This window comes from Rhodococcus sp. 14-2470-1b, from assembly GCF_002259415.1.
Classification (GTDB): Bacteria; Actinomycetota; Actinomycetes; order Mycobacteriales; family Mycobacteriaceae; genus Rhodococcoides.
Genome location: NZ_NPFY01000011.1, coordinates 511,392 through 569,062, shown reverse-complemented (window position 1 = coordinate 569,062; position 57,671 = coordinate 511,392). Strand labels below are relative to the sequence as shown.

Here is a 57,671-nt window from a genome sequence, read left to right as displayed (position 1 = left end):
GTGGCGAACGTCGTCGGATCGAACGGGTCGGAGATGTCCCACATCCACATCGACTGACCGTCGACGCCTGCAACGAGTCTGGTGCCACTCGGATCGAACGCCACCGAATACACCGCCTCCCGCGGACCGACGATCTGGGCGACGTGGCGCGGGGTCGTCGGATCGGCGACGTCCCACAGCCGGAGCGTGTGGTCCGCACTGCCCGCGGCGAGCATTCGCCCGTCGGGTGAGAACGCTGTTGCTTGCGCGTCGCCGGAGAAGCCCGCGACGGTCGACACCTTGACCGGGGCCGCCGGGTCGCTGACGTTCCACAGTTCGACTTCGTCGTTCAGCGTCGGAACAGCCAGAGTTCGTCCGTCCGGACTGAAGGCCATGACCTGCGGATTTTTGCCGACGTCGAAGCCGGACAGCCGTGTGGGCCGTGACGGATCGCGAACGTCCCAGAGTTCGACGTCAGGTGTGTTCTGCGGGGACACGGCCAGCAGATCACCGGTACGGGTGAAGACCAACACGCCTACGAGCGAGTCGACGGCGGCGTGCGGGGTGCCGAGCGGAATCGGATTCTGCGGCGCCCGGACGTCCCACAGTTGGAACGCTCCCGACGATGTGCCGCCTGCGGCCAACGATCCGTCCCACGACAGTGCCGCCGCACCCGTCAGCGGGTCGCCGGTGGTCGGGGACAGCGGGCGCTCGGACACGATCGGTCGGTCCGGATCTGTGACATCCCACAGCCTGAGGCCGTCGCCGCGCGAACCGACGCCGGCGAGGACTCGTGTTCCGCTGCCGTCCGTCGGGTTGATGAAGACCGTGTCGGTCTGTCCTGGCATCACCGGTCCCGGCAGCGGCCACACGCGGGTGACCCCGTCCTGCCCCGCCGTGATCAGAGCGGAATCGTCCGGTGCGTAGTCGACCGACATGACCACCGTCGATCCCGGCAATGTTTCACGTAGAACACCCGTCGCGGCGTCCCACGTCTTGATCGAGTTGTCGGAACTGACGGCGGCGAGTTCCGATCCGGTGCCGTCGAATGCCACGTCGTTGACGTAACTGGTGAAGCCGGTCAGCGGTGTCTGTCCGGCGAGGCGACCACCGGGTTCGACGGTCCAACGCGCCACGTCTCGACCTGTCGTTCCTGCAGCGATCGTGCGACCGTCCGGGGAGTACGTCACCGACAGGTAGTCGTAGGTGCCGCCGTCCGACGGAATCTCGAAGGACGTCGTGGTCAGCGCCGGCATCTCCCACACCTGCAACCCACGAGCCTTGCCCGCCGTGACCAGCGCCGTTCCGTCGGGCGAGAACGCCACGGCATTCACCGGGACCGACGTCGCCGGAACGACGGCGAGAGTGGGCGCCGCCGGGTCGGCCACGTTCCACACCGAGACGGCACCGTCGCCGGACACCAGGGCCAACGACGATCCGTCGGGAGCGAATGCCATCGATTTCGCCGTCGTCGCCTCGTCGCCGACGGCTGACAGGAGCACCGGCGAATCGACGTCGGCGATGTCCCACAGGCTTGTTCCCGACGCACCCGATACCGCGAGAGTCCGGCTCGTCGGCGCGAACTCGACGGTGAGCGCGCTGCCCGGTTCCCCGACATCGATGGTCCCGCGAGCCCGAGCCGGTGCACCGAGCGACCACAACCGGACCGTACCGTCGGCGCCCGCAGCGGCGAGAATCTGACCGGTGGAATCGACTCGGGCAACGGTCTCGCCCGATACGCCGGGAAGCCGGACGGGAGCATGCACCGCGGACGCGTCGAGCAGCGCCGATCTCGCCGCCGTCGCCGGATCGATCTCGTACGCGGCAAGTGCCAGATGCACCGACAGGCCCGGGTCGAGCGTGCGGAACCGCTCGGCCGAGCCCGCCAACTGACCCGCCAACGCTGCTTCGGCCTCGACACGCCTGTCGTCGGCATCGCTGCTCGCCGAGAACGCGACCACCGCCGACACCACCGCCACGACCGTCAGCACTGCCAGCGCCGCCGTCAACACCTCGAGCACTCTCCGACGCCGGCGCCGCTGAGACTCGGTGTGATCGACTCGCCTCTCGCTCGCGGCGAGATAGTCCCGTTCGACGACGTTGAGGTCGCCCTCCCGATCGCCCTCGGCGAGCGAATCGTGCAGGGCATCGAGGCGACTCGCGGGCAGAAGCACCGTCGAATCGCGCCCACTGTGATCCCACAGCACCGCAGCGTCGGTGAGGCGCCGATGCACCAGATGCCACTGCCGGTCACCGTCGATCCACCGGCGAAGCCGATCCCATGCCGTCAGCAGTACCTCGTGTGTCACCGATACCGAGTCCTCCTCGACGGTGAGCAGACGCGCCGCTGCGAAACGCTCCACCACCACGTCGACGTCGGCGTCGGTGCCTTCCCCGCGGAGAAGTTCACCGCTGTCCACGCGTCGACGCGTCAGGACGTCGTCCTCGATGTTGACCAATCGCACGAAGACCAGGGCGGCGGCGTTCTGCTGAGCCGGGTCGAGGGACGAGTAGACGGCCTCGGCGGACTGGCCGACAGCCCCCGGTATCCCGCCGGTGGAGAAGTAGTCGTCGACGGTCATCGTCGGACCCGTCGCGGTCGACCACGTCGCGAGCAGTGCGTGCGACAGCATCGGGAGTGCACCCTGATCGTGGGCGAACACCGTGCCCGACGGCTCCATCTCGGACAACAAGGTCCGAAGCAGTGCGTCGTCGACGCCGATTCCGGCCTTGCGCGCGGGCTCGACGATGGCGTCACGCAGCTGGTCCGGACGAAGGCGACCGAGCACGATCGGATTGTCGACGAGGCCGAGCCTCAGGACGTCCTCGGCCACCGCGTTCTGATAGAAGTCGGCGCGCAGACCCATCACGACGACGGCACCCGCCACAACCTTCAGCTGCACCGCAGCCAGAACGGCGTGCCGCCGATCCGAGCCGGCGAGCGTCCACAACTCCTCGACCTGGTCAAGGACCACGACACTGCCGTCCGTTCGGTCCGTCGGATCGAAACTCGTGGTTGCCGTCGCCACCCAGGCTTCGATGCCGGACAGTCCCGTGTGCACCCGAGCACCGTTCACCCCGGCGCCGCCGAGCGATGCCGCCAAGCCCGCCCGCAGTACCGACGACTTACCCGATCCCGACGCCCCGAGGACGAAGACGACCCCGCCCCCGTCGTCGGCGACGCGACGTACCTTCTCGCTGAGCTCGGCGACGACGTCGGACCGCCCGAAGAACCATTCCGCGTCCGACGCCTCGAACGATTCGAGGCCCTTGTACGGCGCCCGGCTGCGGTCGGGGCGCTTGCCCGACGCGGGTCGCACCCGGACGACGGCGTCCCACCACAGAGCGCGTTCGTCCGCGTCGCCGACGCCGCACTCGCGGAGGACCCTGTCGAACATGTCGGCGCTGGCGTCCATCGGAAGGTGTTGGCCGGAGAACCATCCGCTGATGGTGCCGTGGAGGGCACCGGACAGCTTCACCAGTTCTCGATACGTCTTGCCCGAGTTCTCCCGCACCGAGCGCAGGCCTGCGGTCAGTTCGGCCTTGGTGGTGATGGTGCGGGGATCGGGCTGCACCGCTGTCATGGCGGAACTATAAGCGAACGGTCGGTTTTACGGTGGTCGAAGCGGGTTCCGGTGTATTGACCTGTACGGACCCCCTGGTTGGACTGGCCAGACCGCCGTTCCGGCTACAGGATCGGACCACGGCGGTCGGGCGTCATCGATGGTTTTTCAAGTCCGGGATTCTTCTCGTCTGGGGGTAATTTTCCGTGTTCGTTGCACCGATGCGTACGCAACCACCGACGTCCGTTTCACCGATCGGAGAACGTAGTAAGCACGTGTATCGCAGACCACCGCTCAGCGCGCGGGAAGTGGAAGTGATGATCGCCTGGTTCGCGTCGGACTCGAAAACCGTCGCGGCCGCATCCGTCCACATCTCCGTGGGAACCATCAACACTCACCTGACCCGGATTCGTCAGAAGTACTCCGCCGTGGGCAGGCCTGCACCGACGAAGGCCGCCCTGTTCGCGCGTGCGCTACAGGACGGCCATACGAAGCTCGACGATTGGTGAGGACTACACGTGCAGGTGTGTGTCGGTGCCTGCGGCTTCGAGCTTTCGGTTCCTCATCACTGAACTGATGAATGCTGCACCGATGAAGAACACACCGACCAACCCGGTGACGATCTCGTTGATGTGCACGCCGATGGAGACCATCAGGATGATCGCCAGTGCACCGATTGCCCAGTGTGCACCGTGCTCCAGGTATACGTAGTCGCTGAGCGTTCCCTTGCGCACCAGGAACACCGTGATCGACCGAACGAACATCGCGCCGATGAAGCCGAGGCCCAGAGCGATGATGATCGGGTCCGCGGTGATGGCGAACGCGCCGATGACGCCGTCGAACGAGAACGACGCGTCGAGGACCTCGAGGTAGAGGAACAGGAAGAAGCCGGCCTTGCCGGTTGCCTTGGCAAGCTCACTCGGTCCGCCCGAGCCCTCCTCGCCCTCTTCCTCGACGTGGAACAACTCGCCGAGGCCGTTGACGGCGATGTAGGTGATCATGCCGAGCACACCGGCAACCATGACCGTGGAGATCTTCTCGTCCTCGGCGAGGAACTCGGCCGTCAGGACGAGAATGATGCTGGCGACGACGACGGACAGCTGATCGAGCCTGCCGATCTTCGCGAGAGGCTTCTCGAGCCAGCTGAGCCAGGTGATCTCGCGGTCCTCGAAGATGAAGCCGAGGAACAGCATCAGCAGGAACATGCCGCCGAACGCCGCGATCTGTGGATGCGCGTCGGTCAGGAGTGTCTCGTAGCTGGGTCGGCCGTCGTCGAAGTACGCGGCGTCGTTCGGCGGCGGGTTGAGGGCGAGATCGATGGCGGCGACGGGGCCGAGACCCGACGCGGCCCAGACGATGACCAGCGGGAACAGCAAGCGCATACCGAAGACAGCGATGATGATGCCGATGGTGAGGAAGATCTTCTGCCAGAACTCGCTCATGCGGCGAAGGACGGTGGCGTTGATGACCGCGTTGTCGAAGGACAGCGACACCTCGAGAACGCCGAGGATCAGCACCAGGAACAGTGCCTGCCAGCCGCCGTAGAGGAAGGCGACGATCACCGAGACGATGGTGACGCCTATGGACCAACCGAAGATGCGTAGAACCACGGGCGTGTGGCCTTTCTGTAGCCGGCGCAGGTATTGGGACGAACCGGGCTGTGTGCAAACACGACAAACCCCGCCTCAATCATGAAGGAAGAGGCGGGGTAGTCCCAATCTTGACCTGGGCTTTACTACACATTTACTCCGAAATCGCGGGCGATTCCGGCGAGGCCGGACGCGTATCCCTGGCCCACTGCGCGGAACTTCCACTCTGCACCGTTGCGGTAGAGCTCACCGAACACCATGGCCGTTTCCGTCGACGCGTCCTCGCTCAGGTCGTAGCGGGCCAGCTCGGACTGGTCGGCCTGGTTGATCACGCGGATGAACGCGTTGCGAACCTGACCGAACGACTGCGAGCGTGCGTCGGCGTCGTAGATCGACACGGGGAAGGTGATCGTGTCGACGTTCGGCGGCACAGCGGCGAGGTCCACCTTGATCTGCTCGTCGTCGCCATCGCCTTCACCGGTGGTGTTGTCACCGGTGTGCTCGATGGAACCGTCGGGGGACTTCAGGTTGTTGAAGAACACGAAATGCTGATCGCTGAGAGCCTTCTTGTCGGCACCGAGCGCGATGGCGCTGGCGTCGAGGTCGAAGTCCGTTCCGGTCGTCGACCGGATGTCCCATCCGAGGCCGACCGTGACTGCGGTCAGGTTGGGAGCTGCCTTCGTGAGTGAGACATTGCCGCCCTTGCTGAGGCTGACGCCCATGACTTTCCTTTCGCCGTGAGTTCCCCTTCCGAGGAACACCGTAGTGTCTCGCGTGCCCGATTGGTCACTTTCGTCTTCGGTTCACAACGCTAACGCGCACCACACACCGCGAAGTTCCCGTCAGTACTATCGGGCTGGTGACAAGTCGCCGACCTGGACTCTTCCGCCGCTCGGGCGAGACGGATCCGCGTGCGCGCGAGACTCGAGCATCCCAGGCGCAGAGCACGGCCGTTGCTGCTTTTCTCGATATGGACAAGCGCCAGTCCATCGCGTCGTCCGGCGTCGACGCCGTCCGTTCGATGCACCCCGATCGGGATCCGACCGCCGCGTGGGCACCGGCCGAGAAGGCCTGCTTCGACGCAGGCGCGGCATACCTCGCGGCGATGGAACAGTACGACGGCATCGTGACCGGGCCGGCCCAAGCGGCATTCCAGAACGCCGCCCACCTGCTGGGCGAGGCAGCCAAAGCCGTCGACCGGTTCTACGCGGCCCATCGCGACGACCTCGAGCAGGCACGATCCGCGCTCGCCGCGACACCGCGACTGGCTCAGGACGCCAAAGCTCTGGCCGAGAAGGCCCAACTGGCCGTCGCATCGGCCGATCCTGCATTCATCGACTACCCCTCGATTCGCTCGGCGTGGCGCGCCGTCGACACCGCGGTCGCTGACCTCGACACCGCAATGAGTTCGAACGACGCCGTGCGCGCCCGTACCGCCGCGGCGGCGGTACGGGAAGCCGCCGAAGAGCTGGAATCCGCAGTTGCCGCGGCACCAGGGCGCACCGCCGAGGCGAGGGCTGCGCTGACGTCGGTGAAAACAAGAGTCGAAGCGGTTCGCACCCGATTCGACCGCCTCGCCCCCGCATTCTCCGCATTGCTCCGCGAGTTCAATGTCGCCAGCTCGGCGGACCTGTCGCACAACGAACAGCACAGCGCCCGGCACATCGAGCAAGCCGAGGAGGACCTGTCCGCAGCCCGGGCCTCGTTCTCCTCGTCCAACCCCGAGCAGGCGCTCGACTACATCGCCCAGGCGCGTAGCCACCTGTCCGACGCCGAGGAACTGGTCGACGCCGTCACCGAACGCCTGGAACTGCTGCGCGAGGTGAAACTCGACCCAACAGGCGAAGAACGCGCGGTGCGCTTCAAGTTACGAGATGCACAACAGCTCGCCGTCAATCGTTCCCTGGTTGCCGAATGGGGGTCGGTGTTGGATGCTCAGCTGGCTCGAATCGACCGTGCAACCGCAACGCTGACAGGAACACACCCCGACTACTGGTCCTACCTCCAGGACCTGAGAAGTATTTCCGGCTTCATCTCCGGGGTGATCGACCGAATGCGCGGCTCGGCTCGCTAGATCACCTGTCACTACCTGCGAAGGATCTCGGTGCAACATTTCAGACATCTCGACGGGGCAGTCCTGGATCGACTGTTCCTGCACGCGCCGGAAAAGATCGACACCGCGGGCGATCTCGGCCTCGTCGCCGTCGGTCTCGGAGCAACCCTCTACATGCCTGCGACCCGCGCGGACCTGACCGAGACGTTGATCAAGCGCAGTGCAGAGGGGGTGTGCTCGCTCGTGATCGATCTCGAGGACGCGGTCGCCGATCACAACCTCGAAGAGGCGATCGACAACGCGGTCGCGACGCTCGACGGCCTCGCCGCCGACGACGTCCACGGCTCGCTCGTGTTCGTCCGTGCACGAACCGCGCAGCAGATCGAACGCATCTGCACCTCGCTCCGCACCGACGCGTCGGCGTTGGCCGGGTTCGTGATTCCCAAGTTCACCGCCGCACGAGGAGGTGCCTTCCTCGACGAGGTCGTTCGCGGTTCCACTCGTCTCGGCCGGCGTCTGTTCTCGATGCCGGTGTTGGAGTCACCGGAGGTGGTGTTCCGCGAAACCCGCGATACCGAGCTCGTCGCGATCCGCGCTCTGCTGCAGGATCATCGAGAACAGATCCTCGCCGTGCGCATCGGAGCCACCGACATGTGCGGAATGTTCGGAATTCGCCGCGACCGAGACCTCACCATCTACGACGTCCGCGTCGTCGCCGACGTCATCAGCGCCATCGTCAACCACCTGGGCCGGAGCAACGAATCCGGGTTCGTCATCACCGGACCGGTGTGGGAGTACTTCGCCGACCACGAACGCATGTTCCGGCCCATGCTCCGCCAGACACCGTTCGCCGAGCAGGAAGCCGTGCGCTTCCGCCACCAACTCGTCAGCCATGACCTCGACGCACTGCTCCGCGAGGTTGCCCTCGACCGCGCCAACGGAATTCAGGGAAAGACCGTCATCCATCCGTCGCACGTAGCGGCGGTGCACGCGCTGTCGGCTGTCACCCACGAGGAATACCACGACGCTCTCGACATCCTGGAATCCGACGCAGGCGGTGTGCGCGCGTCCGGATACGGAAACAAGATGAACGAGCTCGGCCCGCACCGCAACTGGGCGCATCAGACCCTGCTGCGCGCCCGCGCGTTCGGGGTGACCAACGAGGGCATCACCTTCGTCGAACTACTGAAAGAGCTAGCAGAACGATGACCGACCCGACCTCGGGAATACACCTGACCACCACGAGCACCTCGTCGGACTGGACCATCGAGGAGCTCGTTCGACCGGGACTGCGGCGCAATCCCCGCCGAGCACACCTGCTGGTGTCGGAGGTACTCGGCAAACACATTCCGGTCGATCCATCCGTCGTGACCGGTGCTGCCGACGCACTGGGAGACCTGGTTCTCGAAGCAGTGGGCGGATCCGACGTCGACGTCCTCGGTTTCGCGGAAACCGCAACTGGACTCGGCCATTGTGTTGCCGCACGCCTGAACGCGCACTGCTACCTGCACTCGACGCGGCGAGACGTGCCGGGAACCGGGGTGTACGCCGAGTTCCAGGAAGGCCACTCCCACGCCACCGATCACCAACTGTTGCCCACCTCGCCGGGCGTTCTCGACCCACAGCTGCCACTCGTTCTCGTCGACGACGAGATATCGACCGGTAGAACAGCACTCGACGCTGTCCGAGCTCTCCACGCCGTGACACCACGCACCCGGTACGTCATCGCCTCGCTCGTGGACATGCGCACCGACGAGCATCTCGCGGAATCCGCCGCCGTGGCCGACGAACTGGGAGTCACGCTCGACTCGGTCAGCCTCGCCCAGGGCCGTGTCGCGCTGGCGGACAACCTGATCGACTCCGTCGTCGCGTTGCCGGAACCGGCGTACAACCCCGTCGCCGACCACGCAGGCACCATCACGCGAGTCGCCGCACACTGGCCGGAGACCGTTCCGGACGGTGGCCGTCACGGTTTCCGTGCCGGAGACACGGCGTCGTTCCTCACTGCGACCACCGAGGTCGCCGACGCCGTGGCATCGGCACTCGAGCCCGGGCGGCCGGTCGTCGTACTCGGGCACGAGGAACTGATGTACCTGCCACTGAAAGTCGCAGCGGCACTGTCGGACCGCGGCCATCCGGCACTGTTCCAGACCACCACCCGATCGCCGGCCTACGTACTCGACGAGCCGAGCTACCCCCTGCGCCGAGGGTTCAAGTTCCTCGCCCCGGAAGACGGCGAAGCCCAGGACCGGTACGTCTACAACGCGTCGGGGCCGAAGAACGCACAGATCGTGCTGATCGTCGACGCACCCGCGGACACCGACCGTCTGTTCGCATCCGGCGGAGTCGCCGACGTTCTGGCCGCATCCGGTTCCGACATCCTGGTCGTCGTGGTCCGTGGTGCGGACCCACAGCGGCTCATCGTGTCCCGACGGGCAGAACCCCTGACCGGACCGGCCTTCGGGTCCTACGCACCGAACGAGGTGACGTGGCTACTGAAGGACCTCTCCGACATCTCGCTGGAAGCGGACATCGCCGAACGCGAGCGCAAGATCCAGGAAGGTACGGCCCACTACGCCGAATCGTTGCCCGTCGAGTACCAACCCGATGCCGCCTACCGCGAGCTGTTCGAAGAAGTGCTGCACGACAGCGCGTCTCGATTGGCGCTTGCCGTCGGCACCGTCACCGAACTCGTACTGGCCGAGCGGGGACACGACATCGTTCTCGCATCGCTTGCACGCGCAGGCACACCGGTCGGAATCCTGATGCGTCGCTGGGCTCACGAGATGCACGGCATCGAGATCCCGCACTACGCCGTGTCGATCGTGCGCGATCGCGGAATCGACTCCGTTGCACTGAAATACCTCTCCGACCACCACGACCCACGTTCGGTCGTCTTCGTGGACGGCTGGACCGGCAAGGGCGCGATCGCGCGCGAACTCTCGGCCGCACTGGCCGAATTCGACGGAGCCGACTTCGACGACGACCTCGCCGTACTGGCCGACCCCGGCCACTGCGCGAGAACCTACGGCACCAGGGACGACTTCCTCATCGCGTCGGCCTGCCTCAACTCGACCGTGTCCGGCCTCGTCTCACGCACCGTCCTCAACGCAGATCTCATCCGCGACGGCGACTTCCACGGAGCCAAGTACTACGCGGAACTCGCCGCCGACGACGTGTCCAACCACCTACTCGACACCGTCTCCGCACAGTTCGCCGACGTACGCGACGCGGCCAGCGCGGAGGCGTCGACGATCGGGGAGTCGGATCGGACGCCGACGTGGACCGGGTGGGCGTCGGTGGAGAAGGTGCGTGAGGAATTCGGCATCTCGCACGTCAACTTCGTCAAGCCCGGAGTGGGCGAGACGACAAGGGTCCTGCTGCGGCGCGTTCCCTGGCGAGTCCTGGTACGTGATTCGAATGCTCCGGAGCACAAGCACATTCGGATGCTCGCCGAGGCGAGGGGGGTGCCCGTCGTCGAAGTTCCCGATCTCGCGTACTCCTGCATGGGACTGATCAAGGACGTCACGTGAGCACTGCCCTGATCTCGGTGGACCTGGATCGAACGATGATCTATTCGTCGGCAGCACTGGGCTTTCCGATAGACGCCTCGGTCACCTGCGTCGAGATGTACGACGGCGGGCCGTTGTCCTACATGAGCATGCGCTCGACGGAGTTACTCCGGAAACTGGCCTCCGAGGCAGTCGTTGTCCCGACGACGACGAGGACCGTCGAGCAGTTCGACAGGATCGATCTGCCCGGCGCACCGTGGCGGTACGCCATCACCAGCAACGGAGGCAACATCCTGGTCGACGGCGTGCCCGACGCCTCCTGGCGCGCCTCCTTCGACGACGTCGACCTACCGGCCGTTCAGCAGGAACTCGCGGCACGCGCCGACGGCGACTGGGTTCTGAAACGACGCACCGCCGACGACCTGTTCTGCTACCTCGTCGTGGAGCCCGACGCTGTGCCCGCCGGGTTCATGGACGACTGGTCGCAGTGGTGCGCCGCGCGTGGATGGAACGTCTCTCAGCAGGGCCGCAAGATCTACTCGATGCCCGACGTGGTCAGCAAGAGCCGCGCAGTCGCCGAGGTCCGCACCCGCGCCGTCGACGACGGACTTCTGAGGCCGGAATCCATCGCACTCGCCGCCGGTGACGGCGCACTCGATGCGGACATGCTGCTCGCTGCGGACCACGCCATTCGGCCCGCGCACGGCGAACTCGATGCACTGAACTTCCGTCCACCTGGCTTGACCGTCACCACCGCAACCGGCGGACGCGCGGGCGAGGAGATCCTCGACTGGTTTTTCGGGCGAATCGCGGAGCACATGGAACCGTGAGCGTCTCCGGTGCGTCCAACTAGGCAAAGGGTTGCGTAGAAGTTGGTTGGACCACTACAGGGGGCAGTCATGGGGATGCACGCGAGCGGACCTGACCGGAGCGGGCGGTGAATCCGGAGCCGGCCACAACGGAGGCGGTGGCAGCATCGATGATCAGCCTCCCCCGCGGCATGGATCTCGCACTCAATGGTGGCTCCGACCGGGCGCGCGAGGCCGGGGCCGAGATCAGAGACAACGCCATGGCGCAGTTCGGGTACACCGCGGTGTACGACGGCAGGGCCGTCGACGACGACCCGTTCGAGGTCATGTCGCACGAGGACATCTGGAGCAAAGCGCAGGCGCTTCAGGCCGAGCACATCGACGCCACGTCCGGCAACTGGCGAATCCTGGGCAACGACGCTGCAACCGACGCCGCCGCCTTCGCGTTGAAGGTGACCAACCAGGTCGGGACCAACTGGCAGGGCGTCGCGGCCGAGGCCGCCGGGCAGGGTGTCGATCGCTACGCGACCTCGGCAGGCGAATTGATGCTGGCCGCCGACGGTCTTTCGCAGAAAGTTCAAGCGACGTCGGCCGGAGTCAACGCCACCCGCGCGGCCCTGCCTCCGCCCGTTCCCTATGGCACCGGCGAGAAGATTTTCGACGTGGGATCCTGGCTCACCAGAACACTGCTGCCCGGCGACCTGAAGAGTTTCCAACACCTCCACGAAGAAGCGGAGGAGGCTGCTCGTACCGTGATGAAGACGCAGTATGCGCCCGTCATTCGCGAAGCGGCCGTTCAGGTTCCGGTTCTTCCGCCCGCACTGAATCCGTTGAGCGGTTCCGAGGGGCTTACCTTTTCGTACCCTGGCGCGTCTCGGCCGGATTCCGGTGGTTCCGGGTGGAGCGGTATGTCCGGAGGCAGCGCCGGTCCCGGCAGCGCTGGGACGAGTACTGCGACCCCAGGCGGCGCCGGCTCACCCGCGACACAGCAGGCTCCCTCCACGGAGGCATCGAGCTGGGCGCCTGCAGAATCCGCTGCATCGCCTGCGGGCCAAACCAATTCGAGCTCGTACGGTACCGGGCAGGGAAACGGCGGAGCCCAGGGCACCGGCGCACCCTCGTCCACCAGCAGCGCAGCAGCGGGATCACCGGTCGGCGGAGCACTCGCGCCGGGCGGTTCCGGTGGGCGGCCGGGAGGTAACGGCGCAGGCTCGCGATTCGGTTCGGGAGGTTCCGGTGGCTCCGGCGGCGTACGCGGTGGCGGCGGCCTGGGTCCGGGCGGCCTGGGCGCAGGCGGCTTCGGAGGAGGTTCGTCGGTCGGTGGCCCGTCCGGGAGCGGACTGGGAGCGGCCGGAGGCGGCGGTGTCGCCGGGGCAGCCGGAGCGACGGCTGGACGTCCCGGCACCCCGGGAATGGGTATGGGCGGCATGGCCCCTGCTGCAGGCCGCGGAGGGGGCGGTGGCGACGACGATGTCCATCAGACACCCGGCTACCTGATCGACGCGGTGAACGGAGACGAACTGATCGGATCGCTTCCGCTCGTGGCACCCCCGGTGCTCGGAGAGTGACACTTCGGCATTGGACACTCGACGGTCTCGTGTTCAGGATGCTTCTCGAGCAATCCGGGCGAGACCGCCTGCCGTTCCCCCTGCAGCATCGTCCGATGGCCGACTCCGCTGCCGACTATCACCGCAGACGTCACGAGGCCACGACTGCCGCGCTCGAGATCCTGGACGAGGATCTTCGTTTCGCGATCCGGACGATCGTCGAGCCGGTTGTGCGGGTGGAACTCGTCGGACACGTGAGGACCGGAGACACCGCGCACACGAAACTGCGCGCGCACGCAGCCGTGGGACACGACGTAGCCGTCGTTCTGACGCAGGCACCCGGCATCGACGACCGCTCCGGCGGCGACATCACTCTGGAGACGATGGAATCTTTCCGAGGTGTGCGTGCCGTGGTGGACGTGTTGCCGAACGTGGTGCGCGGCACCGGCCCGCGGATCGATGTGAGCCGGCCCGCCACCGAGAGCGGCACGGACAGATCACCTCTGCTGCAGAGTATGTCGCGCACGAGCAACGACGACCGCTACGAGCGTCTGTTCTCCCGTCCACCGTCCAGTGCAGGCGAGATCCTGGTGTGCGCCGGCCCGGCACCGGACAGCAGGCTGACCGAAGGAACGACCGGTGTGCAGTGGGTGGATTTCGCCGACGACGGGCGCTACATGATCCGGCACACGTCGATCATCAGCGTGATTCCGGTGACGGTGTCGGAGCTGGTATCGGAGGTGCGGGGACTCGTCGGGAAAGCCACGGCGGTTCGATGACCCGTTGACACCATAACGATTCTCGATACTATATCGATATTCGTTGTTATCGACTATCGATATGGAGTTGTCATGGGCTCGTCACTGGGATCGCGACGATCGAACCGGATAGTGATGGCAATCTATGCCCTGATCGCCGTCGGCTGGTCGGCGTGGAGGCTGTTCGAGTACGGGCTGTCGTCCTACATTCGGGTCTCGGTCGAGCCCGTCGTCGACACTCCCGTCGTCGGCCTCTACGGCGGTGAGCTCCAGCCCGGAAACGTGGTCGAGTTGGCATTCGCCAAGTCCGACGTGCAACGCCTGATGGGAATGATCGATTTCTTCCGATACTCCGAGATAGTCGTCGGACTGGTTCTGTTGCTGGTGGGGATGACATTCCTGTATCGGTTCTGCGACCGAGTGATCGACGGCCGGGCCTTCGGGAAGGGCGCGACAGTTGACCTGACGGTGGTGGCCGTCGTTCTGATGCTCTACCCGTTCCTCACCGGAATGCTGCGGCAGATGGGCACCAACTCTGTCCTGGGATCGCTCGAGCTGACCGATGTACTGGACACTGCGGCCAGCTTCGACGGGGTCTGGATCGCGATTGCGGTCGCCGCATTCCTCCAATTCGTCTACGCAGCAATCCAACAGGGCACGAAGCTCGTCGAGGACACCGAGGGATTGGTCTGATGGGTGAGCCCGCCGAACACCTGATCACCTGCCATCTCGGGGAGATACTCGATGCCCGCGGAATGACCTTGGCCGAGCTCTCCCGTGTCGCGGGCGTCAGCGTCGTGAACCTGTCGGTGCTGAAGAACGACCGAGCCAAAGCAATTCGGTTCAGCACACTGACGGCGGTGTGCCTCGCGCTCGGGTGCACGCCCGGCGACCTGTTCAGCGTCCGGACGCAGTAGCCCCATCCGGACAAATCCACCCAGTACATTGGTGTGCAGCATCCGCATCCGACCGAAGGACTTCTTTCATGTCTGCTCCCGGCCAACCCTTGGCAAAGGGTCAGAACGGCCCGATCACAGCAGCCGATGTTCTCGTCTCTGTGCAACTGTCCGCGCCCGCCGATCTGTCCGCCCTGTTGGTGACGGCGGACGGAAAGGTGCGAACCGACGCAGACTTCGTCTTCTTCAACCAGCCGACCGGACCTGGCGTTCGGCTGGTCTCCGGCCAAGCCGGGCAACCGGCACAGCTCGCCGTGTCGCTCGCGCAGATTCCGGCGGACATCGAGCAGATTCGCGCGGTCATCACGCTCGAGGATGCATCGTCCAACTTCGGCCGGTCCGCACCCCCGGCAGCGTACGTGAGCGACGGTCAGGGAAATCCCCTCTACCACTACACCATCGACGGCCTGAGCAGCGAGTCCATCGTCATCGCAGTCGAGATCTACCGTCGCGCCGGAGCATGGAAGGTCCGCGCCGTCGGGCAGGGGTATGCCGGCGGATTCGCGGCCCTGGTAACCGACCACGGTGTATCCGTCGACGATGCACCGGCTGCCCCCGCAGCTCCGACACCGCCTCCAGCCGCAACACCAGCTCCCACGCCGACACCAGCTCCGGCAGCGCCGCCCGTGCCGCCGCCACCCGCCGCGCCCGCAGGTCCACCCGAGGTCAACCTCACGAAAGCACGCCCCGTCAGCCTCAGCAAAGGCCAGAAGGTCACGCTGAAGAAGGACGGCGGAGTCGCCCTGACCATCATCCGCATGGGACTCGGCTGGGACCCTGTCCAGGCACCGAAGAAGACCAGCTTCTTCGGCGGGGGCGGCAAAGGCGGCAACATCGACCTCGACGCATCGGCCATCATGTTCGCCGGGAACAACGTCGCCGACGTCGTCTACTACGGTCAACTCCGCGCCAAGGACGGATCCATCCTGCACCAGGGCGACAACCTCACCGGCGAAGGAGAAGGCGACGACGAGGTCGTGAACGTCGACCTCACCCGCGTACCCCCGCAGATCACAGCCATCGTCTTCACGGTGACCTCCTACCGAGGGCAGACCTTCGAGCAGATCCAGAACGCCTTCTGCCGACTCGTCGACGACACCAACAACGCCGAACTCGCGCGCTTCACCCTGCAAGGCGGCATGCCGTTCACCGGCCTGGTCATGGCCAAGGTCTACCGCGACGGGGGCAACTGGAAACTCCAGGCCATCGGCGAAGGCATCAACGCCAAACACGCCGGCGAAGCCGTACCTCAACTCGGGCCCTACATCCGGCCCTGACAACCTCGCCCCGCCGCGCCCCGACCCTCCCGGTCGGGGCGCCCGGACGAGCCCCGCCCGGACGGCAACCGGGTCGGAGCGAAAGCGGACTTCAGTCAGTCTGACTGACCGAACCCCACGTTCGGTCAGAAGATGAGGCCGACTGCCCATTCCGGTCGCAGCCCCGGACGCAGCCCCGCCCGGAGCGAAAGGACGGGCCCCAGGTCGGAGCGAAAGCGGACTTCAGTCAGTCTGACTGACCGAACCCCACGTTCGGTCAGGAAATGGGGCCCAGGCCGGAACCGGAGCCGCCACCCCGGGGTGCAGGGGTACCGGTCGAGACGCGGTGGACGTCGCGGGTGTGGTCGAGGACGCCGCCGATGGGGTCGTCGGTGCCGTTGCGACGGATGAGGTCTTCCTGGGGTCGGTAGATCTGCCGGACAACGAGTGCGCAGAGGCCGATGACGGCGATGTCGCGGAGAACGATTGCGGCGGTGAACCATTGCTCGGGCACGCCTTTGTTGCCGATGCCGAGGTAGTAGTACATACGAGGGAACCAGATGAGGGCGTCGACGGTCATCCAGGCGAGGAGCAGTCGGCGGTGCGGCAGTGCGAGGACCGCGAGCGGTACGAGCCACAGCGAGTATTGGGGGCTCCAGACCTTGTTGGTCAGAAGGAATCCCGCGACGACGAGAAAGCAGAGCTGCGCCAACCTGGGGCGCATGGGGGCGTTGACTGCGATGTAGGCGATTGCGACGCAGACGATTGCGAAGAGTCCGAGGGTGACGGCGTTGAGTACCAACGGTTTGTCGCCGGGGTAGAGGGTGCCGTCGAAGCCGCCCCAGCCGGTGAAGGACGTGATGACGTTGTAGATCGAGTCGGGGTCGGCGCCGCGGGCGGAGTTGAGGCGGAAGAACTCGTACCATCCGCTCGGATAGAGCAGTGCAATGGGAAGATTGACGACGAGCCAGGCTGCGACGGCCGCGCAGGTGGCTTGTCCCCATTCCCTCATCTTTCCGGCGCGCCAGCACAGCACGAGGAGCGGTCCGAGCAGCAGGAGGGGATACAGCTTGGCGGCGCCGCCGAGCCCCAGCAGAACACCTGCGAGGATCGGTTTCTTGCGACCCCAGGCGAGGAGCGCGCCGGCGGCGAAAGCGGTTGCGAGAGCGTCGAAATTGGTGAAGCCATGGACCACGACGAGGGGCGACACGGCGACGAGGGCGGCGTCCCAAATTCTTCGTCCGGCGGATATGGCGGTGGCCCACACTGTCACCAGCCAGGCGATGGCCAAGCCGATGACGACGACGTTGAAGTAGACGGCGACCGGGAGCGCCTGCGGCAACCAGGACACCGCACTCCATGCGTCGGCCACGACCATCGACCCGTACTGGTACAGCCCGGACAGCACCGGGTACTCCATGTAGCGGATCTGGGTCGTGCCGTCGGCAGCTACTTCTTCCCAGGACTTCTTGTACGGGAAGGCGCCCTCGTCGAGACGTTCGGCTCCGAACAACGGCACGGTGTCGGAGTAGCACATCGCCACGTACTGACGGCTGCCGCTCCAGTCGAGCCCGAGTTCTCCGTCGGGACCGTTGGGAGCCTGTTGAATACAGCCCGCCTTCGCGAACCAGCCGAACGCGAGAAACACGACGGCGAGCAGCAACAGAACCCGCAGCGGGGTGAGGAAGCGTTGCCTGCCGATCAGCGCGTGCCGACCGGCGGGGCCTCCGATGGCGGCCGTGAGTTCGGCCGCCATCGGGTCCGACGTGGCGGGTAGATCCCGGGCACTGTTCGAGCGAAGATCCGGCGCGAGCGGTCCCGGACTTGCAACCCTGCGTTCGACGGGGGTGCCGGGGTTGCTGTCGCTCACTCCGGACAGGTTACCGGCCCGGGGCCGGTTCGGGTTCCTGCGCTGGAGCCTCCGGTTCGGCTGGAGTCTCCGGCGTCGGAGCAGGCGCCAGTCCGGGTAGCGGGATGGTCACACCGGGCAGGATTTCCACCTGGCGTGGGGTGATCACCACCGGCGGAGAAATCTCCGTCGGGATCGGCAGTGTGATGGGCGGAGCCTCGGACGTCGGAGCGACGGTCGTCGGCGCGGCCGGCGCCGAATACTGCGGCACGCCTGCCTGTCCCGCGATGGGCTCAGGCGTCGGGAACGTCTCGTTGGTCGTTCCTTCGAGGGTCCCGTCCATCGTGTCTTTCCAGATGTCCGACGGAATTCCGGAGCCGTAGATCGAGCCGCCGTAGCTGTTCTGCAGCGGCAGCCCCTGCTCGGTACCGACCCACACCGCGGTGGACAGCGACGGGGTGTAGCCCACCATCCAGGCATCCTTGTTCTCGCCAGTGTCTCCGAGCTGCGCCGTGCCCGTCTTCGCTGCGGACTGGCGTCCTCCGGCGAGGTTGTGCCCGTTGGAGTAACCGGCAATGGGACGCATTGCGGCGGTGACGTTGTCCGCCACAGCAGCGGGGACGACCTGCTGGCCGGGCTCGGCACCTCGGTCGAGAAGGACGGTGCCGTCTGCCGTCACGACGCGTTGCACGAAGTGCGGTGCGTGGTAGATGCCCGATGCGGCGAGGGTGGCGTAGGCGGAGGCCATGTCGATGACACGTGACTGGTACTGACCGAGGACGATTCCGTTGTTCGGGCCGACGCCGTCGCCTTCGGTCAATGTGGGTCCGACGCCCGGAATTTCCTCGGCGACACCCAGTTTGTGGGCCATGTCCGCGATGGACTGCGGGCCGTTGTCCATGGCGAGCTGCATGCGATAGAAGCTCGTGTTCAACGATCGTTTGAGCGCCTCCGCGATGGTGCACGTTCCGCAGGACTCACCTTCGACGTTGCCGATGGAGATGCCGTTGACCGTCAGCGGAGAGCTGTCGTACATCTGCGACAACGGGATGCCCTGGTCGAGTGCCGCGGCGAGACCGAACACCTTGAAAGACGAGCCCGTCTGCAGACCGGACTGCGCGAAGTCGAATCCACGGCCGTCGGCGCCGCCGTAGTACGACTTGACCGCCCCGGTTCTGGGGTCGATGGACACCGACGCTGTGCGCAGGTCGCCCGGCTCTCCTTCGAGGTTGCTGTTCACCGCGTCGATGGCGGCGGCTTGCGCGGCCGGGTCGATCGTCGTGGTGATCTGCAGGCCTTCGGTGTTCAGGTCCTGCTCACTGACTCCCGCGGCGGACAGTTCGCGGAGAACCTGCGCCTTGATGAGTCCGTTGGGGCCGCTGTCGGTGTCGTCGTTCGATGCAGCCGAGCTGGGGATCCACGGCGGATAGACCATGGCTGCGCGCTGAGCCTGATCGATGTTGCCCTGGCTGACCATCCCGTCGAGCACGTAGTCCCATCGCGACTGGGCACCCTCGGGATTGAACTCGGGGTCCAGGCCGGAGGGCTGCTGAATCGTCGCGGCGAGGACCGCGCCTTCCTCGATCGTCAGCTGGTCGACCGGCTTGCCGAAGTATGCCGTCGACGCTGCCGCGATGCCGTACGCACCGCGGCCGAAGTAGATCGTGTTCAAGTACGCGGCCAGGATGTCGTCCTTGGACCATTGGCGAGCCATCTTCGAGGAGATGACGAGCTCACGCATCTTTCGGGTCAGAGTGCGCTCGGATCCGACGAGGGCGTTCTTCACGTACTGCTGAGTGATGGTCGAGCCGCCACCGGCGCTGTCACGGCCCAGCACGTTGTCGCGCAACGCGCGGCCGAAGCCGGTGATCGAGAAGCCGGGGTTGGAGTAGAAGTCACGATCCTCCGCCGACAGCACGGCGTTGCGCACGTGCAGCGGGATCTGGTCGATCGTGACGTCGGTCCGGTTGCCTTCGGGTGGGACGACCCGGCCCAGCTCGGTGGTGCCGTCGGAGGCGAGAATCGTCGCCACCTGATTGGTCTTGATGTCACCGGGACGCGGGACGTCCTCGACGGTGTACGCCACCATGAAGGTGAGGATCGGAACGATCAGACCCAACGCCACCAGCACGTACAAGGTCCGTCGAACTGTGCGCCACTTGGACTTCTTCTTCGTTTTCGCGGCGGAACCTCTCTCGGGCGGTTCGGGCGGTTCGTTGCCCGAAGAGCGTGGAACATCGTCGTCCGGAGGTCCGGTCGGCGGAAGATTGGATGGTGGAACGGGAGGCGGCGGCCCGGCGGCGGGGCGTCGGACATCCTGCCGTGGATTCGGCAGCGGAGGACGACCCGGAGGCGGGTTCTGCAGAGGACGCCCTAGGGCGTCCTCTGCAGAACCCGCCTCCGGGTCGTCCTCCGCTGCCGAATCCACGGCAGGATGTCCGACGCCCCGCCGCCGGGCCGCCGCCTCCCGTTCCACCATCCAATCTTCCGCCGACCGGACCTCCGGACGACGATGTTCCACGCTCTTCGGGCAACGAACCGCCCGAACCGCCCGAGAGAGGTTCCGCCGCGAAAACGAAGAAGAAGTCCAAGTGGCGCACAGTTCGACGGACCTTGTACGTGCTGGTGGCGTTGGGTCTGATCGTTCCGATCCTCACCTTCATGGTGGCGTACACCGTCGAGGACGTCCCGCGTCCCGGTGACATCAAGACCAATCAGGTGGCGACGATTCTCGCCTCCGACGGCACCACCGAGCTGGGCCGGGTCGTCCCACCCGAAGGCAACCGGACCGACGTCACGATCGACCAGATCCCGCTGCACGTGCGCAACGCCGTGCTGTCGGCGGAGGATCGTGACTTCTACTCCAACCCCGGCTTCTCGATCACCGGCTTCGGCCGCGCGTTGCGCGACAACGTGCTGGGCCGTGACAGCGCCGGTGGCGGCTCGACCATCACTCAGCAGTACGTGAAGAACGCCCTCGTCGGATCCGAGCGCACTCTGACCCGAAAGATGCGTGAGCTCGTCATCTCCTCGAAGATGGCTCGCCAATGGTCCAAGGACGACATCCTGGCCGCGTACTTGAACACGATCTACTTCGGCCGCGGTGCGTACGGCATCGCGGCAGCGTCGACGGCATACTTCGGCAAGCCGGTCGACCAGCTGACGATCGAGGAAGGCGCGGTCCTCGCCGCGACGATTCAGCAGCCCTCCGGCCTGGACCCCGAGTTCAATCCCGAGGGTGCCCAGTCGCGATGGGACTACGTGCTCGACGGGATGGTCAGCCAGGGCAACATCGATCAGGCTCAGCGCGCAGCCATGGTCTATCCGCCGTGGATCCCCAGCTCGGCTGCATCGAACGACGACACCGACAGCGGCCCCAACGGACTCATCAAGGCGCAGGTTCTCCGCGAACTGTCCGCCGCGGGAGTCAGTGAGCAGGACCTGAACACCGAAGGCCTGCAGATCACCACGACGATCGACCCGGCCGCGCAAGCCGCCGCCATCGACGCGGTGAACAGCAACCTCGAAGGAGAGCCGGGCGACCTGCGCACAGCGTCGGTGTCCATCGACCCCAGAACCGGGGCGGTCAAGTCGTACTACGGCGGCGCCGACGGCCGTGGATTCGACTTCGCGCAGTCCGGTCTGCAGACGGGCTCGTCTTTCAAGGTGTTCGGTCTCGCCGCGGCACTCGACCAGGGCATCCCGTTGTCGCAGATGTACGACAGCTCTCCGCTGACGGTCAACGGCATCTCCATCGGCAACGTCGAAGGTGAGTCCTGCGGAACGTGCACCATCGCGGAGGCGCTCAAACGATCGTTGAACACGAGCTTCTATCGCATGCAGCTCGCCATGGACAACGGCCCGCAGTCCATCGCGGACATGGCCCACAAACTGGGTGTCGCCGAGGAAATTCCGGGCGTCGGACCCACATTGACCGAAGGCGACGGCGTCGGCCCGAACAACGGAATCGTCCTCGGTCAGTACCAGTCACGTGTCATCGACATGGCCTCCGCCTACGCCACCCTCGCCGCATCGGGCATCTACCACGCACCGCACTTCGTGCAACGCGTCGTGACGGCAGACGGCACCGTCCTTCTCGACCGAGGTGCCGAGCCCGGCCAGCAGGTCGTCCCCGCTGCTGTGGCGGACAACGTCACCGCCGCAATGCGTCCCATTGCCGGTTACTCCAACGGGCACAACCTCGCCGGAGGACGCCAGTCCGCAGCGAAGACGGGCACGGCGCAGCTCGGAGACACTGGCGAGAACAAGGATGCCTGGATGGTGGGCTACACCCCGTCGCTGTCCACCGCGGTGTGGGTCGGTACCGAGCAGGGGCTGCCGCTGCAGAACAGCTACGGCGGCTCGATCTACGGCTCCGGAATTCCGTCGGACATCTGGAAAGACACGATGGACGGGACCCTCGAAGGAACGACCAACGAGACGTTCCCGACGCCTGAGCCCATCGCGGGACAGGCAGGCGTGCCGCAGTATTCGGCGCCGGCCGCGCCGACGACCGTCGCTCCGACGTCCGAGGCTCCGCCCATCACACTGCCGATCCCGACGGAGATTTCTCCGCCGGTGGTGATCACCCCACGCCAGGTGGAAATCCTGCCCGGTGTGACCATCCCGCTACCCGGACTGGCGCCTGCTCCGACGCCGGAGACTCCAGCCGAACCGGAGGCTCCAGCGCAGGAACCCGAACCGGCCCCGGGCCGGTAACCTGTCCGGAGTGAGCGACAGCAACCCCGGCACCCCCGTCGAACGCAGGGTTGCAAGTCCGGGACCGCTCGCGCCGGATCTTCGCTCGAACAGTGCCCGGGATCTACCCGCCACGTCGGACCCGATGGCGGCCGAACTCACGGCCGCCATCGGAGGCCCCGCCGGTCGGCACGCGCTGATCGGCAGGCAACGCTTCCTCACCCCGCTGCGGGTTCTGTTGCTGCTCGCCGTCGTGTTTCTCGCGTTCGGCTGGTTCGCGAAGGCGGGCTGTATTCAACAGGCTCCCAACGGTCCCGACGGAGAACTCGGGCTCGACTGGAGCGGCAGCCGTCAGTACGTGGCGATGTGCTACTCCGACACCGTGCCGTTGTTCGGAGCCGAACGTCTCGACGAGGGCGCCTTCCCGTACAAGAAGTCCTGGGAAGAAGTAGCTGCCGACGGCACGACCCAGATCCGCTACATGGAGTACCCGGTGCTGTCCGGGCTGTACCAGTACGGGTCGATGGTCGTGGCCGACGCATGGAGTGCGGTGTCCTGGTTGCCGCAGGCGCTCCCGGTCGCCGTCTACTTCAACGTCGTCGTCATCGGCTTGGCCATCGCCTGGCTGGTGACAGTGTGGGCCACCGCCATATCCGCCGGACGAAGAATTTGGGACGCCGCCCTCGTCGCCGTGTCGCCCCTCGTCGTGGTCCATGGCTTCACCAATTTCGACGCTCTCGCAACCGCTTTCGCCGCCGGCGCGCTCCTCGCCTGGGGTCGCAAGAAACCGATCCTCGCAGGTGTTCTGCTGGGGCTCGGCGGCGCCGCCAAGCTGTATCCCCTCCTGCTGCTCGGACCGCTCCTCGTGCTGTGCTGGCGCGCCGGAAAGATGAGGGAATGGGGACAAGCCACCTGCGCGGCCGTCGCAGCCTGGCTCGTCGTCAATCTTCCCATTGCACTGCTCTATCCGAGCGGATGGTACGAGTTCTTCCGCCTCAACTCCGCCCGCGGCGCCGACCCCGACTCGATCTACAACGTCATCACGTCCTTCACCGGCTGGGGCGGCTTCGACGGCACCCTCTACCCCGGCGACAAACCGTTGGTACTCAACGCCGTCACCCTCGGACTCTTCGCAATCGTCTGCGTCGCAATCGCCTACATCGCAGTCAACGCCCCCATGCGCCCCAGGTTGGCGCAGCTCTGCTTTCTCGTCGTCGCGGGATTCCTTCTGACCAACAAGGTCTGGAGCCCCCAATACTCGCTGTGGCTCGTACCGCTCGCGGTCCTCGCACTGCCGCACCGCCGACTGCTCCTCGCCTGGATGACCGTCGACGCCCTCATCTGGTTCCCTCGTATGTACTACTACCTCGGCATCGGCAACAAAGGCGTGCCCGAGCAATGGTTCACCGCCGCAATCGTTCTCCGCGACATCGCCGTCATCGGCCTCTGCGCACTCGTTGTCCGGCAGATCTACCGACCCCAGGAAGACCTCATCCGTCGCAACGGCACCGACGACCCCATCGGCGGCGTCCTCGACCACACCCGCGACGTCCACCGCGTCTCGACCGGTACCCCTGCACCCCGGGGTGGCGGCTCCGGTTCCGGCCTGGGCCCCATTTCCTGACCGAACGTGGGGTTCGGTCAGTCAGACTGACTGAAGTCCGCTTTCGCTCCGACCTGGGGCCCGTCCTTTCGCTCCGGGCGGGGCTGCGTCCGGGGCTGCGACCGGAATGGGCAGTCGGCCTCATCTTCTGACCGAACGTGGGGTTCGGTCAGTCAGACTGACTGAAGTCCGCTTTCGCTCCGACCCGGTTGCCGTCCGGGCGGGGCTCGTCCGGGCGCCCCGACCGGGAGGGTCGGGGCGCGGCGGGGCGAGGTTGTCAGGGCCGGATGTAGGGCCCGAGTTGAGGTACGGCTTCGCCGGCGTGTTTGGCGTTGATGCCTTCGCCGATGGCCTGGAGTTTCCAGTTGCCCCCGTCGCGGTAGACCTTGGCCATGACCAGGCCGGTGAACGGCATGCCGCCTTGCAGGGTGAAGCGCGCGAGTTCGGCGTTGTTGGTGTCGTCGACGAGTCGGCAGAAGGCGTTCTGGATCTGCTCGAAGGTCTGCCCTCGGTAGGAGGTCACCGTGAAGACGATGGCTGTGATCTGCGGGGGTACGCGGGTGAGGTCGACGTTCACGACCTCGTCGTCGCCTTCTCCTTCGCCGGTGAGGTTGTCGCCCTGGTGCAGGATGGATCCGTCCTTGGCGCGGAGTTGACCGTAGTAGACGACGTCGGCGACGTTGTTCCCGGCGAACATGATGGCCGATGCGTCGAGGTCGATGTTGCCGCCTTTGCCGCCCCCGCCGAAGAAGCTGGTCTTCTTCGGTGCCTGGACAGGGTCCCAGCCGAGTCCCATGCGGATGATGGTCAGGGCGACTCCGCCGTCCTTCTTCAGCGTGACCTTCTGGCCTTTGCTGAGGCTGACGGGGCGTGCTTTCGTGAGGTTGACCTCGGGTGGACCTGCGGGCGCGGCGGGTGGCGGCGGCACGGGCGGCGCTGCCGGAGCTGGTGTCGGCGTGGGAGCTGGTGTTGCGGCTGGAGGCGGTGTCGGAGCTGCGGGGGCAGCCGGTGCATCGTCGACGGATACACCGTGGTCGGTTACCAGGGCCGCGAATCCGCCGGCATACCCCTGCCCGACGGCGCGGACCTTCCATGCTCCGGCGCGACGGTAGATCTCGACTGCGATGACGATGGACTCGCTGCTCAGGCCGTCGATGGTGTAGTGGTAGAGGGGATTTCCCTGACCGTCGCTCACGTACGCTGCCGGGGGTGCGGACCGGCCGAAGTTGGACGATGCATCCTCGAGCGTGATGACCGCGCGAATCTGCTCGATGTCCGCCGGAATCTGCGCGAGCGACACGGCGAGCTGTGCCGGTTGCCCGGCTTGGCCGGAGACCAGCCGAACGCCAGGTCCGGTCGGCTGGTTGAAGAAGACGAAGTCTGCGTCGGTTCGCACCTTTCCGTCCGCCGTCACCAACAGGGCGGACAGATCGGCGGGCGCGGACAGTTGCACAGAGACGAGAACATCGGCTGCTGTGATCGGGCCGTTCTGACCCTTTGCCAAGGGTTGGCCGGGAGCAGACATGAAAGAAGTCCTTCGGTCGGATGCGGATGCTGCACACCAATGTACTGGGTGGATTTGTCCGGATGGGGCTACTGCGTCCGGACGCTGAACAGGTCGCCGGGCGTGCACCCGAGCGCGAGGCACACCGCCGTCAGTGTGCTGAACCGAATTGCTTTGGCTCGGTCGTTCTTCAGCACCGACAGGTTCACGACGCTGACGCCCGCGACACGGGAGAGCTCGGCCAAGGTCATTCCGCGGGCATCGAGTATCTCCCCGAGATGGCAGGTGATCAGGTGTTCGGCGGGCTCACCCATCAGACCAATCCCTCGGTGTCCTCGACGAGCTTCGTGCCCTGTTGGATTGCTGCGTAGACGAATTGGAGGAATGCGGCGACCGCAATCGCGATCCAGACCCCGTCGAAGCTGGCCGCAGTGTCCAGTACATCGGTCAGCTCGAGCGATCCCAGGACAGAGTTGGTGCCCATCTGCCGCAGCATTCCGGTGAGGAACGGGTAGAGCATCAGAACGACGGCCACCACCGTCAGGTCAACTGTCGCGCCCTTCCCGAAGGCCCGGCCGTCGATCACTCGGTCGCAGAACCGATACAGGAATGTCATCCCCACCAGCAACAGAACCAGTCCGACGACTATCTCGGAGTATCGGAAGAAATCGATCATTCCCATCAGGCGTTGCACGTCGGACTTGGCGAATGCCAACTCGACCACGTTTCCGGGCTGGAGCTCACCGCCGTAGAGGCCGACGACGGGAGTGTCGACGACGGGCTCGACCGAGACCCGAATGTAGGACGACAGCCCGTACTCGAACAGCCTCCACGCCGACCAGCCGACGGCGATCAGGGCATAGATTGCCATCACTATCCGGTTCGATCGTCGCGATCCCAGTGACGAGCCCATGACAACTCCATATCGATAGTCGATAACAACGAATATCGATATAGTATCGAGAATCGTTATGGTGTCAACGGGTCATCGAACCGCCGTGGCTTTCCCGACGAGTCCCCGCACCTCCGATACCAGCTCCGACACCGTCACCGGAATCACGCTGATGATCGACGTGTGCCGGATCATGTAGCGCCCGTCGTCGGCGAAATCCACCCACTGCACACCGGTCGTTCCTTCGGTCAGCCTGCTGTCCGGTGCCGGGCCGGCGCACACCAGGATCTCGCCTGCACTGGACGGTGGACGGGAGAACAGACGCTCGTAGCGGTCGTCGTTGCTCGTGCGCGACATACTCTGCAGCAGAGGTGATCTGTCCGTGCCGCTCTCGGTGGCGGGCCGGCTCACATCGATCCGCGGGCCGGTGCCGCGCACCACGTTCGGCAACACGTCCACCACGGCACGCACACCTCGGAAAGATTCCATCGTCTCCAGAGTGATGTCGCCGCCGGAGCGGTCGTCGATGCCGGGTGCCTGCGTCAGAACGACGGCTACGTCGTGTCCCACGGCTGCGTGCGCGCGCAGTTTCGTGTGCGCGGTGTCTCCGGTCCTCACGTGTCCGACGAGTTCCACCCGCACAACCGGCTCGACGATCGTCCGGATCGCGAAACGAAGATCCTCGTCCAGGATCTCGAGCGCGGCAGTCGTGGCCTCGTGACGTCTGCGGTGATAGTCGGCAGCGGAGTCGGCCATCGGACGATGCTGCAGGGGGAACGGCAGGCGGTCTCGCCCGGATTGCTCGAGAAGCATCCTGAACACGAGACCGTCGAGTGTCCAATGCCGAAGTGTCACTCTCCGAGCACCGGGGGTGCCACGAGCGGAAGCGATCCGATCAGTTCGTCTCCGTTCACCGCGTCGATCAGGTAGCCGGGTGTCTGATGGACATCGTCGTCGCCACCGCCCCCTCCGCGGCCTGCAGCAGGGGCCATGCCGCCCATACCCATTCCCGGGGTGCCGGGACGTCCAGCCGTCGCTCCGGCTGCCCCGGCGACACCGCCGCCTCCGGCCGCTCCCAGTCCGCTCCCGGACGGGCCACCGACCGACGAACCTCCTCCGAAGCCGCCTGCGCCCAGGCCGCCCGGACCCAGGCCGCCGCCACCGCGTACGCCGCCGGAGCCACCGGAACCTCCCGAACCGAATCGCGAGCCTGCGCCGTTACCTCCCGGCCGCCCACCGGAACCGCCCGGCGCGAGTGCTCCGCCGACCGGTGATCCCGCTGCTGCGCTGCTGGTGGACGAGGGTGCGCCGGTGCCCTGGGCTCCGCCGTTTCCCTGCCCGGTACCGTACGAGCTCGAATTGGTTTGGCCCGCAGGCGATGCAGCGGATTCTGCAGGCGCCCAGCTCGATGCCTCCGTGGAGGGAGCCTGCTGTGTCGCGGGTGAGCCGGCGCCGCCTGGGGTCGCAGTACTCGTCCCAGCGCTGCCGGGACCGGCGCTGCCTCCGGACATACCGCTCCACCCGGAACCACCGGAATCCGGCCGAGACGCGCCAGGGTACGAAAAGGTAAGCCCCTCGGAACCGCTCAACGGATTCAGTGCGGGCGGAAGAACCGGAACCTGAACGGCCGCTTCGCGAATGACGGGCGCATACTGCGTCTTCATCACGGTACGAGCAGCCTCCTCCGCTTCTTCGTGGAGGTGTTGGAAACTCTTCAGGTCGCCGGGCAGCAGTGTTCTGGTGAGCCAGGATCCCACGTCGAAAATCTTCTCGCCGGTGCCATAGGGAACGGGCGGAGGCAGGGCCGCGCGGGTGGCGTTGACTCCGGCCGACGTCGCTTGAACTTTCTGCGAAAGACCGTCGGCGGCCAGCATCAATTCGCCTGCCGAGGTCGCGTAGCGATCGACACCCTGCCCGGCGGCCTCGGCCGCGACGCCCTGCCAGTTGGTCCCGACCTGGTTGGTCACCTTCAACGCGAAGGCGGCGGCGTCGGTTGCAGCGTCGTTGCCCAGGATTCGCCAGTTGCCGGACGTGGCGTCGATGTGCTCGGCCTGAAGCGCCTGCGCTTTGCTCCAGATGTCCTCGTGCGACATGACCTCGAACGGGTCGTCGTCGACGGCCCTGCCGTCGTACACCGCGGTGTACCCGAACTGCGCCATGGCGTTGTCTCTGATCTCGGCCCCGGCCTCGCGCGCCCGGTCGGAGCCACCATTGAGTGCGAGATCCATGCCGCGGGGGAGGCTGATCATCGATGCTGCCACCGCCTCCGTTGTGGCCGGCTCCGGATTCACCGCCCGCTCCGGTCAGGTCCGCTCGCGTGCATCCCCATGACTGCCCCCTGTAGTGGTCCAACCAACTTCTACGCAACCCTTTGCCTAGTTGGACGCACCGGAGACGCTCACGGTTCCATGTGCTCCGCGATTCGCCCGAAAAACCAGTCGAGGATCTCCTCGCCCGCGCGTCCGCCGGTTGCGGTGGTGACGGTCAAGCCAGGTGGACGGAAGTTCAGTGCATCGAGTTCGCCGTGCGCGGGCCGAATGGCGTGGTCCGCAGCGAGCAGCATGTCCGCATCGAGTGCGCCGTCACCGGCGGCGAGTGCGATGGATTCCGGCCTCAGAAGTCCGTCGTCGACGGCGCGGGTGCGGACCTCGGCGACTGCGCGGCTCTTGCTGACCACGTCGGGCATCGAGTAGATCTTGCGGCCCTGCTGAGAGACGTTCCATCCACGCGCGGCGCACCACTGCGACCAGTCGTCCATGAACCCGGCGGGCACAGCGTCGGGCTCCACGACGAGGTAGCAGAACAGGTCGTCGGCGGTGCGTCGTTTCAGAACCCAGTCGCCGTCGGCGCGTGCCGCGAGTTCCTGCTGAACGGCCGGTAGGTCGACGTCGTCGAAGGAGGCGCGCCAGGAGGCGTCGGGCACGCCGTCGACCAGGATGTTGCCTCCGTTGCTGGTGATGGCGTACCGCCACGGTGCGCCGGGCAGATCGATCCTGTCGAACTGCTCGACGGTCCTCGTCGTCGTCGGGACAACGACTGCCTCGGAGGCCAGTTTCCGGAGTAACTCCGTCGAGCGCATGCTCATGTAGGACAACGGCCCGCCGTCGTACATCTCGACGCAGGTGACCGAGGCGTCTATCGGAAAGCCCAGTGCTGCCGACGAATAGATCATCGTTCGATCCAGGTCCACCGAGATCAGGGCAGTGCTCACGTGACGTCCTTGATCAGTCCCATGCAGGAGTACGCGAGATCGGGAACTTCGACGACGGGCACCCCCCTCGCCTCGGCGAGCATCCGAATGTGCTTGTGCTCCGGAGCATTCGAATCACGTACCAGGACTCGCCAGGGAACGCGCCGCAGCAGGACCCTTGTCGTCTCGCCCACTCCGGGCTTGACGAAGTTGACGTGCGAGATGCCGAATTCCTCACGCACCTTCTCCACCGACGCCCACCCGGTCCACGTCGGCGTCCGATCCGACTCCCCGATCGTCGACGCCTCCGCGCTGGCCGCGTCGCGTACGTCGGCGAACTGTGCGGAGACGGTGTCGAGTAGGTGGTTGGACACGTCGTCGGCGGCGAGTTCCGCGTAGTACTTGGCTCCGTGGAAGTCGCCGTCGCGGATGAGATCTGCGTTGAGGACGGTGCGTGAGACGAGGCCGGACACGGTCGAGTTGAGGCAGGCCGACGCGATGAGGAAGTCGTCCCTGGTGCCGTAGGTTCTCGCGCAGTGGCCGGGGTCGGCCAGTACGGCGAGGTCGTCGTCGAAGTCGGCTCCGTCGAATTCGGCCAGTGCGGCCGAGAGTTCGCGCGCGATCGCGCCCTTGCCGGTCCAGCCGTCCACGAAGACGACCGAACGTGGGTCGTGGTGGTCGGAGAGGTATTTCAGTGCAACGGAGTCGATTCCGCGATCGCGCACGATCGACACGGCGTAGTGCGGGATCTCGATGCCGTGCATCTCGTGAGCCCAGCGACGCATCAGGATTCCGACCGGTGTGCCTGCGCGTGCAAGCGATGCGAGAACGATGTCGTGTCCCCGCTCGGCCAGTACGAGTTCGGTGACGGTGCCGACGGCAAGCGCCAATCGAGACGCGCTGTCGTGCAGCACTTCTTCGAACAGCTCGCGGTAGGCGGCATCGGGTTGGTACTCGACGGGCAACGATTCGGCGTAGTGGGCCGTACCTTCCTGGATCTTGCGCTCGCGTTCGGCGATGTCCGCTTCCAGCGAGATGTCGGAGAGGTCCTTCAGTAGCCACGTCACCTCGTTCGGTGCGTAGGACCCGAAGGCCGGTCCGGTCAGGGGTTCTGCCCGTCGGGACACGATGAGCCGCTGTGGGTCCGCACCACGGACCACGACGACCAGGATGTCGGAACCGGATGCGGCCAGAACGTCGGCGACTCCGCCGGATGCGAACAGACGGTCGGTGTCCGCGGGTGCGTCGACGATCAGCACGATCTGTGCGTTCTTCGGCCCCGACGCGTTGTAGACGTACCGGTCCTGGGCTTCGCCGTCTTCCGGGGCGAGGAACTTGAACCCTCGGCGCAGGGGGTAGCTCGGCTCGTCGAGTACGTAGGCCGGCGATCGGGTGGTGGTCTGGAACAGTGCCGGATGGCCGCGGTCCGACAGTGCCGCTGCGACTTTCAGTGGCAGGTACATCAGTTCCTCGTGCCCGAGTACGACGACCGGCCGCCCGGGCTCGAGTGCCGATGCCACGGCGTCGGCGACCTCGGTGGTCGCAGTGAGGAACGACGCCGTGTCTCCGGCACGGAAACCGTGACGGCCACCGTCCGGAACGGTCTCCGGCCAGTGTGCGGCGACTCGCGTGATGGTGCCTGCGTGGTCGGCGACGGGGTTGTACGCCGGTTCCGGCAACGCGACGACGGAGTCGATCAGGTTGTCCGCCAGCGCGACACGGCCCTGGGCGAGGCTGACCGAGTCGAGCGTGACTCCCAGTTCGTCGGCCACGGCGGCGGATTCCGCGAGATGCTCGTCGGTGCGCATGTCCACGAGCGAGGCGATGACGTACCGGGTGCGTGGTGTCACGGCGTGGAGAGCTCGGACAGCGTCGAGTGCTGTTCTACCGGTCGATATCTCGTCGTCGACGAGAACGAGTGGCAGCTGTGGGTCGAGAACGCCCGGCGAGGTGGGCAACAGTTGGTGATCGGTGGCGTGGGAGTGGCCTTCCTGGAACTCGGCGTACACCCCGGTTCCCGGCACGTCTCGCCGCGTCGAGTGCAGGTAGCAGTGCGCGTTCAGGCGTGCGGCAACACAATGGCCGAGTCCAGTTGCGGTTTCCGCGAAACCGAGGACGTCGACGTCGGATCCGCCCACTGCTTCGAGAACCAGGTCTCCCAGTGCGTCGGCAGCACCGGTCACGACGGATGGATCGACCGGAATGTGTTTGCCGAGTACCTCCGACACCAGCAGGTGTGCTCGGCGGGGATTGCGCCGCAGTCCCGGTCGAACGAGCTCCTCGATGGTCCAGTCCGACGAGGTGCTCGTGGTGGTCAGGTGTATTCCCGAGGTCGGGTCGGTCATCGTTCTGCTAGCTCTTTCAGTAGTTCGACGAAGGTGATGCCCTCGTTGGTCACCCCGAACGCGCGGGCGCGCAGCAGGGTCTGATGCGCCCAGTTGCGGTGCGGGCCGAGCTCGTTCATCTTGTTTCCGTATCCGGACGCGCGCACACCGCCTGCGTCGGATTCCAGGATGTCGAGAGCGTCGTGGTATTCCTCGTGGGTGACAGCCGACAGCGCGTGCACCGCCGCTACGTGCGACGGATGGATGACGGTCTTTCCCTGAATTCCGTTGGCGCGGTCGAGGGCAACCTCGCGGAGCAGTGCGTCGAGGTCATGGCTGACGAGTTGGTGGCGGAAGCGCACGGCTTCCTGCTCGGCGAACGGTGTCTGGCGGAGCATGGGCCGGAACATGCGTTCGTGGTCGGCGAAGTACTCCCACACCGGTCCGGTGATGACGAACCCGGATTCGTTGCTCCGGCCCAGGTGGTTGACGATGGCGCTGATGACGTCGGCGACGACGCGGACGTCGTAGATGGTGAGGTCTCGGTCGCGGCGAATTCCGAACATTCCGCACATGTCGGTGGCTCCGATGCGCACGGCGAGGATCTGTTCTCGATGATCCTGCAGCAGAGCGCGGATCGCGACGAGCTCGGTATCGCGGGTTTCGCGGAACACCACCTCCGGTGACTCCAACACCGGCATCGAGAACAGACGCCGGCCGAGACGAGTGGAACCGCGAACGACCTCGTCGAGGAAGGCACCTCCTCGTGCGGCGGTGAACTTGGGAATCACGAACCCGGCCAACGCCGACGCGTCGGTGCGGAGCGAGGTGCAGATGCGTTCGATCTGCTGCGCGGTTCGTGCACGGACGAACACGAGCGAGCCGTGGACGTCGTCGGCGGCGAGGCCGTCGAGCGTCGCGACCGCGTTGTCGATCGCCTCTTCGAGGTTGTGATCGGCGACCGCGTCCTCGAGATCGATCACGAGCGAGCACACCCCCTCTGCACTGCGCTTGATCAACGTCTCGGTCAGGTCCGCGCGGGTCGCAGGCATGTAGAGGGTTGCTCCGAGACCGACGGCGACGAGGCCGAGATCGCCCGCGGTGTCGATCTTTTCCGGCGCGTGCAGGAACAGTCGATCCAGGACTGCCCCGTCGAGATGTCTGAAATGTTGCACCGAGATCCTTCGCAGGTAGTGACAGGTGATCTAGCGAGCCGAGCCGCGCATTCGGTCGATCACCCCGGAGATGAAGCCGGAAATACTTCTCAGGTCCTGGAGGTAGGACCAGTAGTCGGGGTGTGTTCCTGTCAGCGTTGCGGTTGCACGGTCGATTCGAGCCAGCTGAGCATCCAACACCGACCCCCATTCGGCAACCAGGGAACGATTGACGGCGAGCTGTTGTGCATCTCGTAACTTGAAGCGCACCGCGCGTTCTTCGCCTGTTGGGTCGAGTTTCACCTCGCGCAGCAGTTCCAGGCGTTCGGTGACGGCGTCGACCAGTTCCTCGGCGTCGGACAGGTGGCTACGCGCCTGGGCGATGTAGTCGAGCGCCTGCTCGGGGTTGGACGAGGAGAACGAGGCCCGGGCTGCGGACAGGTCCTCCTCGGCTTGCTCGATGTGCCGGGCGCTGTGCTGTTCGTTGTGCGACAGGTCCGCCGAGCTGGCGACATTGAACTCGCGGAGCAATGCGGAGAATGCGGGGGCGAGGCGGTCGAATCGGGTGCGAACCGCTTCGACTCTTGTTTTCACCGACGTCAGCGCAGCCCTCGCCTCGGCGGTGCGCCCTGGTGCCGCGGCAACTGCGGATTCCAGCTCTTCGGCGGCTTCCCGTACCGCCGCCGCGGCGGTACGGGCGCGCACGGCGTCGTTCGAACTCATTGCGGTGTCGAGGTCAGCGACCGCGGTGTCGACGGCGCGCCACGCCGAGCGAATCGAGGGGTAGTCGATGAATGCAGGATCGGCCGATGCGACGGCCAGTTGGGCCTTCTCGGCCAGAGCTTTGGCGTCCTGAGCCAGTCGCGGTGTCGCGGCGAGCGCGGATCGTGCCTGCTCGAGGTCGTCGCGATGGGCCGCGTAGAACCGGTCGACGGCTTTGGCTGCCTCGCCCAGCAGGTGGGCGGCGTTCTGGAATGCCGCTTGGGCCGGCCCGGTCACGATGCCGTCGTACTGTTCCATCGCCGCGAGGTATGCCGCGCCTGCGTCGAAGCAGGCCTTCTCGGCCGGTGCCCACGCGGCGGTCGGATCCCGATCGGGGTGCATCGAACGGACGGCGTCGACGCCGGACGACGCGATGGACTGGCGCTTGTCCATATCGAGAAAAGCAGCAACGGCCGTGCTCTGCGCCTGGGATGCTCGAGTCTCGCGCGCACGCGGATCCGTCTCGCCCGAGCGGCGGAAGAGTCCAGGTCGGCGACTTGTCACCAGCCCGATAGTACTGACGGGAACTTCGCGGTGTGTGGTGCGCGTTAGCGTTGTGAACCGAAGACGAAAGTGACCAATCGGGCACGCGAGACACTACGGTGTTCCTCGGAAGGGGAACTCACGGCGAAAGGAAAGTCATGGGCGTCAGCCTCAGCAAGGGCGGCAATGTCTCACTCACGAAGGCAGCTCCCAACCTGACCGCAGTCACGGTCGGCCTCGGATGGGACATCCGGTCGACGACCGGAACGGACTTCGACCTCGACGCCAGCGCCATCGCGCTCGGTGCCGACAAGAAGGCTCTCAGCGATCAGCATTTCGTGTTCTTCAACAACCTGAAGTCCCCCGACGGTTCCATCGAGCACACCGGTGACAACACCACCGGTGAAGGCGATGGCGACGACGAGCAGATCAAGGTGGACCTCGCCGCTGTGCCGCCGAACGTCGACACGATCACCTTCCCCGTGTCGATCTACGACGCCGACGCACGCTCGCAGTCGTTCGGTCAGGTTCGCAACGCGTTCATCCGCGTGATCAACCAGGCCGACCAGTCCGAGCTGGCCCGCTACGACCTGAGCGAGGACGCGTCGACGGAAACGGCCATGGTGTTCGGTGAGCTCTACCGCAACGGTGCAGAGTGGAAGTTCCGCGCAGTGGGCCAGGGATACGCGTCCGGCCTCGCCGGAATCGCCCGCGATTTCGGAGTAAATGTGTAGTAAAGCCCAGGTCAAGATTGGGACTACCCCGCCTCTTCCTTCATGATTGAGGCGGGGTTTGTCGTGTTTGCACACAGCCCGGTTCGTCCCAATACCTGCGCCGGCTACAGAAAGGCCACACGCCCGTGGTTCTACGCATCTTCGGTTGGTCCATAGGCGTCACCATCGTCTCGGTGATCGTCGCCTTCCTCTACGGCGGCTGGCAGGCACTGTTCCTGGTGCTGATCCTCGGCGTTCTCGAGGTGTCGCTGTCCTTCGACAACGCGGTCATCAACGCCACCGTCCTTCGCCGCATGAGCGAGTTCTGGCAGAAGATCTTCCTCACCATCGGCATCATCATCGCTGTCTTCGGTATGCGCTTGCTGTTCCCGCTGGTCATCGTCTGGGCCGCGTCGGGTCTCGGCCCCGTCGCCGCCATCGATCTCGCCCTCAACCCGCCGCCGAACGACGCCGCGTACTTCGACGACGGCCGACCCAGCTACGAGACACTCCTGACCGACGCGCATCCACAGATCGCGGCGTTCGGCGGCATGTTCCTGCTGATGCTGTTCCTCGGCTTCATCTTCGAGGACCGCGAGATCACCTGGCTCAGCTGGCTCGAGAAGCCTCTCGCGAAGATCGGCAGGCTCGATCAGCTGTCCGTCGTCGTCGCCAGCATCATTCTCGTCCTGACGGCCGAGTTCCTCGCCGAGGACGAGAAGATCTCCACGGTCATGGTTGCCGGTGTGCTCGGCATGATCACCTACATCGCCGTCAACGGCCTCGGCGAGTTGTTCCACGTCGAGGAAGAGGGCGAGGAGGGCTCGGGCGGACCGAGTGAGCTTGCCAAGGCAACCGGCAAGGCCGGCTTCTTCCTGTTCCTCTACCTCGAGGTCCTCGACGCGTCGTTCTCGTTCGACGGCGTCATCGGCGCGTTCGCCATCACCGCGGACCCGATCATCATCGCTCTGGGCCTCGGCTTCATCGGCGCGATGTTCGTTCGGTCGATCACGGTGTTCCTGGTGCGCAAGGGAACGCTCAGCGACTACGTATACCTGGAGCACGGTGCACACTGGGCAATCGGTGCACTGGCGATCATCCTGATGGTCTCCATCGGCGTGCACATCAACGAGATCGTCACCGGGTTGGTCGGTGTGTTCTTCATCGGTGCAGCATTCATCAGTTCAGTGATGAGGAACCGAAAGCTCGAAGCCGCAGGCACCGACACACACCTGCACGTGTAGTCCTCACCAATCGTCGAGCTTCGTATGGCCGTCCTGTAGCGCACGCGCGAACAGGGCGGCCTTCGTCGGTGCAGGCCTGCCCACGGCGGAGTACTTCTGACGAATCCGGGTCAGGTGAGTGTTGATGGTTCCCACGGAGATGTGGACGGATGCGGCCGCGACGGTTTTCGAGTCCGACGCGAACCAGGCGATCATCACTTCCACTTCCCGCGCGCTGAGCGGTGGTCTGCGATACACGTGCTTACTACGTTCTCCGATCGGTGAAACGGACGTCGGTGGTTGCGTACGCATCGGTGCAACGAACACGGAAAATTACCCCCAGACGAGAAGAATCCCGGACTTGAAAAACCATCGATGACGCCCGACCGCCGTGGTCCGATCCTGTAGCCGGAACGGCGGTCTGGCCAGTCCAACCAGGGGGTCCGTACAGGTCAATACACCGGAACCCGCTTCGACCACCGTAAAACCGACCGTTCGCTTATAGTTCCGCCATGACAGCGGTGCAGCCCGATCCCCGCACCATCACCACCAAGGCCGAACTGACCGCAGGCCTGCGCTCGGTGCGGGAGAACTCGGGCAAGACGTATCGAGAACTGGTGAAGCTGTCCGGTGCCCTCCACGGCACCATCAGCGGATGGTTCTCCGGCCAACACCTTCCGATGGACGCCAGCGCCGACATGTTCGACAGGGTCCTCCGCGAGTGCGGCGTCGGCGACGCGGACGAACGCGCTCTGTGGTGGGACGCCGTCGTCCGGGTGCGACCCGCGTCGGGCAAGCGCCCCGACCGCAGCCGGGCGCCGTACAAGGGCCTCGAATCGTTCGAGGCGTCGGACGCGGAATGGTTCTTCGGGCGGTCCGACGTCGTCGCCGAGCTCAGCGAGAAGGTACGTCGCGTCGCCGACGACGGGGGCGGGGTCGTCTTCGTCCTCGGGGCGTCGGGATCGGGTAAGTCGTCGGTACTGCGGGCGGGCTTGGCGGCATCGCTCGGCGGCGCCGGGGTGAACGGTGCTCGGGTGCACACGGGACTGTCCGGCATCGAAGCCTGGGTGGCGACGGCAACCACGAGTTTCGATCCGACGGACCGAACGGACGGCAGTGTCGTGGTCCTTGACCAGGTCGAGGAGTTGTGGACGCTCGCCGGCTCGGATCGGCGGCACGCCGTTCTGGCTGCGGTGCAGCTGAAGGTTGTGGCGGGTGCCGTCGTCGTGATGGGTCTGCGCGCCGACTTCTATCAGAACGCGGTGGCCGAGGACGTCCTGAGGCTCGGCCTCGTCGACAATCCGATCGTGCTCGGTCGCCTTCGTCCGGACCAGCTGCGTGACGCCATCGTCGAGCCCGCGCGCAAGGCCGGAATCGGCGTCGACGACGCACTGCTTCGGACCTTGTTGTCCGAGATGGAGCCGTCGGGCACGGTGTTCGCCCACGATCAGGGTGCACTCCCGATGCTGTCGCACGCACTGCTCGCGACGTGGTCGACCGCGACGGGTCCGACGATGACCGTCGACGACTACTTCTCCACCGGCGGGATACCGGGGGCTGTCGGCCAGTCCGCCGAGGCCGTCTACTCGTCCCTCGACCCGGCTCAGCAGAACGCCGCCGCCCTGGTCTTCGTGCGATTGGTCAACATCGAGGACGACGTCCTGACGCGTCGACGCGTGGACAGCGGTGAACTTCTCCGCGGGGAAGGCACCGACGCCGACGTCGACGTGGTGGTGGAGCGTTTCGCAGCGGCGCGTCTGCTCACCGTCGAGGAGGACTCGGTATCGGTGACACACGAGGTACTGCTGACGGCATGGGATCGGCTTCGCCGGTGGATCGACGGTGACCGGCAGTGGCATCTGGTGCATCGGCGCCTCACCGACGCTGCGGTGCTGTGGGATCACAGTGGGCGCGATTCGACGGTGCTTCTGCCCGCGAGTCGCCTCGATGCCCTGCACGATTCGCTCGCCGAGGGCGATCGGGAGGGCGACCTCAACGTCGTCGAACGGGACTATCTCGCCGCGAGCGAGAGGCGAGTCGATCACACCGAGTCTCAGCGGCGCCGGCGTCGGAGAGTGCTCGAGGTGTTGACGGCGGCGCTGGCAGTGCTGACGGTCGTGGCGGTGGTGTCGGCGGTGGTCGCGTTCTCGGCGAGCAGCGATGCCGACGACAGGCGTGTCGAGGCCGAAGCAGCGTTGGCGGGTCAGTTGGCGGGCTCGGCCGAGCGGTTCCGCACGCTCGACCCGGGCCTGTCGGTGCATCTGGCACTTGCCGCGTACGAGATCGATCCGGCGACGGCGGCGAGATCGGCGCTGCTCGACGCGTCCGCGGTGCATGCTCCCGTCCGGCTTCCCGGCGTATCGGGCGAGACCGTTGCCCGAGTCGATTCCACCGGTCAGATTCTCGCCGCTGCGGGCGCCGACGGTACGGTCCGGTTGTGGTCGCTCGGTGCACCGGCTCGGGCTCGCGGGACCATCGATGTCGGGGAACCGGGCAGCGCGCTCACCGTCGAGTTCGCGCCGACGAGCCGGACTCTCGCGGTATCGGGTGCGTCGGGAACAAGCCTGTGGGACATCGCCGACGTCGATTCGCCGGTGCTCCTGTCAGCCGTCGGCGACGAGGCGACGACGGCGAAATCGATGGCATTCGCTCCCGACGGATCGTCGTTGGCCCTGGTGTCCGGCGACGGTGCCGTCTCGGTGTGGAACGTGGCCGACCCGGCGGCGCCCACTCTCGCCGTCGTTCCGGCGACGTCGGTCCCGGTGAATGCCGTGGCGTTCTCGCCCGACGGAACGGCGCTGGTCACGGCGGGCAAGGCTCGTGGGTTGCAGGTGTGGGAGATGCCGGCGCTGACCACGACGTCCTTCGAGATTCCGTCGGACGGCGGCACCTACGACTACCTGTCGGTGACGTACTCCCCGGACGGTCGCACGATCGCTGCAGGAACGACAGGTCGAGACGTGGCGCGTTGGACCGTCGAACCCGGTGGTCGCCTCGCCGGACAGACACCGCTGACCGGCTTCACCAGTTACGTCAACGACGTGGCATTCGACGGCACCGGATCGGAACTCGCCGCCGTCAGTTCCGACAACTCGATCAAGACGTGGGACGCCGCGACGGGTGTTCTACGTGAAACATTGCCGGGATCGACGGTGGTCATGTCGGTCGACTACGCACCGGACGATTCCGCTCTGATCACGGCGGGGCAGGACGGGGTCACCCGCGTGTGGCCGCTGCCGGGACCGGTGATGCCAGGACAGACCGACACGGTCTTCATCAACCCGACGGACGGCAGCGGAACACGAGTCCTCGCCGGCGTCGGTTCGCGCGGCGACGGCCTCAGGCTGTGGGATGTCACAGATCCGGACCGACCGATCGTGTCCGAGCGCCCGCTGTCCCCGACCACCGGCGACCCGCTGACGGGTGCGGCGGCACTGTCGTGGGACGGATCGTTGGCCGCAGGCGGCACATCGTCGGGAGCGTTCCAACTGTGGGACGTCCGGGCGCCGCAGAATCCGATTCCGCTCGGCACCCCGCACGCCGCCGTCGACTCGCTCGTAGGCGTGTTGGTCTTCACCCGTACCGGTGATCTGCTGGCCGTGTCCCCGCAGAACACACCTGACGTCGAACTCTGGGACGTTCGCGATCCGTCACGGCCCACACGGCTGTCCGGCTTCGACGTCGGCAAAAATCCGCAGGTCATGGCCTTCAGTCCGGACGGACGAACTCTGGCTGTTCCGACGCTGAACGACGAAGTCGAACTGTGGAACGTCAGCGACCCGGCGGCCCCGGTCAAGGTGTCGACCGTCGCGGGCTTCTCCGGCGACGCGCAAGCAACAGCGTTCTCACCCGACGGGCGAATGCTCGCCGCGGGCAGTGCGGACCACACGCTCCGGCTGTGGGACGTCGCCGATCCGACGACCCCGCGCCACGTCGCCCAGATCGTCGGTCCGCGGGAGGCGGTGTATTCGGTGGCGTTCGATCCGAGTGGCACCAGACTCGTTGCAGGCGTCGACGGTCAGTCGATGTGGATGTGGGACATCTCCGACCCGTTCGATCCGACGACGTTCGCCACGCTGACCGCCTACGGCAACCGCGTCAACGACGCCGTGTTCACCGCCGGCGGCGCCGCAGTGATCGGCGGTGGACCGGAGAAGGACCTACGAGTGTGGCGGACCGATCCCGAGGACGTGGTCGAAAGGATCTGCGCCGGTGGAGGATCGACGATCACCCGGGAGGAATGGGATCAGTATCTCCCGGGATCGCCGTTCCGGGAGCTGTGCTGATTCGTGAGCTGTGCTGATTCGTGAGCTCGGCAGACGGTGGGCGTCAGAGATCGGCGATGTCGATCAGGCCGTCCTGCAGGGCACGGGCAACGAGTGACGCCTTGGTGGACGCAGTACGGCCGACAGCGGCGTACTTCGCGCGAATACGAGTGAGATGAGTGTTGACGGTTCCCAGCGACAGGAACAGCGACTTCGCGACCTCGACCTTGGAGTCGCACTTGATCCAGCCGGTGAGCACCTCGATCTCGCGCTGGGTGAGCATGGGCCGAGGGAGAAACGGTCCGGTTGCGCGCGATCCGCCGGTCGGAGGCAGCTGGATGGGCGGTGGGACGAGAGACATGGTCCGTCGCGGGACTGCGGTGCCGAGCCCGCTGCCCGTACTCGAGGCCGAAGCGTCGAAGGCTGAAGCGTCGAAAGCTGAGGCGTCGATGCTGACTGTCATGTGAATTCTCCCCGAGGTTCCAGCGGTTGTGGTCTGGCACAACCATTCGCGTAAATGATCTTCACAGTTGACTGCCAGGTTTGTCTGCCCTGAAAACTAGGGGCATTGAAACGACAACCATGTACACGGCGTGCACTGTGACCGAGATGACGCACAGGCGCGGTGGCCGTCAATTCTGGTTCGGTGGCTCCGGCATCGGGAGCCAGCCGTCTTCGACCGCCCGCTTGTAGAGATCGGTCTTGGTCGGTGCGGGCCTGCCTGCCTCGGCGTACTTGTTTCGGATACGCACGAGGTAGTCGTTGACCGTCTGCTCGGACAACCCGGCCAGCCGGGCGACGCGAGCAGCTTTCTCCCCGGACGCGTACAGCGCCAAGACTTCGCGTTGGCGTGGGCTGAGTCCGACGTCGGGAAGATGCGGATCGCCGTCGATGGCCGCGGCCCAATCGGTCGTGACCACCTGGCCGCCCGCCGCTGCCCGGCGAATGGCCGACACGATCGCGGCGGCGGGTTCCGACTTACGGACGACGCCGAGCACGCCCGCCCTCGCAGCGGAGCGTACGAGGAACGGGTTCTCGGCACCGGTGTAGACGAGGACCTGCACGCCGACGGAGTGCAGCTTCTCGACGTTGGACCTCGGTGAGGAACCGTCGCCCAGCCGAAGATCGAGGACGACGAGATCCAGCCGCTGGCCGAGTCCGACGAGCTCGTCGACGGTGGTGGTCACGGCGACGAGCTCGAGATTGGCTTCGCCGGACAGAATCGCGCGGAGACCGACCGCGACGGACTCGTGATCCTCGACCAGGCCGATCCGTCGGCGAGCTGTCGTGGTGTCGCGCACTGTGTCGGCGACCATCGACGTCGGCGCTGATTGCTGTACTGCCACTGGCTGCGTCGCTGTCGACGGCCGCGTCTCTGCCGCGATGTGCGGTGTCGTCGCCCCCGGAACCACTGTCATTGCCCCACCTCTGATGTTTCAACCGAGGTGAACTCGGCTGCCTGAGTCGAATGTCGAACAACGCGACCGGTTCGTTACGTCAGTGGTGTGGAACGGGGAGAAGTCAGGGAGCTCGGTCAGGGAGCAGCGGATGTCGACGTCGTCGACGAGGCGGGAACGTCGGGCGCCGGGACGTCGCTGCCGGAACGGGACGCATCGAAGCGCGGCCGCGCTCGCGCGAACACGAAGAACGCAACGACCAGCAGTACGGCGCGACCCCACACACCGAATTCGACGAAGAATTCCTCGGTGCCTGCATCGGTGCCCTGGGCGAGCGCGGCAAAGTATCGGAAGACGCCGATGCCCATCGACAGATCGGCCACCAGGTAGGCGGCGACCAGAGCCCACGGGACCCGGAGCAGTACGAAGAACGGGATGAGCCACAACGTGTACTGAGGCGAATGGACCTTGTGGAGCAGCAGAAATCCGCACAGCATCGATCCGCTGACAGCCACCCACGGATACACGTGCTCGGTACTCGCGCGTCGCACACCGATCCACAGCGCAAGACCGAACGCCGCGAACACCAGAAGGGGCGACAGGATGTCGACGGTGTTCTGGAACGCGGTCTCGGCTTGCTCGTGACTTTCCGCCGTCATCGCGTCGGTCACCCACAGTTGCCGCAGACCCCAGTACCAGATCGAGTTCGTGGTGATGTCGGCTTGTCGCAGACTCTGGAACGCGAACGAGGCCTTCCAGCCCTCGTATCCGAGGACCGCGAAGGGAAGGTTGACGACGACGACGGTCGCTGCCGCGGCGGCCAGCACGGACAGCGCGCCGCGGATGTCCAGCTTGGTTCCAGGCACTCGGCCCGTCGCACCGCCGTACGCGACGTAGGCGGCGAGCGGGAGAACGAAGGCGCCTGGGTACAGCTTGAGACAGAAACCCACTCCCAGCAGTACCGCCGCGAGAACAGCCTTCACCCGCAACGACATCCGCATGCTCATCACGAACACTGCGCCGACGGCCGTCGCGACCACCGGCAGTTCCCAGTTGTGGAACGCGTACATGATCAACGGCGGACCCACCGACCACAGCAATGCGGACTTCCCCGCCAGTCGGCCCAGCATCCACGCCGTGATCAGCCCGAACGGCGCGAGAAGCAGAGCCGTGTAGAGCAGGAACTCGGCGTCGGTGTGGGCCGGTACTGCGCCGAGCCACATCAACACCCCGCTCAGCACGGGGTACTCGACCGTTCCACCCGTCAACACTCCGTTGGAGGTGATCGCACCGTGAAGGTAGGGGAACACGTGGTTGTCGATGTCGCGGCCGAGCCACAGGAACTGAATGTCCGAGTAGCAGACCCAACTGTCCTTGACGGCGTCGAACGTCGTGCTCCGGCCGTTGTCGTAGAACGGCGCCACGGCACATCTGGCCTTGTTGAGGTAGCCGAGAATCAACGTCAGCGCACAGGACGCGACCAGGACGATCATCGTCGACGTCGACGCGGCGGCCGATGGCAGGCGACGCCCACGAGACGACCGTCCACCTGGATGCATGAGGTAAGCCTAGGACGAGCCGAGGCGGTCGTCGGAACCGTCGTCTGATTTCGCAGGTCAGGGCATGGCCGTGTACCCTCCAAGGGTTGCTGACGCAACGACCCTCCTGCCACGGATCGTCCGTGGCCGTTTTCACTCAGTCCACAGGAGGTGATGAGGTCTTATGCGTCATTACGAATTGATGGTCATTCTCGACCCCAATCTGGACGAGCGCACTGTCGCTCCGTCGCTCGATACGTTCCTCAACGTCGTTCGCAAGGACGGCGGCAGCGTCGACAAGGTCGACGTCTGGGGCAAGCGTCGTCTGGCCTACGAGATCGCCAAGCACGCCGAGGGCATCTACGCCGTTGTGAACATCAACGCCGCGCCTGCCACCGTCAGCGAGCTCGACCGCCAGCTCGGACTCAACGAGTCCGTTCTGCGCACGAAGGTCCTGCGACAGGGCAAGTAATTGTCGTTGCTCGCCTCTAGGCTGGCATCAACAAAGACTTACTACTGAAAGAGGAACCATGGCAGGCGAGACCGTCATCACCGTCGTCGGGAACTTGACGGCAGATCCAGAACTTCGTTTCACCCCGGCCGGTGCGGCCGTGGCCAACTTCACCGTTGCGTCCACACCGCGCACGTTCGACCGTCAGTCCAACGAATGGAAAGACGGAGACGCACTCTTCATGCGCTGCAACATCTGGCGTGAAGCTGCGGAGAACGTGGCCGAGAGCTTGACCCGAGGGGCACGCGTCGTCGTGACCGGCAGGCTCAGGCAGCGTTCGTACGAAACGCGTGAAGGCGAGAAGCGGACTGTTGTCGAGCTCGAAGTCGACGAGATCGGTCCTTCGCTTCGCTACGCCACCGCCAAGGTCAACAAAGCCAATCGTGGTGGAGGTGGCGGAGGCGGCGGCTTCGGTGGTTCCTCGGGTGGATCGGGCGGCGGACGCTCGAACTCCAACTCGGGATCGAATTCCGGTGGAGACGACCCTTGGGGCAGTGCCCCGCAGGCGTCGGGCTCCTTCGGTGGGTCTCGCGGTGGGGACGACGAGCCTCCGTTCTAGATCCTTCGTGATCGAGAACAATCAGACGTAACGGAGAAAGACCATGCCGAAACCGCCATTGCGCGACAAGGTGCTCAAGAAGAAGGCGTGTTCCTTCTGCAAGGAAAAGAACACACAGATCGACTACAAGGACACGACGCTGCTGCGTAAGTACGTCAGCGACCGCGGAAAGATCCGCGCGCGTCGAGTCACCGGCAACTGCGTCCAGCATCAGCGTGACGTGGCCGTTGCCGTGAAGAACTCGCGTGAGGTAGCTCTGCTGCCTTACGCCGCGACGGCACGATAAGAAAGGAGCGATCATCATGAAGCTGATCCTCACCGCTGATGTGGACAACCTCGGTGCGCCCGGCGACACCGTAGAGGTCAAGGACGGATACGGCCGCAACTTCCTGCTGCCCCGTGGACTGGCCATTCAGGCCACCCGCGGAGCTCAGAAGCAGGTCGAAGGCATCCGCCGCGCTCAGGAAGCTCGCGCCGTTCGCGGCCTCGAGCACGCCAACGAGCTCAAGCAGGCCATCGAAGGCCTCGAGTCGGTTTCTCTGTCGGTCAAGACCGCAGGTGACTCGGGCAAGCTGTTCGGCTCCGTAACGGCCTCGGACGTCGCGTCTGCCATCAAGGCAGCCGGCGGACCGGTCGTCGACAAGCGCAGCATCGATCTCCCCAAGGCTCACATCAAGGCAACGGGCAAGCACGACGTCGTCGTGAACCTGCACCCCGATGTGGCTGCGAAGTTCAAGCTGGAGGTCGTCGGAAGCTGATTCAAGCTTCTGGCCCGATACGGCTGGGAAAAGCCCCACGAACCTTGGTTCGTGGGGCTTTTTTCGTGGTTTGTCACAAAAAATACACTGCGGCAACGGTTTTCAATTGTGAGGAGGCTCTCATCGCGGGCGTGTGACCGAAGGTTTGCGTACCCTTTAACGAGGGGCGACAGAAGCACACAGATGTGCGTACGCGACACGCAAACGACCGACCAGACGCCTAGACGCCCGGAGGAACTGCCGTGACCACGACAGTCGACAAAGATTCATCGGACAGCGAGTCATCAACGAAGGGGTCCGAGTCTCCATCTCGGATCGGGAGCATTCTGAAATTCGACGTACCGGCATCGCTGGTCGTATTCCTTGTGGCGGTGCCACTTTCGATCGGTATCGCAGTTGCATCGGGTGCGCCCGTGATGGCCGGACTGATCGCAGCCGTGATCGGCGGCATTCTCGCCGGCGCACTGGGTGGATCGCCGCTGCAGGTCAGTGGGCCGGCCGCAGGTCTGACCGTGGTGGTGGCCGAGCTCGTCAATCAATTCGGTTGGGCCGTAACGTGCCTCATCACCGTTGGTGCAGGTGCGGTCCAGATCCTGTTGGGTCTGAGCCGAATTGCCCGCCACGCGCTGGCCATCTCACCGGTGGTGGTGCATGCCATGCTTGCCGGAATCGGTGTAACCATTGCGCTGCAACAGATTCACGTTCTGCTCGGTGGTGAATCCGAGAGCTCGGCGGTCGAGAATCTGCTGGCCATCCCCACGTCGGTTGCCGACGGCCAGTGGCCGTCCATCCTCGTCGGTGGCGTCGTCATCGCGTTGATGTTGCTGTGGCCGAGGCTGCCGGGCGCAGTGGCGAAGGTGCCCGGTGCGCTCGTGGCTGTCGTAGCGGCTACCGGCTTGTCCGTCGTTCTCGATCTGAACGTCGAACGAATCGACCTGCCAGGCAACCTGATCGAGGCGTTGAGCCTCCCCGCGCTTCCCGAAGGCCAGTGGGCAGGCGTTGCCACCGGTGTTCTGACCATTGCACTGATCGCCAGCGTGGAGAGCTTGCTGTCCGCCGTCGCGGTGGACAAGATGCACACCGGACCGCGCACCAACTTCGACCGCGAACTGCTCGGGCAGGGTGCGGCCAACATGGTCTCCGGCGCCGCAGGTGGTCTCCCCGTCACCGGTGTGATCGTGCGCAGTTCCACCAACGTCAAGGCCGGAGCCAAGTCGCGTGCGTCGGCGATCCTGCACGGTCTGTGGATCCTGGTCTTCTCCGTTCTCTTCATCTCGGTCGTCGAACTGGTTCCGTTCGCCGCACTCGCCGGTCTGCTGGTCATGATCGGTGTACAGCTGATCAAGTTGGCGGACATCAGGATTGCCCGCAAGACGGGTGACATCGCGGTGTACGCGGTCACCGTTCTCGGCGTGGTCGCACTGAACCTGCTCGAGGGCGTGCTCATCGGATTGGCGCTCGCCATCTTCCTGGTTCTGCGACGCGTCGTGTGGGCGCACGTGCACGCCGACGAGACAGTCGACGGTTCCTGGCGTGTACACATGCAAGGTTCGCTGAGCTTCCTGTCGCTTCCTCGCCTGACCCACGTATTGTCCTCCGTACCAAGCGGTTCCAAAGTCAACATGGAACTCGCCGTCGACTTCCTCGACCACGCAGTGCACGAACATCTGCACGAATGGGTGCGTCAGCACGAACTCGGTGGCGGCACGGTGCAGATCGAAGAGAACGGATCCGCCTCGCTCGCAGCCGCAGCCGAAGCACCGCCGAAGCGCGGACTCGCAAGCGTCCGTGGCTCGTTGGCCCCGTGGTCGGCATGGCAGCTGAAGGAAGACAGTGCGGTCGACGACAACCCACCCGCACTGCGACCGGTCCTGTCCGGCGTCGCCGAGTACCACCGGACACACGCGGAGGCCATCAAACCCCACCTGCAGGGTCTCACCGAATTCCAGGACCCGGACACGTTCTTCCTGTGCTGCGTCGACTCGCGGGTCATGCCCAACACCATCACCAGCAGCGGACCGGGCGACCTCTTCACGGTGCGGAACATGGGCAACATGATTCCGGCACAGGGTCAGGACACCTCGGTGGAAGCCTCGCTCGCCTACGGAGTCGACGTCCTCGGCACCAGCTCCGTCGTCGTCTGCGGTCACTCCGGCTGTGGTGCGATGAAAGCTGTCCTCGCCGGACCGGACAAAGCAGGCGACGAACGCGTCGTCGAATGGCTCGAACACGGCCTCGCAAGCCTAGAGGCCTACCGCAGCGGTCACCCCGTCGGACGCGCAGCCGCAGAACTCGGCTTCTCCGAAGGCGACCAACTCGCCATGGTCAACGTCGCCGTGCAGCTGCAGACCCTCACGCGACACCGCGTCGTCGGCCGCGCCTCCGCAGAGGGCAAACTGCGGGTCACAGGGCTCTTCTTCGACATCCCCACCGCCCGCGTCCTCCAAATCAGCACCAAGGACATCACCGTCCTCGATGCAGCCGAGGCTCAGCCCGTCTAACCCGCTCGGCCCGTCTAACCCGCTCGGCCCTCGGGCCGTTGTCCCGTCCCACGCTCCACGCCCCCATTTCGGACCGAATGTACCGTCCGGTCACTCAGAGTGACCGAACGCCACATTGGGTCCGGATGGGGGCGTGTGTGGTTGGCCCGGCTTCGTGAGCGAACGTGCCGTTTGGTCCGTCTGACTGACTGGAGCTCACTTTCGGTCCGGGGCGGGGACGGTGCGGTGCACGGCGGGGTGTTACGGGCGGAGTGGGGTGGAGTGGGCGGGTGCAGAATCGGGAGGAATGCGGCGAAACCGGGCTGACGCCTGGTTTTGTGAGTGTTCCCAGACACTGTGACGTGAATCACTGGTTTGTTCACTTCGCATTTACTCAACACGCCCGAGTTGTCAACTTGGGCGACACGCCGCGCAATAATTCATACACAGGACAGAAAGTTTATGTACACCCTTTGAGCTGGCGAAATGGTCGATATTCGGAAAGTTATACCCAGGTTATCCCCAGATGGTCAACACGGTTGTTCAGCACTATCCACATTCGATCCACAGTTTCATCCACAGGCTGTGTTGTGACGGGAAACGATTACGCCTAACGTCCCAGCAGCGTGTCTCCACCGGCAGAAGGGGTGACGCACGGAAGCGCCCGATCGCTGGTGCGCGTGCGGGATTCTTGTCGGTGGCGAGGGGTAGAAATTGTGTCGGTACGTAGTCGTGCGGTAGTCGGCTGCGAGGTTTCGTACGGGGAAAGGACGGTCGACTTCACGTGGCAGTTGTGGACGATCGAGGGCAATCGGACTACTCCTCCGAGCCGCCGCCCAGTGAAGCCCCGGGCGAAGATTTCGGTCGTCAACCCCCACAGGACATGGCTGCGGAGCAGTCGGTGCTGGGCGGCATGCTCCTCAGCAAGGACGCCATCGCCGACGTGCTCGAGGTGCTCCGTCCCGGCGATTTCTACCGCCCGGCGCATCAGAGCGTGTACGACGCCATTCTCGACCTCTACAGCCGTGGAGAGCCCGCTGACCCGGTGACTGTCTCGGCGGAGCTGGATCGTCGCGGTGACCTGAAGCGGATCGGGGGTCCTCCGTACTTGATCACGCTCACGCAGACTGTTCCTACTGCGGCGAACGCCGGTTATTACGCGGAGATCGTGGCCGAGAAGTCGATCCTGCGCAGGCTCGTGCAGGCCGGCACTCGCATCGTGCAGTTCGGGTACGCGGGTTCGGACGGCCAGGACGTCGCCGAGGTCGTGGATCGTGCGCAGGCAGAGGTGTACGAGGTCACCGAGCGTCGTACCTCCGAGGACTTCCTCCCTCTGGAGGAGCTGCTGCAGCCGACGATGGACGAGATCGACTCCATCGCCAGTCGCGGCGGTATCTCCCTCGGTGTGCCCACCGGATTCGCCGAACTCGACGAAATCACGAACGGTCTTCACCCTGGTCAGATGATCATCGTCGCGGCGAGGCCTGGTGTGGGCAAATCGACCCTGAGTATGGATTTCATGCGGTCGTGCTCGATCAAGCACGGTATGCCCAGTGTCATTTTCTCGCTGGAGATGAGCCGCACCGAGATCGTGATGCGTCTGCTGTCGGCGGAGGCCAAGATCAAGCTCGGTGACATGCGTTCGGGAAAGATGACGGACGACGACTGGACCAAGCTTGCTCGACGGATGAGCGAGATCAGCGAGGCGCCGCTGTTCGTCGACGACTCCCCCAACCTGACGATGATGGAGATTCGCGCCAAAGCTCGGCGTCTGAAGCAGCGCAACGGTCTGAAGTTGATTGTCGTGGACTACCTTCAGCTGATGTCGTCGGGCAAGAAGGTTGAGTCGCGTCAGCAGGAAGTCTCGGACTTCTCCCGTCAGCTCAAACTTCTCGCCAAGGAACTCGAATGCCCGGTGGTTGCCGTGTGTCAGCTCAACCGTGGTCCTGAGCAGCGCACCGACAAGAAGCCGATGGTGTCCGACCTCCGTGAGTCCGGATCGCTCGAGCAGGACGCCGACATGGTGATCCTCCTGCACCGCCCCGACGCCATCGAGCGCGACGACCCCCGTGGCGGCGAGGCCGACCTCATTCTGGGTAAGCACCGTAACGGTCCGACGGCGACCATCACGGTGGCTCACCAGCTGCACCTGTCGCGTTTCGTGGACATGGCGAGGGGCTGATCGCCGCGCTGGGTGTCTAGCCGGATGGGCCGTGGTGGCACACGAGCATCTGTGTGGCGCCCCGTTGGAACTCGTAGTCGACGTCTGCTGTGCGGCAGTGAATGTTTCGGTTGCGCAGTTCGTCGAGCAACTCGACGAGCCGAGGATAGGGCTCCGACGACCCGACCGGGACGAGCGGAAATATTCGCAGCTCGTGGGACGTGACTCGCATGAGTTCGACGATCGTGTCGAGGTGGAACGTGACGTCGAGGCTGTCGGCGTAGCTGAACAGTAGGTGGGAGCTGAGCACCAGATCGAAGCTGGCATCGCTGAACGGCAACGACGGTAGCCGCCCGGGAACGTACCGGCCGGGGTGCCGCTCTATATCGGCCGAAAACTGTTGCGCAGCGGTGTGTCTGGCGAGTCGGTGTTCGTCGGGTCCAGCGAAGAACGTCCATGCGTAGTGGTCGGCGTGCGCGAGTACGTATGCGTGCCCGCGATCAGTCTCGGACAGTGCAACGGACGCGAGTTCCTCCGGGTCGTCCGCGAAATACGCCACGTCGCAGGCTGTTACGTCGCCTCCGCGGTCGGTTGCCTCGCAGGTGAACCCGGAGGCGCCCGCAGGGCAGTCGAGGATGCGACGGGACAGATCGGAGTCGGTCAGGCCGAACATCGCACGATATTCGTCGAACGATCTGGCGGTCATCACTACGTCGAGGGTCATGGGGTGGTCCTCTCGGGATGGGGGCCACCTCGGGCGTCGACCACGAACGCGATGTGCAGGTGAGAATCGTCGGCCGACATGAGGCGGCCGAAGGAGTGCACAGGTCAGGGCCGCGGGTTCAGGGCCGCCACCGAAGCTGTACGAACGTGGTCACCTGATCAGTGAAACACATCAGCCCGTGAAAGGGCCCGACACGGATTGCTCGATACGCGGCCGAATCGGCGGATCCCGTCGAACAGGCGAAGTATCGGGCAATTCATGCCGCTGCCCAGCCCCTGACCCCTATGCATCGACGGTGGCACGCCCTGACACTCGGGTTGCAATAGCGTCGGCGATGACGTTCACCTCGGCAGCAAGGGTTTCGCGACTCTTGGTTTCGGATTCGTGGAGGAAGGTCGAGGATCCGAGTGTTGCGCCGACGTATTCGACGATGCCGCGCTCGATCTGGATGGCGAAGGCTTGGTCGATGCCGTGGCGCCCGAAGCTGTCGGCGTCGTCGGCTGCGACGGCGACGAGGTGCATGGTGAGTCGACCCAGTTTCTTGACGAACCCGGTGTCGGGGCTGTCGTCGAAGGCCCATCCGTTGATGAACACGCGGTCGATCCAGCCTTTCAGCTGAGCGGGCATGGACCACCAGTACATGGGGAAGACGAGGACGAGGTGGTCCGCACGGTCGACGCGGGCCTGCTCGGACGCTATATCGGCGCCCACGGTTCCGGTTCCGCGGAAGAGGTCCAGGTCGGCCCGGGTGAAGCGGGGGTCGAAGTTCTCGGCGGCGAGGTCTGCGAACTCCACCGTGTCGCCCGCGTCGACGAGCGCGTCGATGGTCGAACGTGCGACGTGGTGGGTGAGGGAGTTCGGGTCGGAATGGGAGACTACGACGAGGCTGCTCACGGAGATCCTTTCGTTGGGCGAAGAACGCTATGTACCAAAGGTAGGTTACTGTTGGTACATAGCGCAAGGAGGTGTGTGGATGGCTCGGACCAGGTTGTCGCGTGCCGAGAGGTACGACCAATTGATCGAGGTGTCGTGGGCGCTCGTCCGCGCAGAGGGCGCCGACGCCCTCACTCTCGGCCGGCTCGCGGAACGGGCGGGAGTTGCAAAACCCGTGGTGTACAGCCATTTTGCCTCCAGAGCAGTGCTGTTGGCCGCGCTCTTCCAGGAGTTCGACGACCGTCAGGCGGCCATGCTCGAGGAGTACCTCGACAACGCAGAAGCGACGCTCGACGGCCGGGCCGCGGCCATTGCCAACTCGTACGTCGGGTGCGCGCTCGCGCAGGGCCGCGAACTCACCGGAGTACTCGCTGCCCTGGAAGGATCTCCGGAGCTGGAACAGGTCAAACGCGCTGCAGACCAGGCTTATTCGCAACGATGCCGCGAGATTCTCGCCCCGTTCGTCCAGTCGTCGACGGGGGTGTCCGTACCCTCGATCACCGCGATTTTCGGCGCGGCAGAGGCGCTGTCTCGTGCGGCGGTGACGGGTGACCTGTCCCCGGATCAGGCCACGGGTGAACTGGCCGAGACCATCGTCGCCGTCGCCGGCAGGAGCGGGGCATAGAGCGGGCGGATTCCCGCGCTCGACGTGACATGCCGAGAAGCTTGTACTGTTGTCTCGGCGACGCGAACGTGAGGTGAGTGCACGTGAAGTGGAAGAAACGGCCCGCTGACGCAGGCATCGCTCTGGGCCCGAGCATCCCGATTCTTCGCATGTTCGACGACGCGGCTACGCGCGCGTTCTACATCGATTATCTGGGTTACGACGTGGAGTGGGAGCACAGGTTCGAGCCCGGGATGCCGTTGTACATGAGGGTTCGTCGTTCCGGTTCGGTGCTCGATCTGTCGGAGCATCATGGAGATGGAACACCGGGGACTGTCGTGTGGATTCCGGTTGAGGACATTCGGGCGTTCCATCGGCAGCTCGACGCCGCCGAGTATCGGTCGATGCGGCCGGGTCTGGACACCGATGCGCCGGGTGGGCCGACGGTGACCGTGATCGATCCGTCGTCGAACGTGCTGCGTTTCTGCCAAGTAGAGGACCCGGACGAGTAATTCGACCGGTGACACCGTTCACGGGTCGTAGCGTCGTCGGCGCTGTTTGCGGGCAGGTACTTCCAGTGTCGGCATCGTTCGTAGCAGAAAACTCTCGAAGTGCGGTGTGGTGAAGACCGATTCGTTGTTCTTCGTGATGTGCAGCAGCCCTCTGTTCACCAGTCCCGCTCGCGTCTCCGCGCACTGCGCGACGGTGCGTTCGAGGGCTCGTGCGGTGTCGATCTCGGCGGGAGCATCAACGACGGCGCGCAGGTATGCGAGGTCCAATTCGCCGACACGAGGGAGGTTTCGGCGGAAGAATGTCTTGTCCACGAACTTTTGGTATTCGGGGACGGCGGTCTCGACGTCGGCCTCCGTGACGGCGTCACTATCCTGCGCGTCCCAGACGACGAATCCGAGGGCGTGCAGCAACGCCGGAAATCGCCCGGTGATCGTCGACGCGGCCAGGACCGCTCCGTCCGTCCACGACCCTCCGCTGCGCAGCGTCGCGGCGGCATCGGCGTCGGCGAGAGCGCCGAGAACCGGGAATTCGAACAGGCGGTCCGCGCGCGATCGAACCTCGTCCACTGTCGGTCGGTTCGGCGGCTGCGCGCCCTCTGGTATCTCGTCGACGGGATCGGTGAGCCCTGCACCGACGACCGTGAGCGGCAGTTCGCGAAGGTAGCAACGATGGAACGCGTCGATCAGTGCGGAGAGCTGTGCCGAGGTGAGCCGCTGTAGCTCGTCGATCACGAAGACGATGCCTGTGTCGTGGGCACGCGCGGCCTCTCCCAGCGCCAGGAAGGTCGCCGTCGTGTCCGCGGCCAACTGTCCGGTGTCGGCTGCTCCGGGCGTCGTCTCGGTCCAATCCGCGGTGAGGGGACTGCTCGGTCCGAGCACGGAGGCGAACGAGCCGAGCACACCGGACGCTCTTTTGGCCTCCGATCCCCAGTGCCCGCGCGCGGACACGGCCAGCAGGGCACTGCGGCATTCGAAGGCCAGTTGTCGTCGGAATCCGTCGTCGTCTCGTCGGACCGCATCGATGTCGACGATCGCCCATCGTCTCGACCGCGCGATCGAGACGTACTCGCGAAGCAGTACGGTCTTACCGGTGCCGCGCATGCCGGTGATCAGCTGCGATCGTGCAGTGTAACCGCGTTCGAGGCCGTCGAGCAGAGTGATGAACGCCGATCGGTACTTCTCGCGTCCCGCCAGTTCCCCCGGCACCTCGCCCGACTCGGGTGTGTAGGGATTGTTCATAGGAAGAGTTATATGGGCACTCGGCAGGTAAGTACATCGCTGCGAGAAACTCTGTGACATGCGAGAAAAGTGACGTACACCGGCCGCGCAGATCGGTTATTGCACACTTCGGCACTTCGGTCTACTCTCGACGGTCTTCAACCGACGGATGGTGGCAGACCGCGCTGTCCCACTGCCGATCACCGAACGATCGGAACCCGCCATCCCTCACCGCCCACCAGGTTGGGTCCGACGCGGTTTGTCGGACCTCACAGTGCCCTGACCGGAGGTCACGAATATTTCCACGACGGTAGACGTCCGAACCGACGAACCATCGGTCGATGCGAGCCTCCCCGGAACACTGCAAGCGTGCTACTCGATCGAGTTGGACAAGTTCGTGTGGTGGGGCACGGACGCGCCCTCTCATGACGCCGCCGAGGCCGGACTACCTTCGGGAACTCCGGCGTCGTTGACCATCGCTTTGCCCGACGCCGCCGCCGAATCGGTGCACGCGCGGTCGGTTCCGGTTGCACTGGTGGACACGCAGGACGCGCTCACTGCGCTCACCACGTGGCGACCGGGAGATCACGCGAGTCGGTCGCTGCGGGTCTGGGCGCGGATTGCAGTGGTGGCCGCGGCTGGTGGGAACGTGGAGGGACTTGTCTCGTCGCTCCCGGTTGCAGGACACGCGGCGGTCGGTCTCGACACGACGACGATCTGGTCCGCGATGTCCACAGTCGACGCAGCGCTGCATCGGCAGCCGGGTGAGCCGACGCTTCTGCGGGCAGAACTCCGGCCCTACCAGCGGGCAGGCGTCGCGTGGATGAATGCCGTTGCAGCGAGCGGCGGCGGAATCCTGGCCGACGAGATGGGCCTGGGAAAGACTGTGCAGGCGATCGCGGTCTTCACACTGCGCTGCGCCGCGCCGCATCTGGTCGTGTGCCCGACGTCGTTGGTCGGCAACTGGGCTCGGGAACTGGCCAAGTTCGCGCCGGGTGTCGAGGTTCACGTTCATCACGGGCCGTCGAGGATGCGGAGCCTCGCGCACGTTCGGTCGGGTTCCGTTGTGATCACCAGCTATCCGACGCTCCGGAGCGATGCGGAACTGCTCACGGAAGCAGGCTGGGACACAGTGGTTCTCGACGAGGCACAGCAGATCAAGAACTCCGATTCGCAACAGGCGCGCGCGGCCAGGAGGCTGCAGGCGCAACTGCGCATCGCGATGACAGGTACTCCGGTGGAGAATCGACTCGACGAACTCTGGTCCCTGATGGCGTTCGCATCGCCCGACGTTCTGGGAGCACGCGCGCGCTTCCGTCGCCGCTTCGTCGTCTCCATCGAGCAGAAGCGGTCCGATGCCGCCGCCGGCCGGCTTCGGGAGCTCGTGGGGCCGCACATTCTGCGGCGACGCAAGGTCGATGTTGCGCCCGAACTTCCTGCCAAGGTGATGAATTCGGTGGTCTGCACGCTCACCCAGGAGCAGGAGCGGCTGTATCGGCGTCACCTCGACAGCTCGTTGACCGAAGGATTCGGGACGGGGATAGGACGCAGGGGACGGATCCTGACGTTGCTCACTCGCCTCAAACAGATTTGCAATCATCCCGAGCTCGTCGACGGCACCGGCGCCGAAATCCAGGGCAGATCAGGCAAACTCGATCGGGTGACGGAGATGCTGTCGGAGATCGTCGACGACGGGCAGGCGGCGCTCGTGTTCACCCAGTATCGCGGAACCGGCGAGTTGTTGTCCCGTCATCTCGGTGACGAGGTCACCGGACATCCGGTGCCGTTCTTGCATGGCGGTCTGTCCACCGCGGCCCGCGAGACGATGGTCGACGACTTTCAATCGGGCGACGGCCCACCGATTCTGATTCTGAGTCTGCGCGCGGCCGGGTTCGGCCTCAACCTCACTCGTGCGTCCCACGTCGTTCATTTCGATCGCTGGTGGAACCCGGCCGTGGAGAGCCAGGCGAGCGATCGCGCCCACCGAATCGGGCAGACGCAGACCGTCACGGTGCACACGTTGCTCACCGAACGAACCCTCGAGCAGTCGATCGACGACATGCACGGACACAAGCGTGACCTCGCGGACATCGCGACCAGCGAAGCGGCGCTCGACATCGGTGGCGATCTGGCGAAACTGTCGGACGGTCAGCTTCGCGAGCTGCTCGAGATCGGAGCAGGCCGATGAGTGACGATCTCGGAGTCACTGCGTGGGGGCGTGACTGGGTACGGCTGGCGCAGCCGACGTCCATCACCCGACCGAATCCCGCGCTTCCTCGGGCTCGATCACTGGTCCGAAACGACAAGGTCGGCGACGTCGTTATCGCGGCCGGGTCGATCACGGCAACCGTGTTCGGGGCGCGTGACCAGCACGTCAGCCTGCACTGTCCAATCTGGGCGGACGACGCTGCGAAGTCTGCCCGAGCAGCGCTGCGCGGTCTACCCGCCGGCGACGTGCCGGATTCAGTCCACGCCGATTGGTCGAAGGCAGGCATGCCCGCCGGTCCGAGTCGTGACGAGCTGACCGCCGACTGCGACTGCCCGCAACGAACTCGTCCCTGTGTGCACGTGCTCGCGGTGTTCTTCGAGATTGCTCGACGCATGGACGAGCGCCCGGTGTCGGCGATCGAGTTGCGCGGGGTGAGTACCTCGCCCGACGCCGATGCGGCTCGGCTGCCGATCGACGGCCTCGACCCGGCGACCTTCTACGGGTAGGACAGCGCATCTACTCCGGCCACGGGAGAACCGTCAGATGCGGCCAGATCGACGTCCACCGGGCGGCCTTCGACTCGTAGACGTGCCGCATCGGGAGGAGCGGGTTCGGCCTGATCACCCCGGCGAACACGTCGTCGAATCCGTGCGGTGCGTACACCGTCGTCGTTCCGTCGTTCTCGCTGCGTGCCCCGAAACAGCAGGTGGTGGACACGAAGTGGTCGATTCCGTCCTCCGTGCTCCGGAACGGCTTCACCGGTGCGCCGAAGCGATCTTCGTACCAGAGATGAACGCGGGCTTGGTTGCGCACCTCGACGTCGACTCCCAGATCGGCGAACAGAGTTTCCGCACGTCGAATGACGCGATCCTCTGATTCGTACGACAGGTCCGTGCCGTCGTAGTAGAGAAAGTCGTAGTCGCGTATGCCGGCTCGAGGATCGGAACCGGTGACGTGGTTCCAGACGGTCTGGAACAGGCCACCTGCCGTCAGATACCAGTCGGTGAACCCGAGTTCTGGTCCACGCTCGAGGATCTCGACGACCACAGGGTTGGTTCCGATGGCCGCCAGAAAGTCGTCACGCCCCATTCGTCCGATCGTGCCACAGCACCCGAGGTCGGGGTCGAGTCGTTCCGAAGGCGTACGGAATGTACATCGCAACGACGATGTGTGACGGCTCCCGCGTTCGTAGGGTGGAGTGCACATCACCGCTTCGACGAAAGGAACGTTCGATGTTGCTGGAACTCAGCGCGCAGGACGACACGGCCACCACGGTTTTCGGGCTCGGTTTCGGGGTTCTGATTCTGATCCTTGTCGTCGCGGCGTTCGCGTTGTTCGTCGCCGCCCTGGTCAGCATTCTGCAGTCGAAGAACTACACGACCGCT

Annotated in this window: 48 protein-coding genes (2 of these 48 cut by a window edge); 26 read left to right on the top strand and 22 right to left on the bottom strand. The window is 65.3% G+C overall.

Annotated elements, in window-relative coordinates; translation table 11 throughout:
* Window positions 1–3,563, bottom strand: the 5' portion of a protein-coding gene (locus tag CH293_RS09700; RefSeq protein ID WP_094720069.1) for a hypothetical protein. 211 nt of this gene lie to the left of the window's left edge; the window shows 3,563 of its 3,774 coding nt (coding positions 1–3,563); its start codon is at window positions 3,561–3,563; the stop codon falls past the left edge of the window.
* Between the two features lie 200 nt (window positions 3,564–3,763).
* Here CH293_RS09700 and CH293_RS09695 point away from each other — a divergent pair, with 200 nt between their 5' ends.
* Window positions 3,764–4,051: a LuxR C-terminal-related transcriptional regulator gene (locus tag CH293_RS09695; RefSeq protein WP_052059261.1), complete on the top strand. Its 288-nt coding sequence runs from the start codon at window positions 3,764–3,766 to the stop codon at window positions 4,049–4,051.
* Window positions 4,052–4,054: 3 nt separating this feature from the next.
* Here CH293_RS09695 and CH293_RS09690 read toward each other — a convergent pair whose 3' ends face one another.
* Window positions 4,055–5,152, bottom strand: coding sequence for a DUF475 domain-containing protein (locus CH293_RS09690; RefSeq protein WP_037109792.1), 1,098 nt, complete (start codon window positions 5,150–5,152; stop codon window positions 4,055–4,057).
* A gap of 125 nt (window positions 5,153–5,277) precedes the next feature.
* Window positions 5,278–5,853: a TerD family protein gene (locus tag CH293_RS09685; protein ID WP_019665152.1), complete on the bottom strand. Its 576-nt coding sequence runs from the start codon at window positions 5,851–5,853 to the stop codon at window positions 5,278–5,280.
* A 248-nt stretch (window positions 5,854–6,101) separates the two neighbouring features.
* Here CH293_RS09685 and CH293_RS09680 point away from each other — a divergent pair, with 248 nt between their 5' ends.
* From CH293_RS09680 to CH293_RS09640, 9 genes are all read left to right on the top strand, one after another.
* A complete protein-coding gene (locus CH293_RS09680) occupies window positions 6,102–7,205 on the top strand; it encodes a hypothetical protein (RefSeq protein ID WP_094720070.1) in 1,104 nt (367 codons plus the stop codon).
* Between the two features lie 30 nt (window positions 7,206–7,235).
* Window positions 7,236–8,393: an HpcH/HpaI aldolase/citrate lyase family protein gene (locus tag CH293_RS09675; RefSeq protein ID WP_037140974.1), complete on the top strand. Its 1,158-nt coding sequence runs from the start codon at window positions 7,236–7,238 to the stop codon at window positions 8,391–8,393.
* Window positions 8,390–10,717 (top strand): phosphoribosyltransferase, encoded by a 2,328-nt coding sequence (locus CH293_RS09670; RefSeq protein WP_094720071.1) that lies wholly within the window; start codon window positions 8,390–8,392, stop codon window positions 10,715–10,717. Before CH293_RS09675 ends, CH293_RS09670 begins: the two co-directional genes overlap by 4 nt.
* Window positions 10,714–11,526, top strand: a complete 813-nt coding sequence (locus CH293_RS09665; protein WP_037109800.1) for a hypothetical protein — start codon at window positions 10,714–10,716, stop codon at window positions 11,524–11,526. Before CH293_RS09670 ends, CH293_RS09665 begins: the two co-directional genes overlap by 4 nt.
* 107 nt (window positions 11,527–11,633) lie before the next feature.
* Window positions 11,634–13,073, top strand: a complete 1,440-nt coding sequence (locus CH293_RS09660; RefSeq protein ID WP_094720072.1) for a hypothetical protein — start codon at window positions 11,634–11,636, stop codon at window positions 13,071–13,073.
* A complete protein-coding gene (locus tag CH293_RS09655) occupies window positions 13,070–13,831 on the top strand; it encodes an ESX secretion-associated protein EspG (protein WP_094720073.1) in 762 nt (253 codons plus the stop codon). Before CH293_RS09660 ends, CH293_RS09655 begins: the two co-directional genes overlap by 4 nt.
* A 114-nt stretch (window positions 13,832–13,945) precedes the next feature.
* On the top strand, window positions 13,946–14,503 hold the full coding sequence (locus tag CH293_RS09650) for a hypothetical protein (protein WP_094720074.1): 558 nt from the start codon (window positions 13,946–13,948) through the stop codon (window positions 14,501–14,503).
* Window positions 14,503–14,727, top strand: coding sequence for a helix-turn-helix transcriptional regulator (locus tag CH293_RS09645; protein ID WP_094720075.1), 225 nt, complete (start codon window positions 14,503–14,505; stop codon window positions 14,725–14,727). Before CH293_RS09650 ends, CH293_RS09645 begins: the two co-directional genes overlap by 1 nt.
* Window positions 14,728–14,795: 68 nt before the next feature.
* Window positions 14,796–16,043: a TerD family protein gene (locus CH293_RS09640; RefSeq protein ID WP_170945196.1), complete on the top strand. Its 1,248-nt coding sequence runs from the start codon at window positions 14,796–14,798 to the stop codon at window positions 16,041–16,043.
* Between the two features lie 256 nt (window positions 16,044–16,299).
* Here the strand turns inward: CH293_RS09640 and CH293_RS09635 are convergent, their stop codons facing one another.
* The gene (locus CH293_RS09635) at window positions 16,300–17,778 is read right to left on the bottom strand and encodes a glycosyltransferase family 87 protein (RefSeq protein ID WP_094720109.1); all 1,479 of its coding nucleotides are present in this window, start codon (window positions 17,776–17,778) and stop codon (window positions 16,300–16,302) included.
* A gap of 124 nt (window positions 17,779–17,902) precedes the next feature.
* Window positions 17,903–19,960 (bottom strand): transglycosylase domain-containing protein, encoded by a 2,058-nt coding sequence (locus CH293_RS09630; protein ID WP_303396210.1) that lies wholly within the window; start codon window positions 19,958–19,960, stop codon window positions 17,903–17,905.
* A gap of 182 nt (window positions 19,961–20,142) precedes the next feature.
* Here CH293_RS09630 and CH293_RS09625 point away from each other — a divergent pair, with 182 nt between their 5' ends.
* The gene (locus tag CH293_RS09625) at window positions 20,143–22,590 is read left to right on the top strand and encodes a transglycosylase domain-containing protein (protein WP_255122784.1); all 2,448 of its coding nucleotides are present in this window, start codon (window positions 20,143–20,145) and stop codon (window positions 22,588–22,590) included.
* A 124-nt stretch (window positions 22,591–22,714) separates the two neighbouring features.
* A complete protein-coding gene (locus tag CH293_RS09620; protein ID WP_094720109.1) occupies window positions 22,715–24,193 on the top strand; it encodes a glycosyltransferase family 87 protein in 1,479 nt (492 codons plus the stop codon).
* 256 nt (window positions 24,194–24,449) lie between these two features.
* Here the strand turns inward: CH293_RS09620 and CH293_RS09615 are convergent, their stop codons facing one another.
* The 9 genes from CH293_RS09615 to CH293_RS09575 form a co-directional block, all read right to left on the bottom strand.
* Window positions 24,450–25,697, bottom strand: coding sequence for a TerD family protein (locus tag CH293_RS09615; protein WP_170945196.1), 1,248 nt, complete (start codon window positions 25,695–25,697; stop codon window positions 24,450–24,452).
* Window positions 25,698–25,765: 68 nt separating this feature from the next.
* A complete protein-coding gene (locus CH293_RS09610; protein WP_094720075.1) occupies window positions 25,766–25,990 on the bottom strand; it encodes a helix-turn-helix transcriptional regulator in 225 nt (74 codons plus the stop codon).
* Complete coding sequence (locus tag CH293_RS09605; RefSeq protein ID WP_094720074.1) at window positions 25,990–26,547, bottom strand: hypothetical protein; 558 nt, start codon at window positions 26,545–26,547, stop codon at window positions 25,990–25,992. The genes CH293_RS09610 and CH293_RS09605 overlap by 1 nt, the downstream gene beginning before the upstream one ends.
* 114 nt (window positions 26,548–26,661) lie before the next feature.
* On the bottom strand, window positions 26,662–27,423 hold the full coding sequence (locus tag CH293_RS09600; protein WP_094720073.1) for an ESX secretion-associated protein EspG: 762 nt from the start codon (window positions 27,421–27,423) through the stop codon (window positions 26,662–26,664).
* Window positions 27,420–28,859, bottom strand: a complete 1,440-nt coding sequence (locus CH293_RS09595) for a hypothetical protein (RefSeq protein WP_094720072.1) — start codon at window positions 28,857–28,859, stop codon at window positions 27,420–27,422. The genes CH293_RS09600 and CH293_RS09595 overlap by 4 nt, the downstream gene beginning before the upstream one ends.
* Window positions 28,860–28,966: 107 nt before the next feature.
* Window positions 28,967–29,779, bottom strand: coding sequence for a hypothetical protein (locus tag CH293_RS09590; protein ID WP_037109800.1), 813 nt, complete (start codon window positions 29,777–29,779; stop codon window positions 28,967–28,969).
* Window positions 29,776–32,103, bottom strand: coding sequence for a phosphoribosyltransferase (locus tag CH293_RS09585; protein WP_094720071.1), 2,328 nt, complete (start codon window positions 32,101–32,103; stop codon window positions 29,776–29,778). Before CH293_RS09585 ends, CH293_RS09590 begins: the two co-directional genes overlap by 4 nt.
* The gene (locus CH293_RS09580; protein WP_037140974.1) at window positions 32,100–33,257 is read right to left on the bottom strand and encodes an HpcH/HpaI aldolase/citrate lyase family protein; all 1,158 of its coding nucleotides are present in this window, start codon (window positions 33,255–33,257) and stop codon (window positions 32,100–32,102) included. The genes CH293_RS09585 and CH293_RS09580 overlap by 4 nt, the downstream gene beginning before the upstream one ends.
* A 30-nt stretch (window positions 33,258–33,287) precedes the next feature.
* Entirely contained in the window at window positions 33,288–34,391 is a 1,104-nt protein-coding gene (locus tag CH293_RS09575) for a hypothetical protein (RefSeq protein ID WP_094720070.1), read from the bottom strand.
* Window positions 34,392–34,639: 248 nt separating this feature from the next.
* Between CH293_RS09575 and CH293_RS09570 the strand changes: the two genes are divergently transcribed.
* A complete protein-coding gene (locus CH293_RS09570) occupies window positions 34,640–35,215 on the top strand; it encodes a TerD family protein (RefSeq protein ID WP_019665152.1) in 576 nt (191 codons plus the stop codon).
* 125 nt (window positions 35,216–35,340) lie between these two features.
* Entirely contained in the window at window positions 35,341–36,438 is a 1,098-nt protein-coding gene (locus CH293_RS09565) for a DUF475 domain-containing protein (protein ID WP_037109792.1), read from the top strand.
* Window positions 36,439–36,441: 3 nt separating this feature from the next.
* Here CH293_RS09565 and CH293_RS09560 read toward each other — a convergent pair whose 3' ends face one another.
* The gene (locus CH293_RS09560; protein ID WP_052059261.1) at window positions 36,442–36,729 is read right to left on the bottom strand and encodes a LuxR C-terminal-related transcriptional regulator; all 288 of its coding nucleotides are present in this window, start codon (window positions 36,727–36,729) and stop codon (window positions 36,442–36,444) included.
* 200 nt (window positions 36,730–36,929) lie between these two features.
* On the opposite strand from CH293_RS09560, the gene CH293_RS09555 reads away from it, so the two are divergent.
* The gene (locus tag CH293_RS09555; RefSeq protein ID WP_094720069.1) at window positions 36,930–40,703 is read left to right on the top strand and encodes a hypothetical protein; all 3,774 of its coding nucleotides are present in this window, start codon (window positions 36,930–36,932) and stop codon (window positions 40,701–40,703) included.
* 43 nt (window positions 40,704–40,746) lie between these two features.
* Here the strand turns inward: CH293_RS09555 and CH293_RS09550 are convergent, their stop codons facing one another.
* From CH293_RS09550 to CH293_RS09540, 3 genes are all read right to left on the bottom strand, one after another.
* Window positions 40,747–41,145, bottom strand: a complete 399-nt coding sequence (locus tag CH293_RS09550) for a response regulator transcription factor (protein WP_037109786.1) — start codon at window positions 41,143–41,145, stop codon at window positions 40,747–40,749.
* Window positions 41,146–41,314: 169 nt separating this feature from the next.
* On the bottom strand, window positions 41,315–41,998 hold the full coding sequence (locus tag CH293_RS09545) for a response regulator (protein WP_176459964.1): 684 nt from the start codon (window positions 41,996–41,998) through the stop codon (window positions 41,315–41,317).
* 218 nt (window positions 41,999–42,216) lie between these two features.
* A complete protein-coding gene (locus tag CH293_RS09540) occupies window positions 42,217–43,572 on the bottom strand; it encodes a glycosyltransferase family 87 protein (RefSeq protein WP_094720067.1) in 1,356 nt (451 codons plus the stop codon).
* Between the two features lie 229 nt (window positions 43,573–43,801).
* Here CH293_RS09540 and rpsF point away from each other — a divergent pair, with 229 nt between their 5' ends.
* The 6 genes from rpsF (at window position 43,802) to dnaB (ending at window position 50,107) form a co-directional block, all read left to right on the top strand.
* Window positions 43,802–44,089 carry a 30S ribosomal protein S6 gene (rpsF, locus tag CH293_RS09535; protein WP_026347802.1) on the top strand — a complete coding sequence of 96 codons (288 nt, stop codon included), beginning with the start codon at window positions 43,802–43,804 and terminating at the stop codon, window positions 44,087–44,089.
* A gap of 58 nt (window positions 44,090–44,147) precedes the next feature.
* Complete coding sequence (locus CH293_RS09530) at window positions 44,148–44,687, top strand: single-stranded DNA-binding protein (RefSeq protein WP_019665160.1); 540 nt, start codon at window positions 44,148–44,150, stop codon at window positions 44,685–44,687.
* 43 nt (window positions 44,688–44,730) lie between these two features.
* The gene (gene rpsR / locus CH293_RS09525; RefSeq protein ID WP_019665161.1) at window positions 44,731–44,973 is read left to right on the top strand and encodes a 30S ribosomal protein S18; all 243 of its coding nucleotides are present in this window, start codon (window positions 44,731–44,733) and stop codon (window positions 44,971–44,973) included.
* Window positions 44,974–44,989: 16 nt separating this feature from the next.
* On the top strand, window positions 44,990–45,445 hold the full coding sequence (gene rplI, locus CH293_RS09520) for a 50S ribosomal protein L9 (RefSeq protein WP_019665162.1): 456 nt from the start codon (window positions 44,990–44,992) through the stop codon (window positions 45,443–45,445).
* A 314-nt stretch (window positions 45,446–45,759) separates the two neighbouring features.
* Window positions 45,760–47,946 (top strand): SulP family inorganic anion transporter, encoded by a 2,187-nt coding sequence (locus CH293_RS09515; RefSeq protein ID WP_369597560.1) that lies wholly within the window; start codon window positions 45,760–45,762, stop codon window positions 47,944–47,946.
* A gap of 763 nt (window positions 47,947–48,709) precedes the next feature.
* Window positions 48,710–50,107, top strand: coding sequence for a replicative DNA helicase (dnaB, locus tag CH293_RS09510; RefSeq protein WP_027498586.1), 1,398 nt, complete (start codon window positions 48,710–48,712; stop codon window positions 50,105–50,107).
* A 16-nt stretch (window positions 50,108–50,123) separates the two neighbouring features.
* Here dnaB and CH293_RS09505 read toward each other — a convergent pair whose 3' ends face one another.
* The gene (locus CH293_RS09505; protein ID WP_094720065.1) at window positions 50,124–50,810 is read right to left on the bottom strand and encodes a methyltransferase domain-containing protein; all 687 of its coding nucleotides are present in this window, start codon (window positions 50,808–50,810) and stop codon (window positions 50,124–50,126) included.
* A 282-nt stretch (window positions 50,811–51,092) separates the two neighbouring features.
* Window positions 51,093–51,704, bottom strand: a complete 612-nt coding sequence (locus tag CH293_RS09500) for an NAD(P)H-dependent oxidoreductase (RefSeq protein ID WP_094720064.1) — start codon at window positions 51,702–51,704, stop codon at window positions 51,093–51,095.
* A gap of 79 nt (window positions 51,705–51,783) precedes the next feature.
* Here CH293_RS09500 and CH293_RS09495 point away from each other — a divergent pair, with 79 nt between their 5' ends.
* Both CH293_RS09495 and CH293_RS09490 read left to right on the top strand, forming a co-directional pair.
* Window positions 51,784–52,368, top strand: a complete 585-nt coding sequence (locus CH293_RS09495; RefSeq protein WP_037109774.1) for a TetR/AcrR family transcriptional regulator — start codon at window positions 51,784–51,786, stop codon at window positions 52,366–52,368.
* 83 nt (window positions 52,369–52,451) lie between these two features.
* Window positions 52,452–52,859, top strand: a complete 408-nt coding sequence (locus tag CH293_RS09490; RefSeq protein WP_255122783.1) for a glyoxalase superfamily protein — start codon at window positions 52,452–52,454, stop codon at window positions 52,857–52,859.
* Between the two features lie 18 nt (window positions 52,860–52,877).
* Here CH293_RS09490 and CH293_RS09485 read toward each other — a convergent pair whose 3' ends face one another.
* Window positions 52,878–54,098 carry an ATP-binding protein gene (locus CH293_RS09485; RefSeq protein WP_094720062.1) on the bottom strand — a complete coding sequence of 407 codons (1,221 nt, stop codon included), beginning with the start codon at window positions 54,096–54,098 and terminating at the stop codon, window positions 52,878–52,880.
* Between the two features lie 364 nt (window positions 54,099–54,462).
* On the opposite strand from CH293_RS09485, the gene CH293_RS09480 reads away from it, so the two are divergent.
* Both CH293_RS09480 and CH293_RS09475 read left to right on the top strand, forming a co-directional pair.
* On the top strand, window positions 54,463–56,265 hold the full coding sequence (locus CH293_RS09480) for a DEAD/DEAH box helicase (RefSeq protein ID WP_094720061.1): 1,803 nt from the start codon (window positions 54,463–54,465) through the stop codon (window positions 56,263–56,265).
* Window positions 56,262–56,792, top strand: coding sequence for an SWIM zinc finger family protein (locus CH293_RS09475; RefSeq protein WP_037109764.1), 531 nt, complete (start codon window positions 56,262–56,264; stop codon window positions 56,790–56,792). The genes CH293_RS09480 and CH293_RS09475 overlap by 4 nt, the downstream gene beginning before the upstream one ends.
* Before the next feature lie 10 nt (window positions 56,793–56,802).
* Here CH293_RS09475 and CH293_RS09470 read toward each other — a convergent pair whose 3' ends face one another.
* Window positions 56,803–57,375 carry a nucleotidyltransferase family protein gene (locus CH293_RS09470; RefSeq protein WP_094720060.1) on the bottom strand — a complete coding sequence of 191 codons (573 nt, stop codon included), beginning with the start codon at window positions 57,373–57,375 and terminating at the stop codon, window positions 56,803–56,805.
* Between the two features lie 143 nt (window positions 57,376–57,518).
* Between CH293_RS09470 and CH293_RS09465 the strand changes: the two genes are divergently transcribed.
* Window positions 57,519–57,671, top strand: the 5' portion of a protein-coding gene (locus CH293_RS09465) for a PLD nuclease N-terminal domain-containing protein (protein ID WP_019665173.1). The gene runs 108 nt beyond the window's last position; the window shows 153 of its 261 coding nt (coding positions 1–153); its start codon is at window positions 57,519–57,521; its stop codon lies off the right edge, out of view.

Excerpts from the sequence above, each read along its gene's own strand:
- CH293_RS09695 (WP_052059261.1), top strand. The coding sequence starts at position 3,764 with ATGCGTACGCAACCACCGACGTCCGTTTCACCGATCGGAGAACGTAGT.
- CH293_RS09685 (WP_019665152.1), bottom strand. The coding sequence starts at position 5,853 with ATGGGCGTCAGCCTCAGCAAGGGCGGCAATGTCTCACTCACGAAGGCA.
- CH293_RS09680 (WP_094720070.1), top strand. The coding sequence starts at position 6,102 with ATGGACAAGCGCCAGTCCATCGCGTCGTCCGGCGTCGACGCCGTCCGT.
- CH293_RS09670 (WP_094720071.1), top strand. The coding sequence starts at position 8,390 with ATGACCGACCCGACCTCGGGAATACACCTGACCACCACGAGCACCTCG.
- CH293_RS09650 (WP_094720074.1), top strand. The coding sequence starts at position 13,946 with ATGGCAATCTATGCCCTGATCGCCGTCGGCTGGTCGGCGTGGAGGCTG.
- CH293_RS09645 (WP_094720075.1), top strand. The coding sequence starts at position 14,503 with ATGGGTGAGCCCGCCGAACACCTGATCACCTGCCATCTCGGGGAGATA.
- CH293_RS09640 (WP_170945196.1), top strand. The coding sequence starts at position 14,796 with ATGTCTGCTCCCGGCCAACCCTTGGCAAAGGGTCAGAACGGCCCGATC.
- CH293_RS09635 (WP_094720109.1), bottom strand. The coding sequence starts at position 17,778 with ATGGCGGCCGAACTCACGGCCGCCATCGGAGGCCCCGCCGGTCGGCAC.
- CH293_RS09630 (WP_303396210.1), bottom strand. The coding sequence starts at position 19,960 with ATGGTGGCGTACACCGTCGAGGACGTCCCGCGTCCCGGTGACATCAAG.
- CH293_RS09625 (WP_255122784.1), top strand. The coding sequence starts at position 20,143 with ATGGTGGAACGGGAGGCGGCGGCCCGGCGGCGGGGCGTCGGACATCCT.
- CH293_RS09620 (WP_094720109.1), top strand. The coding sequence starts at position 22,715 with ATGGCGGCCGAACTCACGGCCGCCATCGGAGGCCCCGCCGGTCGGCAC.
- CH293_RS09615 (WP_170945196.1), bottom strand. The coding sequence starts at position 25,697 with ATGTCTGCTCCCGGCCAACCCTTGGCAAAGGGTCAGAACGGCCCGATC.
- CH293_RS09610 (WP_094720075.1), bottom strand. The coding sequence starts at position 25,990 with ATGGGTGAGCCCGCCGAACACCTGATCACCTGCCATCTCGGGGAGATA.
- CH293_RS09605 (WP_094720074.1), bottom strand. The coding sequence starts at position 26,547 with ATGGCAATCTATGCCCTGATCGCCGTCGGCTGGTCGGCGTGGAGGCTG.
- CH293_RS09585 (WP_094720071.1), bottom strand. The coding sequence starts at position 32,103 with ATGACCGACCCGACCTCGGGAATACACCTGACCACCACGAGCACCTCG.
- CH293_RS09575 (WP_094720070.1), bottom strand. The coding sequence starts at position 34,391 with ATGGACAAGCGCCAGTCCATCGCGTCGTCCGGCGTCGACGCCGTCCGT.
- CH293_RS09570 (WP_019665152.1), top strand. The coding sequence starts at position 34,640 with ATGGGCGTCAGCCTCAGCAAGGGCGGCAATGTCTCACTCACGAAGGCA.
- CH293_RS09560 (WP_052059261.1), bottom strand. The coding sequence starts at position 36,729 with ATGCGTACGCAACCACCGACGTCCGTTTCACCGATCGGAGAACGTAGT.
- CH293_RS09555 (WP_094720069.1), top strand. The coding sequence starts at position 36,930 with ATGACAGCGGTGCAGCCCGATCCCCGCACCATCACCACCAAGGCCGAA.
- CH293_RS09550 (WP_037109786.1), bottom strand. The coding sequence starts at position 41,145 with ATGACAGTCAGCATCGACGCCTCAGCTTTCGACGCTTCAGCCTTCGAC.
- CH293_RS09545 (WP_176459964.1), bottom strand. The coding sequence starts at position 41,998 with ATGGTCGCCGACACAGTGCGCGACACCACGACAGCTCGCCGACGGATC.
- CH293_RS09540 (WP_094720067.1), bottom strand. The coding sequence starts at position 43,572 with ATGATCGTCCTGGTCGCGTCCTGTGCGCTGACGTTGATTCTCGGCTAC.
- rpsF (WP_026347802.1), top strand. The coding sequence starts at position 43,802 with ATGCGTCATTACGAATTGATGGTCATTCTCGACCCCAATCTGGACGAG.
- CH293_RS09530 (WP_019665160.1), top strand. The coding sequence starts at position 44,148 with ATGGCAGGCGAGACCGTCATCACCGTCGTCGGGAACTTGACGGCAGAT.
- rpsR (WP_019665161.1), top strand. The coding sequence starts at position 44,731 with ATGCCGAAACCGCCATTGCGCGACAAGGTGCTCAAGAAGAAGGCGTGT.
- rplI (WP_019665162.1), top strand. The coding sequence starts at position 44,990 with ATGAAGCTGATCCTCACCGCTGATGTGGACAACCTCGGTGCGCCCGGC.
- CH293_RS09505 (WP_094720065.1), bottom strand. The coding sequence starts at position 50,810 with ATGACCCTCGACGTAGTGATGACCGCCAGATCGTTCGACGAATATCGT.
- CH293_RS09495 (WP_037109774.1), top strand. The coding sequence starts at position 51,784 with ATGGCTCGGACCAGGTTGTCGCGTGCCGAGAGGTACGACCAATTGATC.
- CH293_RS09485 (WP_094720062.1), bottom strand. The coding sequence starts at position 54,098 with ATGAACAATCCCTACACACCCGAGTCGGGCGAGGTGCCGGGGGAACTG.
- CH293_RS09475 (WP_037109764.1), top strand. The coding sequence starts at position 56,262 with ATGAGTGACGATCTCGGAGTCACTGCGTGGGGGCGTGACTGGGTACGG.
- CH293_RS09470 (WP_094720060.1), bottom strand. The coding sequence starts at position 57,375 with ATGGGGCGTGACGACTTTCTGGCGGCCATCGGAACCAACCCTGTGGTC.